This is a genomic window from Clostridia bacterium (assembly GCA_035628995.1).
Classification (GTDB): domain Bacteria; phylum Bacillota; class Clostridia; order Lutisporales; family Lutisporaceae; genus BRH-c25.
In genome coordinates this window covers 1-53,862 of sequence record DASPIR010000003.1, presented here as the reverse complement: position 1 = coordinate 53,862, position 53,862 = coordinate 1, and the positions used below count along the sequence as shown (strand labels likewise).

72 protein-coding genes and 1 pseudogene are annotated in these 53,862 nt (G+C 38.5%); 4 read left to right on the top strand and 69 right to left on the bottom strand.

Translation table 11 applies throughout. The features are described from left to right. Positions 1–624 precede the first annotated feature (624 nt). The 9 genes from VEB00_01025 to VEB00_00985 all read right to left on the bottom strand — a co-directional run bounded on the left by VEB00_01025 (position 625) and on the right by VEB00_00985 (position 10,133). On the bottom strand, positions 625–1,896 hold the full coding sequence (locus tag VEB00_01025) for an aspartate aminotransferase family protein (GenBank protein ID HYF81599.1): 1,272 nt from the start codon (positions 1,894–1,896) through the stop codon (positions 625–627). Between the two features lie 59 nt (positions 1,897–1,955). Beyond that, entirely contained in the window at positions 1,956–3,896 is a 1,941-nt protein-coding gene (locus VEB00_01020) for a U32 family peptidase (GenBank protein ID HYF81598.1), read from the bottom strand. 32 nt (positions 3,897–3,928) lie between these two features. Further along, positions 3,929–4,672 (bottom strand): ABC transporter permease, encoded by a 744-nt coding sequence (locus VEB00_01015; GenBank protein ID HYF81597.1) that lies wholly within the window; start codon positions 4,670–4,672, stop codon positions 3,929–3,931. Then, on the bottom strand, positions 4,669–5,424 hold the full coding sequence (locus tag VEB00_01010; protein ID HYF81596.1) for an ABC transporter ATP-binding protein: 756 nt from the start codon (positions 5,422–5,424) through the stop codon (positions 4,669–4,671). Before VEB00_01010 ends, VEB00_01015 begins: the two co-directional genes overlap by 4 nt. A 17-nt stretch (positions 5,425–5,441) precedes the next feature. Beyond that, positions 5,442–6,404, bottom strand: a complete 963-nt coding sequence (locus VEB00_01005) for a MetQ/NlpA family ABC transporter substrate-binding protein (GenBank protein HYF81595.1) — start codon at positions 6,402–6,404, stop codon at positions 5,442–5,444. 1 nt (position 6,405) lies between these two features. Continuing rightward, positions 6,406–6,981, bottom strand: a complete 576-nt coding sequence (locus VEB00_01000) for a flavin prenyltransferase UbiX (protein ID HYF81594.1) — start codon at positions 6,979–6,981, stop codon at positions 6,406–6,408. A 19-nt stretch (positions 6,982–7,000) separates the two neighbouring features. Further along, the gene (locus VEB00_00995; GenBank protein HYF81593.1) at positions 7,001–7,870 is read right to left on the bottom strand and encodes a 4-hydroxybenzoate octaprenyltransferase; all 870 of its coding nucleotides are present in this window, start codon (positions 7,868–7,870) and stop codon (positions 7,001–7,003) included. Continuing rightward, on the bottom strand, positions 7,857–9,305 hold the full coding sequence (locus tag VEB00_00990; GenBank protein HYF81592.1) for a menaquinone biosynthesis decarboxylase: 1,449 nt from the start codon (positions 9,303–9,305) through the stop codon (positions 7,857–7,859). Before VEB00_00990 ends, VEB00_00995 begins: the two co-directional genes overlap by 14 nt. 177 nt (positions 9,306–9,482) lie before the next feature. Beyond that, positions 9,483–10,133 carry a hemolysin III family protein gene (locus tag VEB00_00985; protein ID HYF81591.1) on the bottom strand — a complete coding sequence of 217 codons (651 nt, stop codon included), beginning with the start codon at positions 10,131–10,133 and terminating at the stop codon, positions 9,483–9,485. Positions 10,134–10,348: 215 nt separating this feature from the next. On the opposite strand from VEB00_00985, the gene VEB00_00980 reads away from it, so the two are divergent. Next, a complete protein-coding gene (locus VEB00_00980; protein HYF81590.1) occupies positions 10,349–10,942 on the top strand; it encodes a DUF1836 domain-containing protein in 594 nt (197 codons plus the stop codon). 6 nt (positions 10,943–10,948) lie between these two features. Here VEB00_00980 and VEB00_00975 read toward each other — a convergent pair whose 3' ends face one another. The 9 genes from VEB00_00975 to VEB00_00935 form a co-directional block, all read right to left on the bottom strand. After that, on the bottom strand, positions 10,949–12,310 hold the full coding sequence (locus tag VEB00_00975) for a HAMP domain-containing sensor histidine kinase (protein ID HYF81589.1): 1,362 nt from the start codon (positions 12,308–12,310) through the stop codon (positions 10,949–10,951). After that, complete coding sequence (locus tag VEB00_00970) at positions 12,303–12,980, bottom strand: response regulator transcription factor (protein HYF81588.1); 678 nt, start codon at positions 12,978–12,980, stop codon at positions 12,303–12,305. Before VEB00_00970 ends, VEB00_00975 begins: the two co-directional genes overlap by 8 nt. Further along, entirely contained in the window at positions 12,977–13,780 is an 804-nt protein-coding gene (locus VEB00_00965; GenBank protein HYF81587.1) for a rhomboid family intramembrane serine protease, read from the bottom strand. Before VEB00_00965 ends, VEB00_00970 begins: the two co-directional genes overlap by 4 nt. Positions 13,781–13,812: 32 nt before the next feature. Continuing rightward, positions 13,813–14,637 carry a GNAT family N-acetyltransferase gene (locus VEB00_00960; protein ID HYF81586.1) on the bottom strand — a complete coding sequence of 275 codons (825 nt, stop codon included), beginning with the start codon at positions 14,635–14,637 and terminating at the stop codon, positions 13,813–13,815. A 235-nt stretch (positions 14,638–14,872) separates the two neighbouring features. Further along, entirely contained in the window at positions 14,873–15,199 is a 327-nt protein-coding gene (locus VEB00_00955; protein HYF81585.1) for a cupin domain-containing protein, read from the bottom strand. A 27-nt stretch (positions 15,200–15,226) separates the two neighbouring features. After that, positions 15,227–15,787 (bottom strand): GNAT family protein, encoded by a 561-nt coding sequence (locus VEB00_00950; protein HYF81584.1) that lies wholly within the window; start codon positions 15,785–15,787, stop codon positions 15,227–15,229. 63 nt (positions 15,788–15,850) lie between these two features. Continuing rightward, positions 15,851–16,375: a GNAT family protein gene (locus VEB00_00945; protein ID HYF81583.1), complete on the bottom strand. Its 525-nt coding sequence runs from the start codon at positions 16,373–16,375 to the stop codon at positions 15,851–15,853. A 4-nt stretch (positions 16,376–16,379) separates the two neighbouring features. Continuing rightward, on the bottom strand, positions 16,380–16,796 hold the full coding sequence (locus VEB00_00940; GenBank protein HYF81582.1) for a hypothetical protein: 417 nt from the start codon (positions 16,794–16,796) through the stop codon (positions 16,380–16,382). A gap of 311 nt (positions 16,797–17,107) precedes the next feature. Next, on the bottom strand, positions 17,108–17,668 hold the full coding sequence (locus VEB00_00935) for a hypothetical protein (GenBank protein HYF81581.1): 561 nt from the start codon (positions 17,666–17,668) through the stop codon (positions 17,108–17,110). 101 nt (positions 17,669–17,769) lie between these two features. Here VEB00_00935 and VEB00_00930 point away from each other — a divergent pair, with 101 nt between their 5' ends. Beyond that, positions 17,770–18,060 carry a YmaF family protein gene (locus tag VEB00_00930; GenBank protein HYF81580.1) on the top strand — a complete coding sequence of 97 codons (291 nt, stop codon included), beginning with the start codon at positions 17,770–17,772 and terminating at the stop codon, positions 18,058–18,060. Between the two features lie 97 nt (positions 18,061–18,157). Here VEB00_00930 and murI read toward each other — a convergent pair whose 3' ends face one another. The 3 genes from murI to VEB00_00915 all read right to left on the bottom strand — a co-directional run bounded on the left by murI (position 18,158) and on the right by VEB00_00915 (position 19,921). Further along, entirely contained in the window at positions 18,158–18,913 is a 756-nt protein-coding gene (murI, locus tag VEB00_00925; protein ID HYF81579.1) for a glutamate racemase, read from the bottom strand. Positions 18,914–19,024: 111 nt separating this feature from the next. After that, positions 19,025–19,771 (bottom strand): sulfite exporter TauE/SafE family protein, encoded by a 747-nt coding sequence (locus VEB00_00920; GenBank protein HYF81578.1) that lies wholly within the window; start codon positions 19,769–19,771, stop codon positions 19,025–19,027. A 6-nt stretch (positions 19,772–19,777) separates the two neighbouring features. Beyond that, a complete protein-coding gene (locus tag VEB00_00915) occupies positions 19,778–19,921 on the bottom strand; it encodes a hypothetical protein (GenBank protein HYF81577.1) in 144 nt (47 codons plus the stop codon). 105 nt (positions 19,922–20,026) lie between these two features. On the opposite strand from VEB00_00915, the gene VEB00_00910 reads away from it, so the two are divergent. Together VEB00_00910 and VEB00_00905 are read left to right on the top strand one after the other, a co-directional pair. Then, positions 20,027–20,848, top strand: a complete 822-nt coding sequence (locus tag VEB00_00910; protein ID HYF81576.1) for a ZIP family metal transporter — start codon at positions 20,027–20,029, stop codon at positions 20,846–20,848. Between the two features lie 111 nt (positions 20,849–20,959). Further along, on the top strand, positions 20,960–21,493 hold the full coding sequence (locus tag VEB00_00905; GenBank protein ID HYF81575.1) for a hypothetical protein: 534 nt from the start codon (positions 20,960–20,962) through the stop codon (positions 21,491–21,493). Between the two features lie 67 nt (positions 21,494–21,560). Here the strand turns inward: VEB00_00905 and VEB00_00900 are convergent, their stop codons facing one another. From VEB00_00900 to VEB00_00665, 48 genes and pseudogenes are all read right to left on the bottom strand, one after another. Continuing rightward, positions 21,561–22,385: a VanW family protein gene (locus tag VEB00_00900; GenBank protein ID HYF81574.1), complete on the bottom strand. Its 825-nt coding sequence runs from the start codon at positions 22,383–22,385 to the stop codon at positions 21,561–21,563. Further along, complete coding sequence (locus VEB00_00895; protein ID HYF81573.1) at positions 22,378–23,421, bottom strand: S66 peptidase family protein; 1,044 nt, start codon at positions 23,419–23,421, stop codon at positions 22,378–22,380. Before VEB00_00895 ends, VEB00_00900 begins: the two co-directional genes overlap by 8 nt. A 43-nt stretch (positions 23,422–23,464) precedes the next feature. Next, complete coding sequence (locus tag VEB00_00890; GenBank protein HYF81572.1) at positions 23,465–23,980, bottom strand: GNAT family N-acetyltransferase; 516 nt, start codon at positions 23,978–23,980, stop codon at positions 23,465–23,467. Positions 23,981–24,009: 29 nt separating this feature from the next. Further along, positions 24,010–24,636, bottom strand: a complete 627-nt coding sequence (locus tag VEB00_00885) for an HAD family hydrolase (GenBank protein ID HYF81571.1) — start codon at positions 24,634–24,636, stop codon at positions 24,010–24,012. Positions 24,637–24,732: 96 nt separating this feature from the next. Continuing rightward, positions 24,733–25,416 (bottom strand): HD domain-containing protein, encoded by a 684-nt coding sequence (locus VEB00_00880; GenBank protein HYF81570.1) that lies wholly within the window; start codon positions 25,414–25,416, stop codon positions 24,733–24,735. Between the two features lie 3 nt (positions 25,417–25,419). Next, entirely contained in the window at positions 25,420–25,899 is a 480-nt protein-coding gene (locus VEB00_00875) for a GNAT family N-acetyltransferase (protein HYF81569.1), read from the bottom strand. After that, entirely contained in the window at positions 25,892–26,410 is a 519-nt protein-coding gene (locus VEB00_00870) for a DNA topology modulation protein (protein HYF81568.1), read from the bottom strand. Before VEB00_00870 ends, VEB00_00875 begins: the two co-directional genes overlap by 8 nt. 82 nt (positions 26,411–26,492) lie before the next feature. Continuing rightward, a complete protein-coding gene (locus VEB00_00865; protein HYF81567.1) occupies positions 26,493–27,173 on the bottom strand; it encodes an HAD family hydrolase in 681 nt (226 codons plus the stop codon). A 60-nt stretch (positions 27,174–27,233) separates the two neighbouring features. Beyond that, positions 27,234–27,890 carry a class I SAM-dependent methyltransferase gene (locus tag VEB00_00860; GenBank protein ID HYF81566.1) on the bottom strand — a complete coding sequence of 219 codons (657 nt, stop codon included), beginning with the start codon at positions 27,888–27,890 and terminating at the stop codon, positions 27,234–27,236. Positions 27,891–27,917: 27 nt separating this feature from the next. Continuing rightward, positions 27,918–28,742 (bottom strand): EFR1 family ferrodoxin, encoded by an 825-nt coding sequence (locus VEB00_00855; GenBank protein HYF81565.1) that lies wholly within the window; start codon positions 28,740–28,742, stop codon positions 27,918–27,920. A gap of 216 nt (positions 28,743–28,958) precedes the next feature. Next, the gene (locus VEB00_00850; protein HYF81564.1) at positions 28,959–29,576 is read right to left on the bottom strand and encodes a lactate utilization protein; all 618 of its coding nucleotides are present in this window, start codon (positions 29,574–29,576) and stop codon (positions 28,959–28,961) included. Positions 29,577–29,614: 38 nt separating this feature from the next. Next, entirely contained in the window at positions 29,615–30,442 is an 828-nt protein-coding gene (locus tag VEB00_00845; GenBank protein HYF81563.1) for a hypothetical protein, read from the bottom strand. 247 nt (positions 30,443–30,689) lie between these two features. Next, positions 30,690–30,893, bottom strand: coding sequence for a type II toxin-antitoxin system RelE/ParE family toxin (locus VEB00_00840; GenBank protein HYF81562.1), 204 nt, complete (start codon positions 30,891–30,893; stop codon positions 30,690–30,692). 2 nt (positions 30,894–30,895) lie between these two features. Further along, on the bottom strand, positions 30,896–31,108 hold the full coding sequence (locus VEB00_00835; GenBank protein ID HYF81561.1) for a DUF2281 domain-containing protein: 213 nt from the start codon (positions 31,106–31,108) through the stop codon (positions 30,896–30,898). Positions 31,109–31,253: 145 nt separating this feature from the next. After that, positions 31,254–31,934, bottom strand: coding sequence for an HAD family phosphatase (locus VEB00_00830; protein ID HYF81560.1), 681 nt, complete (start codon positions 31,932–31,934; stop codon positions 31,254–31,256). 217 nt (positions 31,935–32,151) lie between these two features. Then, on the bottom strand, positions 32,152–32,607 hold the full coding sequence (locus VEB00_00825; GenBank protein HYF81559.1) for a GNAT family N-acetyltransferase: 456 nt from the start codon (positions 32,605–32,607) through the stop codon (positions 32,152–32,154). 42 nt (positions 32,608–32,649) lie between these two features. Further along, complete coding sequence (gene bla, locus VEB00_00820) at positions 32,650–33,429, bottom strand: subclass B1 metallo-beta-lactamase (protein HYF81558.1); 780 nt, start codon at positions 33,427–33,429, stop codon at positions 32,650–32,652. A gap of 162 nt (positions 33,430–33,591) precedes the next feature. Next, on the bottom strand, positions 33,592–34,203 hold the full coding sequence (locus tag VEB00_00815; GenBank protein ID HYF81557.1) for a non-canonical purine NTP pyrophosphatase: 612 nt from the start codon (positions 34,201–34,203) through the stop codon (positions 33,592–33,594). Between the two features lie 55 nt (positions 34,204–34,258). Then, on the bottom strand, positions 34,259–34,609 hold the full coding sequence (locus VEB00_00810) for a GNAT family N-acetyltransferase (protein ID HYF81556.1): 351 nt from the start codon (positions 34,607–34,609) through the stop codon (positions 34,259–34,261). Then, positions 34,582–34,731 carry a hypothetical protein gene (locus VEB00_00805; GenBank protein ID HYF81555.1) on the bottom strand — a complete coding sequence of 50 codons (150 nt, stop codon included), beginning with the start codon at positions 34,729–34,731 and terminating at the stop codon, positions 34,582–34,584. The genes VEB00_00810 and VEB00_00805 overlap by 28 nt, the downstream gene beginning before the upstream one ends. Positions 34,732–34,805: 74 nt before the next feature. After that, positions 34,806–35,342, bottom strand: a complete 537-nt coding sequence (locus VEB00_00800) for a flavin reductase family protein (GenBank protein HYF81554.1) — start codon at positions 35,340–35,342, stop codon at positions 34,806–34,808. 39 nt (positions 35,343–35,381) lie between these two features. Continuing rightward, positions 35,382–35,963 carry a flavodoxin family protein gene (locus tag VEB00_00795; GenBank protein HYF81553.1) on the bottom strand — a complete coding sequence of 194 codons (582 nt, stop codon included), beginning with the start codon at positions 35,961–35,963 and terminating at the stop codon, positions 35,382–35,384. Between the two features lie 26 nt (positions 35,964–35,989). Next, on the bottom strand, positions 35,990–36,478 hold the full coding sequence (locus VEB00_00790; GenBank protein ID HYF81552.1) for a hypothetical protein: 489 nt from the start codon (positions 36,476–36,478) through the stop codon (positions 35,990–35,992). A 123-nt stretch (positions 36,479–36,601) separates the two neighbouring features. Further along, positions 36,602–37,060 carry a GNAT family N-acetyltransferase gene (locus VEB00_00785; GenBank protein HYF81551.1) on the bottom strand — a complete coding sequence of 153 codons (459 nt, stop codon included), beginning with the start codon at positions 37,058–37,060 and terminating at the stop codon, positions 36,602–36,604. A gap of 81 nt (positions 37,061–37,141) precedes the next feature. After that, positions 37,142–37,546, bottom strand: a complete 405-nt coding sequence (gene ndk, locus VEB00_00780; protein ID HYF81550.1) for a nucleoside-diphosphate kinase — start codon at positions 37,544–37,546, stop codon at positions 37,142–37,144. Positions 37,547–37,570: 24 nt separating this feature from the next. Next, positions 37,571–37,921 carry an MmcQ/YjbR family DNA-binding protein gene (locus tag VEB00_00775; protein HYF81549.1) on the bottom strand — a complete coding sequence of 117 codons (351 nt, stop codon included), beginning with the start codon at positions 37,919–37,921 and terminating at the stop codon, positions 37,571–37,573. Between the two features lie 45 nt (positions 37,922–37,966). Beyond that, a complete protein-coding gene (locus VEB00_00770; protein HYF81548.1) occupies positions 37,967–38,533 on the bottom strand; it encodes a DUF1697 domain-containing protein in 567 nt (188 codons plus the stop codon). A 34-nt stretch (positions 38,534–38,567) separates the two neighbouring features. After that, positions 38,568–39,032 (bottom strand): GNAT family N-acetyltransferase, encoded by a 465-nt coding sequence (locus VEB00_00765; GenBank protein HYF81547.1) that lies wholly within the window; start codon positions 39,030–39,032, stop codon positions 38,568–38,570. 72 nt (positions 39,033–39,104) lie between these two features. Then, positions 39,105–39,737 carry a hypothetical protein gene (locus VEB00_00760; protein HYF81546.1) on the bottom strand — a complete coding sequence of 211 codons (633 nt, stop codon included), beginning with the start codon at positions 39,735–39,737 and terminating at the stop codon, positions 39,105–39,107. Between the two features lie 27 nt (positions 39,738–39,764). After that, complete coding sequence (locus VEB00_00755; protein HYF81545.1) at positions 39,765–40,175, bottom strand: DUF3795 domain-containing protein; 411 nt, start codon at positions 40,173–40,175, stop codon at positions 39,765–39,767. Between the two features lie 31 nt (positions 40,176–40,206). After that, positions 40,207–40,869, bottom strand: a complete 663-nt coding sequence (locus VEB00_00750) for a hypothetical protein (GenBank protein ID HYF81544.1) — start codon at positions 40,867–40,869, stop codon at positions 40,207–40,209. Positions 40,870–40,906: 37 nt separating this feature from the next. Further along, positions 40,907–41,353, bottom strand: coding sequence for a PaaI family thioesterase (locus VEB00_00745; GenBank protein ID HYF81543.1), 447 nt, complete (start codon positions 41,351–41,353; stop codon positions 40,907–40,909). A gap of 185 nt (positions 41,354–41,538) precedes the next feature. Continuing rightward, entirely contained in the window at positions 41,539–41,919 is a 381-nt protein-coding gene (locus tag VEB00_00740) for a Rid family detoxifying hydrolase (protein HYF81542.1), read from the bottom strand. Between the two features lie 88 nt (positions 41,920–42,007). Further along, a pseudogene (locus tag VEB00_00735) lies at positions 42,008–42,259 on the bottom strand (sodium ion-translocating decarboxylase subunit beta). An 80-nt stretch (positions 42,260–42,339) separates the two neighbouring features. Beyond that, on the bottom strand, positions 42,340–42,540 hold the full coding sequence (locus tag VEB00_00730; protein ID HYF81541.1) for a hypothetical protein: 201 nt from the start codon (positions 42,538–42,540) through the stop codon (positions 42,340–42,342). A 51-nt stretch (positions 42,541–42,591) separates the two neighbouring features. After that, complete coding sequence (locus tag VEB00_00725) at positions 42,592–43,248, bottom strand: flavin reductase (GenBank protein HYF81540.1); 657 nt, start codon at positions 43,246–43,248, stop codon at positions 42,592–42,594. An 89-nt stretch (positions 43,249–43,337) separates the two neighbouring features. Continuing rightward, positions 43,338–43,718, bottom strand: a complete 381-nt coding sequence (locus tag VEB00_00720; protein ID HYF81539.1) for a DUF2809 domain-containing protein — start codon at positions 43,716–43,718, stop codon at positions 43,338–43,340. A 436-nt stretch (positions 43,719–44,154) separates the two neighbouring features. After that, complete coding sequence (locus VEB00_00715) at positions 44,155–44,553, bottom strand: pyridoxamine 5'-phosphate oxidase family protein (protein ID HYF81538.1); 399 nt, start codon at positions 44,551–44,553, stop codon at positions 44,155–44,157. Between the two features lie 37 nt (positions 44,554–44,590). After that, positions 44,591–45,046, bottom strand: coding sequence for an isoprenylcysteine carboxylmethyltransferase family protein (locus tag VEB00_00710; protein HYF81537.1), 456 nt, complete (start codon positions 45,044–45,046; stop codon positions 44,591–44,593). Between the two features lie 532 nt (positions 45,047–45,578). After that, positions 45,579–46,055 carry a GNAT family N-acetyltransferase gene (locus VEB00_00705; GenBank protein HYF81536.1) on the bottom strand — a complete coding sequence of 159 codons (477 nt, stop codon included), beginning with the start codon at positions 46,053–46,055 and terminating at the stop codon, positions 45,579–45,581. 180 nt (positions 46,056–46,235) lie between these two features. Further along, the gene (locus VEB00_00700; GenBank protein ID HYF81535.1) at positions 46,236–46,781 is read right to left on the bottom strand and encodes a DUF4829 domain-containing protein; all 546 of its coding nucleotides are present in this window, start codon (positions 46,779–46,781) and stop codon (positions 46,236–46,238) included. Between the two features lie 297 nt (positions 46,782–47,078). Continuing rightward, the gene (locus tag VEB00_00695; GenBank protein ID HYF81534.1) at positions 47,079–47,912 is read right to left on the bottom strand and encodes a PHP domain-containing protein; all 834 of its coding nucleotides are present in this window, start codon (positions 47,910–47,912) and stop codon (positions 47,079–47,081) included. Between the two features lie 361 nt (positions 47,913–48,273). Continuing rightward, a complete protein-coding gene (locus tag VEB00_00690) occupies positions 48,274–48,822 on the bottom strand; it encodes a hypothetical protein (protein ID HYF81533.1) in 549 nt (182 codons plus the stop codon). 361 nt (positions 48,823–49,183) lie between these two features. Continuing rightward, complete coding sequence (locus tag VEB00_00685) at positions 49,184–49,846, bottom strand: hypothetical protein (protein ID HYF81532.1); 663 nt, start codon at positions 49,844–49,846, stop codon at positions 49,184–49,186. Positions 49,847–50,172: 326 nt separating this feature from the next. After that, positions 50,173–50,730, bottom strand: coding sequence for a DUF3795 domain-containing protein (locus VEB00_00680; GenBank protein HYF81531.1), 558 nt, complete (start codon positions 50,728–50,730; stop codon positions 50,173–50,175). 359 nt (positions 50,731–51,089) lie between these two features. Continuing rightward, positions 51,090–51,614 (bottom strand): GNAT family N-acetyltransferase, encoded by a 525-nt coding sequence (locus VEB00_00675; GenBank protein HYF81530.1) that lies wholly within the window; start codon positions 51,612–51,614, stop codon positions 51,090–51,092. A gap of 282 nt (positions 51,615–51,896) precedes the next feature. After that, positions 51,897–52,610, bottom strand: coding sequence for a class I SAM-dependent methyltransferase (locus VEB00_00670; protein ID HYF81529.1), 714 nt, complete (start codon positions 52,608–52,610; stop codon positions 51,897–51,899). Between the two features lie 317 nt (positions 52,611–52,927). Then, positions 52,928–53,683: a hypothetical protein gene (locus tag VEB00_00665; GenBank protein HYF81528.1), complete on the bottom strand. Its 756-nt coding sequence runs from the start codon at positions 53,681–53,683 to the stop codon at positions 52,928–52,930. Positions 53,684–53,862 lie beyond the last annotated feature (179 nt).

Here is a 53,862-nt window from a genome sequence, read left to right as displayed (position 1 = left end):
ACTTGAAGTGTTCGTAACGTTACTAGGAATGGAGCACAATTCATTGTGCGGGTTCCGACGTAACGGGCCTGTAAGGCCATTTGTTCTATGAGGAAAATCTTGCGATTCTTCTCATTTTCTGCCGGCGTTTCTGCCGCCGACTTTTACTATGTTACCACACCAGCAACCTGTTGTCAACATTGTTTTTGCTGGTTTTTTGTAGTAATTTGTGTCTTTCTTTTCTGTCTGTTTTTCCGCTTCGTTACCGAGGCAGGAATTACATCTTATCATGTACAGCTTTCAGAGTCAACTGGAAGTTTATGATGTATTTTTGCTTGCCCTCGTTTTGTGAGAACATTAAAGAATATAACATATATACCTGTGTGAGTAAAGTGCACCTTTATGATTAATTTCATGATTAGAATATAAAAAACGCAAATAACTCACTCTTTCGCTTTTTATCTTTATATTATGTTATCTTAAAGGCTTTCAATTTAAATTATATGTACAAACATTGAAATTTATTCACTTTGCTGGACACGACACATTAGCAGAAGAAATTTGCACATAATATATATAGGTAAAAAAGAAACTCCTTTGGTTAAAAGGAGATTCTCTTTTATGTATATAATAAGGTAGTTTCTATTATTCTAGTTTGTCTAAAGTCTGTCGCAGGTTAAAAATCATAGCATCAATATCTTCTTTTGCAATGATCAGCGGAGGTTGGAAGGCTACTACATCTCTGTTTAAGCCATTCTTGCCCACCAGGAACCCTCTTTCCTTCATTTCCTCCAGGACCATATCGGTGATTTCTGCTGAGTTCTTACTCTGATCTTTGGCTTGAATTTGCATACCAAGCATTAATCCACAGCCTCTTATTTCCTTGATAAAGGGAGAGGATAACTGCTGAAGCTCCTGTTTCAGATAGCCTCCGAGTTCCTTTGCTCTGTTGACCAGGTCGTTTTTCTCAATATAGTTGAGTACGCTTAAGGCCGTTTGAGCCGCTACAGGGTTCCCTCCAAAGGTGGAAGCAGAAGGTCTGTTATAAGCCGCCGAAATTTCATCGGTAGTTGAGAAGGTGGAAATCGGGATTCCATTGCCCAATGCTTTTGCAGTTACAATTATATCCGGTACCACGTCATATTGCTCAATAGCAAACATTTTGCCCGTTCTTCCATAACCGGTCTGCACTTCATCTGCGATTAGCAGCACATTATATTTTTCGAGAAGAGCTTTTACTTTTTTGACGTAGTCATGAGGATACATTATTATCCCGCCATTACCCTGAATTGGCTCCATAAGCATTGCAGCAATATTCTGACCGTGATTTCGCAGTACTTCTTCCAGCTGCTGAAGCGAATTATTCATTGCTTCCTCATAGCTGCACACTGCCGAGTATGGTCTATCAATAAAAAATATGTTTTCTTTTATTAGGTTATCATCCAGACGCCACATAGGGATTCCTGTTACGCTGAGGGTCAAATGCGTCCTGCCGTGCAAGCCGCCCTGCAAGGCAATATAGCCGGGTTTGTTTGTATATAGTCTGGCCAAAGCCATAGCTCCTTCATTTGCCTCTGAGCCTGTCACGCAAAAGAAAGTTCTCCTGATATTGCCCGGAAGAATTCCAGCCAACTTCTCCGCAAGCTCAACCATAGGCTGGGTGAGATACAAGGTAGTTGTATGCTGCATTTTACTGAGCTGTTCGATTGTATCCTTTAGTATTTCGGGATTTGAGTGTCCACAGTTCAAAACGGATACTCCTGCAAAAAAATCCGTGTATTTCTTGTTGTTATGGTCAAAAAGATATTGCATGGAACCTCCTACTATTTGCGGTGGTTCCTTATAAAAGGACGAAGTAGCAGGGAAAAAGTATTGCTGCCTTTTCTTTAAAATGTCCTCAGGACCTATATAACTCATAGTAGCGCCTCTCATTCTACTGTTCTGATTTTTCATATTTCGTTTCATTATATATATAATTATTCTAACCCAAATTTATAAGATAGAGCACCTAATGTAAATCCCGCTCTGAAGGATTTCATTTTTTCATACAACGTCTCGCATTTTGATTTGTCATCAATGGCACTCTTATAGATCTCTATGATATACTTCAATTCCTCAAGACTATAAGTCTGACCTTCAATACGGAAGTCGACAGGATTGTCAAAGCTAAAGTGCGGCAATAGCGGTAGCATACATAGTTCCTTGGATGTAAATAAGTGATTCCTTCCGTTTTGGTCTATGTAGACGGGATTTTCACCTTTATCGCTCATCATAACCAGGACATTGTCATCAACATATTTATTGGCAGCAGCTTCAATAGGCTGCAAAACATTTACATTATCATAAAGATTATGCTCCAAATACATGACTCTTATGGGCCCATGTACTATTAGCTCCAGTTTTCCTTGTACCAAAGTACAGAATTCAGCCAGTTCATTGATTTTAGCTTCTATTGAGGTAGTGAACTCGCTAACTCCCAGCTCCTTATAGAAATCCAAGGCTTTGTGATTATATATATTAAGGTTATAATCGGTTACTAATTTATATTTGCCGCTGTATCTTCTTATAGCGCCTAAATTTGATACCAGAAGCCCGTCAAAAATATTTCCATATTTGCTCAAGTAGTGATCAATAATATCGAACTGCAGCTCATCCATCATTTGAGGAAAAGCAAGATAAATTTCAGTGCTTCCTTTTATACTCACCAATTGCCGCAGCTGTTCTATGGTCATAAACTCATCAGGCTGCAACACTTCGCAGGATATATAAATACGGTTTGCACCCGCTTCAATACAAAGCTTAGCTTGCTCATAGTTATTTACTTTGACGGATAATTTGTGCTTGCGGTGGTGTGAATCACTCTTAGCGCTGCTTAATTCAGTCTGCGCTGCGGTAAGGACAGCCGGTGTGATTTCAGGCTCTTCAGAGGGCACAGAGAAAACCTTTCCAGTGGAGTAAAACTTCCCTGTACCTTCGTAGCGAGTATTGATAAAATCCAAGCCAGGCTTTCCAAATGCATAAGCAGTGGTGAAATCTCTTTTGCGTTTTTCAAACATTTCCTTTGCTTGCTTTTTACGGTCGTAGCTTAAAGGGTCCTCTATATATCTATCTATGGCTTCACCATAGGTATTTACCAAGTCAACTATGAAATCAGTTTCTCTCATACGGCCTTCTATTTTAAACGATGTAACACAAGCCTCGATAAGCTCGGGTATGTGCTCGTACATGTACATATCCTTTGCTGCGAGAGGGTACTCAGTTGGATACAGATATCCGTTCTTTTTTATCTTATACGCCCATCTGCAGGGTTTGAAACAGCGTCCCCTATTGGAGCTGTTGCCCCAGAGCAAGCTGCTGTAGTAACAGTTGGCACCGTTGACGGCACAAATATCACCGTGCATGAAATACTCCGTTTCAATACCGGTCATATTCTGTAAATTCTTTGCGGTTTTCAAATCCATTTCCCGTGATATAACTACTCTTGATACTCCATACTCCTGAAGTGCTTTTACAAACTCAATATTATGCACGTTCATCATAACGGAAGTATGAATTTCAAGTTTCTTAAGCTTTTGTTCCTTGCATATCTGCACTATACCCAAGTCTTGAATTATTATCCCGTCTGTATTTATTCTTTCTAAAAAATGCAGATATTCAGCAGCTTCATCAATTTCAAATTCATTCAGCATGTTATTTACTGTAACGTAAATCTTTTTGTCAACATCATGAGCCATTTTAACCGCTTTAGCTATTTCTTCGTCTGTTAGGTTAAAACCCTTTCTGATCATCCTCATATTCAAGGATTTGCCCCCGAGATAGATAGCATCACAATTTGCCTTTACCACACTTCTAAAGGTTTCCATGGTTCCGGCCGGGGCTAACAATTCAACTTTTTTATTATTAAAAAACCTAGCCATATTTCCTCCTGATTTATTTCTCCTCTTCTATTTCATGCCTTCCATTTGCATACTGCCTCTTCCAGTATATCAGTTAAGACAAACAAAACAAAACCCAAAAGGCTTATTGCAACAATGCCTGCATACATTCCTATGTAATCTATTCTTGTCCATGCATCCAATATATAATAGCCTATGCCAAATTGTGTTCCATAGCCCTCAGCAAAGAACAATATGGAAAGAGCTGTTCCTATGGATAATCTTAAGTTTGTAAGCATTGCCGGCAGTATCGCAGGAATGGTTATGTATCTGAATATCTGAAGTCTGGATGCTCCCAGGCTTCTTATTGGATTGTAAGTCTCTGCAGAAATATTAAGTACCGCATCTCTTACTGCTATAATTACCTGAAATACCACTATAAGCACTATTAATATTATTTTTGAAGAATCTCCTAAGCCGAATAACAGCATGGCTACCGGCAGTAAGGCTGTTTTAGGGACGGGATATGTGAAGTAAACCAAAGGGTTCAGTACTTTATTCCAGGTCTTTGAATAAGCCATAAGCAGTCCGATAGAAACTCCCAAAAACAGTGATATTCCAACACCGCATATCACCCTGTACAAGCTTATCAAAATATGAATATGCAGTCTGCTGTCATACAGATTATTGAGATTGAGATATACTGTAACAGGAGTGGGAAGCACACGAGTACCAACTATCACGGCTAATAAGTACCATAATACATTAACCATTATAAAGCCTTGCAGAAACAGCCCTATTTTCTCTTTTGCCTTCATATTTTCCATCCCTTTTTGATGATAGTTCTGATATGTGATGACAATTTGAGATATTCCTCATTTTGCCTTAGATTCTCCGTGTTAAAAAGCGGGTTGTCTATTGTGTCTACTATGATTCCCGGGCAGTGGGACATTATAACGATTTTCTTTCCCATATAAATTGCTTCTTCTATACTGTGAGTTACAAATACTGTTGTAGGCTTGTATTGATTCCATACATCAATGAAAAGCTCCTGGGCTTCTTCTCTAGTCAATGCATCCAAAGCTGAAAATGGTTCATCCATAAGCAGCAGATCAGGGTTCATAATGAACGCACGGGCTATTGCTGCTCTTTGCTTCTGTCCCCCGCTAAGCTCCTTTGGATATCTGTCCTTCAGGTCATTGATATTCAGTTTATTCATTATATAATCAATTTTCTCTTTGAGTTCGCTGTTTATAACCTTCTGTTTTATCTTGAGTGAAAGAAGGCAGTTTTTCTCAACATTTCTCCAGGGGAGCAGTCCAAAGTTCTGTGGTATAAAGCCAATATCATGGACTTTTGGATTAAGCTTTGCACCGTTTAAGGTTGCTTGTCCGTCATATTCCTTGATTATTCCGCTTAATACATGCAGAAGAGTAGACTTGCCACAGCCGGAAGGCCCAATAATGGCTACGATATCTCCTGACTCAATCTCCATGCTTAAGGGGCCTAATGCATTTACAATATTCTTTTTGGATGTATAGCTTACAGAAAGATTATTTATCTCAAGCATGGAAATACCTCCGGAAGTTAATCAATTCCTATGTTGCTTGTCAGATCCTTTGGGCTAAGCTCTTTTTTCAGCAGGTTGTTCTTTGCAGCCCAATCTATAACAGATTTAATCTCAGTGTCTTTTGGCAAAAGGTTTTTCCTGAACTTCGGAAGCTCAATCTTGCCCCTCATGTCTTCCGGGTAACCAACAGTCTTTATTATAATATCTTCATATTCTGCAATAGGGGTGTTGTTTACGTAATCCACACCTTGATTGTATGCTTTGAAGAACGCCTTGATTTCAGCACTTTTGCTGCTAATAGCCTCTTGTGTAAAAGCGGTTACTGATGTATAAATTCCTGCGTCATTTGCGCTGCCAAGAAGTATCCCGCCGTCTTTAACCGCAAGAGTGGAAAAGGGTTCAGGCAGCAGTGCTGCATCTACCTTATTGGTACGCAGCATCTCAAGTCTTGTTGGTATTGCCGGAACCATGGACTTCTGTACATCCTCAGGCTTTAGGGAGTTTTTCTCCAGCAGCGTGTCCAGTGTGTATTCTATACAGGTATTCTCTGATATAGCAACACTCTTGCCTTTCATTTCATTAATTGACTTTATTCCAGAGTTAGGATTTGCAATAAGCATAAAGTTGCCATCAGTAAGTCCTGTTATCTTTACATCAAAATCAGCATTTTGGTAGAGGCAGATAGCCACTTCATCACAGATGATGCCATCCAGGTTTCCGCTCTGGAAGGCGGCATCCCTGTCTTTTGCACTTTTGAAGGACTGGAAATTGACATCTATTCCCTCCTTTTCGAAGTAACCCTTTTCATCCGCGATTATTATTGGTATAACTTCAACAGAGCCTATTGCCCCAAAGTTTAAGGTTTGTGCAGCCTTCTTAGTGTCGTCTGCTGTGCCTTGATTTGTAGAAGAGCAAGCCGTAAGTGACACAAGGAGCATTACTGATAAACATATAATCATTACCTTATTAAATTTCTTCATTCTAATTCCCCCACTTTTTAAATAATGTGTTTTCTATTGAAAGGCAATCCAATACCTTCCCTACTACAAAGTCAACCAAATCCTGCAGGGTCTGCGGCATATGATAGTACCCCGGCATGGCCGGAAGTATTGTGACATTAAGCCTTGCCAGCTTCAGCATGTTCTCAAGGTGTATGGCATTCAGCGGAGTTTCCCTGGGTACTATAATCAGCTTTCTGCTTTCCTTCAAAGCCACATCAGCCACACGGCAAAGAAGGTTTTTGGCAAAGCCATTGCTGATTTCTGCAAGAGTGCCCATAGAACAGGGAATTATAACCGCCGCATCAAACTTGTAAGAACCGCTGGCAACTCCGGCGAATAAATTGTTTATATCCTCCAATTGAACATGGCTGTATTGCCGCTTCAATTCCTGCACCCACTTCTCCAGCTCTATGGAGGTCTCATATTCCATCACTTTCCTGCCGTTGTCAGTACAAATTATGTGAGTATAAATACCCTTACTCAATAGTTCTTCTATAAGTCTTTTAGCATAAATGCTCCCACTTGCTCCGGTGATGCCCACCACTATTTTTTTCATCCTCAATCTCTCCATAAAATTATATTAGAGAATCTATTACTCCACATATTAGAAATACAATGCTAACCAGCTGATTGATGCTATAGGAGGCTACCTTAACATTGGCTAAATTATCCGGAGAAATCAGCCTATGCTCTATTACAAACAATATAGATATGATAGCCAATCCAATGAAATAAATAACTCCCAGCTGCTGGCTCAAAAGTCCTACAGTAATCAGGAGACCCATAGTGACTGCATGGAAAAACGCAGCGATTCGAAGTGCATTTTTTACTCCGAATCTGACAGCCATCGAATGTACCCCATTGGCAGTATCAAAAGCATAATCCTGAGAGCCATATATTATATCAAAGCCTGCTACCCACAGGGTGTTAGCTGCCCCCATAAAAAGCGGCAGCCAGGCAAGTTCGCCTGACACCGCAAGCCAAGCACCAACAGGCGCAGCAGCAGAGGTTATCCCCAATACCAAATGGCAAGCCCAAGTAAACCTCTTGGTATAAGAATATATTATCAGCAGAAACAATGCAATTGGAGAAAGTATAAGGCACAGCGGGTTAAGCATTGCTGCTGCAATTACCATAACTATGAAGCAGCACAATGAAAATACAACAACCTCTTTTTTCTTGATCAAACCCTGCGGCAGCTGCCTGGTCGAGGTACGCGGGTTCTTCGCATCTATCTCTGCATCAATAACTCTGTTTATTGCATTGGCACCAGTCCGAGCTCCCATAAATGCAACAAGAATCCAAAGTATAGTATAGGGAGAGGGCAGGCCATTGCTGACTAAAAGCATTGAAATAAGTGCAAAGGACAGTGAAAAAACAGTATGCGAAAACATCACAAGCGTACCATAATCATGAACTTTCTTTACTAGTTTATTCAATACCATACTCAGCCCATCTCCTGGATACAAGCTCTTTGATATCATCTGTCATCTCAATATCATCCGGCCACTCCCTTGTGTGTCCTTCGCTGGGCCACTTCTTTGTGGCATCTATTCCCATTCTGTAGCCGTAATGAGGCAGGTCTGATGCATGATCCAGTGCATCCAGCGGTCCTTCCGATATAACGACATCTCTTTTTGCATCTATATTGTTGAATACCTTCCATGAAACAGCAGATAAGTCCTGAGGACTTACATTCTCGTCAACTACTATTATCATTTTCGTATACATCATTTGACCCATGCCCCATAAGGAATTCATGATTTTTTTTGCATGTCCCGGGAAGCGTTTCTTTATAGAAACAATCACACAGTTATGGAAAACTCCCTCTAATGGAAAATTGAAATCCACTATCTCAGGGTGCTGCATTTTGAGTAGCGGCAGGAAAATTCTCTCTGTAGCCTTCCCCATGTAGCAGTCCTCCATAGGTGGCTTGCCTACTATAGTTGTAGGATATACAGGGTTTTTCTTATGTGTGATGCAGGTAACATGGAAAACAGGATAATAGTCTGTCAGAGAGTAATAGCCTGTATGGTCTCCGAAGGGGCCTTCCAATTTCAAGTCCTCATTGACATCTACATAGCCCTCTATGATAAACTCGGCATCTGCGGGTACATATAATTCGTTGGTAATTGATTTTGTCAGCATAATCGGAGCTTTTCTCAAATATCCTGCAAACATCATCTCATCAATCATTTTGGGAAGAGGTGCTGTTGCTGAATATGTGACAGCCGGATCACAGCCTAAAGCAACTGAAACAGGCATTTTGCCCCCAATTTTCTTATACTTGTCGTATATCTCTCTTCCGTCCTTATGCAGATGCCAATGCATGCCAGTTGTATTTTTGTCATATACCTGCAATCTATACATTCCCGTATTTTGAATATGTGTCTCCGGGTCCTTGGTTATTACCAAGGGCAGAGTTATGAACCTTCCTCCGTCACCAGGCCAGCACTTCAAAACCGGCAGAGTAGTCAAATCAGGATCTTTCTCTATTACCTCCTGGCAAGCACCTCTTGTAGGCAGCTTAATCGGGAATACTGCAGCCATCCTGGCAAGCTTCGGCAGAGATTGAACCTTTTTCATAAGTCCCAGGTAGTTGGACATATCAATAAATTCTTCGATGCCATTGCCGATATCATCCAGCTTTTCGACACCTAGCGCCATGCTCATTCTTTCATAAGTGCCCATAGCATTGATCAATACCGGATAAGGGGAGCCCTTCACTTTTTCAAACAAAAGAGCAGGACCATACTGTTTTGATATTCTATCAGCTATCTCAGTAATCTCCAGCTCTGAGTCAACCTCTGCATTTATTCTTTTAAGCAAGCCTTTTTCATCAAGGTGCTTGATAAAATCCTGTAAATCCTTAAAAGCCATATTAACCTCCTCTAAAGTAAAACGAATTATATAGTTAAATTACTATAAAAATTTTATCATAAATTGAGGTTTGTTGCAAAATAGCTTGTGCAATTAAAAAATTCCTTGGAGGGAATATGCTCTTCCAAGGAATTTAAAATTATTTCAAAAAAACAATTACTATATCTATACTATTCGTTATAAATAAAGAACATACCTGAACATCAGCCAAAAGTGGCAGAAGCTGCCGTAGAGTACGAAAATATGAAATACTTCGTGGAACCCGAAAACTTTTGACTTAAACCTCGGCCACTTGGTCCCATAAATAATGGCACCCACGGTATAGAGCAGGCCCCCTGCTACCAGCCACAGCATTGCACCGACCGGCATCGTCCTGACTAGCGGAGCAAATGCAATCACAATAAGCCAGCCCATTACTAGATAAAAAAGTGTATATAGCCATCTAGGCGCATTAAACCATAATATCTTTAATATTATGCCCACCATTGCAATTCCCCAGATGCTTATGAGAATGCTCCAACCCCAGCTTCCTCTCAGAGGAATAAGGCACATTGGCGTGTATGTTCCTGCTATAAGAACATATATCATCATGTGGTCTATCTTCCTTAGTATTACAGACCCTCTTTCAGATACTACAAGCAGGTGGTATAATGTACTTGCTGTATACAGCAAAATGAGACTTGTTCCGAATATTGAAAAGGAAACAATATGCCAGACTGTCCCGTTTGCTGCGGCATAGCGTACCAGATAATAAAGCCCTATAGCCGATAAAATCGCCCCTACAAGATGTGAAAAACCGCTGACCGGATCTTTTACCTTGATGTTCATTCCGCCATCTCCTATAATACTACTTCATGTAGTTTTCATTACTACGTGTTGATATATTTATATTATATACTATAGTTATTATGTATTCAATATATTTTTTTATTCTTTTTTCCCCAAAAAATCCGTGATTTTTCTATATGGCTTTTCTATTGCAATATGGCTATTATATGCGATGCAGGAGTATGGTATACTAGATTTGAAATGAGGTGTTTTTTATGGATTTTAATGAGAGCTCCTTTTTTAGTATAATGGAGGAAATCGCCCAAGGCGGCGATATAAGCATTTCAGACATACCTGATATAGAGCTTTATATGGATCAGGTAACTACTTTCATTGACAATAAGCTGGGATATCATAAAAGAACTTTAAAGGATAAAATTCTAACTAAGACAATGATCAATAATTACACAAAATCAAAGATTCTTCTCCCTTCAAAGAACAAGAGATACAACAGGCAGCATATGCTGCAGCTTATACTTATTTATTATTTGAAGCAAATACTATCAATTAATGATGTAAATATATTATTCGAACCTTTATTCAAAAATATGGCGACCTCCAAGGTCGGAATAGACTACCTCGGCAGCTTGTACAATGGATTCCTTCAAGTAAAAGATGACAGCACCGAAGATTTTAAAAAAATACTGTCCCAGAAGTTCAAACTAATCGAAGACAAAGCACAAGAGTTCCCTGACGAATCAAAGGAGACCTCAAAAATTCTGCTTACCGTTCTCATGCTGGTAGCAACAGCAAGCATCCAGAAAAGAATTGCAGAAAAGATAATAGACGATTATTTGCAAAAAAAATGAGACAATTTACTTTGTCTCATTTTTTTTGCTCTTAGGTAATACTATTTCAAATACCGCTCCGCCTGTGTCCCCGTTGTATGCTTTTATCCCGCCTCCATGGCCTTCTATAATAGCCTTTGTGATAGACAGTCCAAGACCTATATTTCCCTTGTTCCCTTTATAGAATCTGTCAAAAAGCTTACTTTCTTCGACCTTTTCGAAGCCTGCTCCATCATCACAAATTAGCAGCCTTATATGGTCTCCGCAATCGATAGCCTTTATTTCAATTATTCCTTTCGCATATCTTATACCGTTTCCGAGTATATTTATAAAAGCTCTGGTCAGCTTCTCCCCATCAAAGTATCCTGGATACTCTATCTGCGAATCATAAATCAGCCGGATGCCCTTTTCCTCGGCTAACGGCTTTACACTTCTTACTGCCGAATCAAATATATCCCAGATGCAGCATTCTTCATAGCTGAACTTTTCATCCTCACTCTCCAGCTTGGTTAGATATATAATATCCTCAACAGTCTTCTTAAGCCTCTGGCTTTGTTCAATTATGATATCCAGACTCTCCTCTGCTTCCTTGCCCTCAACTACTCCGTCTTTTATGGCCTCCGCATAGCCCTGTATTGACATAAGCGGAGTCTTCAGCTCGTGGGAGGTGTTCTGCAGAAACCTGATCTGCTTCTCGTCGAATTGCTTTATCCTTGCCGCCATTTCAACGAAACACCTGTCCAGCTCTTCAATTTCGTCCCCTGTTCGGATTACTTTGGAATCCAACGTCCTGTTAGCAGAAAACCTTTCAAGCTTAAGTGACAGCTGCTTTAATGGCCTTACTAGTTTTTCCGCAAATAGCAATCCAATAATCAGTGCAATAATGCTCGCTATTCCGAAGCTTATGAACTGGGTTCTCCTAAGCAGCACATTGAGAGCATATATGTTCTTTACCCTTGTGAATAACAGTATATTGCCTTTTAGTTCACTGTTCCTGCCTACAATCGGCACTATCCGACTAACATACCCATTCACTCTCGATGACGGTGAGTTGTAAATCAGCTCAATAAGGCTCTTGTCAGCATCCTCTACATCCTTATAAAGTATCCTGCCTTCCTTGTTGAATATCACAATCTCGGCATCAACGAAACGTCCTGCTATCTTAATAGTTTTTCTCACATTGCTTATTTTATCTCTTAGCTCAGCTTCCTTCAACGGAAGAGTCCCGAGCATAGACGCCACTCTTTGGCCCTCGCCTTGAAGCTGAGTGCTTGTCTCATTTACAAGATACCTTCTGGACAGAAAAATAAAGGTCACATCTGTTATCAAGAATACGCAGAGAAGTATGGCGAAGTAGGTTATAAGAATCTTTCTCCCAATTTTATTCATCTATCTTATACCCGTATCCCCATACTGTGGTTATCTCTGCTTGTGACCCTATCTCAGAAAGCTTCCTTCTTATCCTTTTAACCAAATCATCAATAATCCTCGAGTCCCCTATGTAATCATAGCCCCATATCCGCTCTACCAATTGTTCTCTGCCGAAGGGCATGTTCTTGTTCTTTACCAGGAATTCAAAAAGCTCATATTCCTTAGTCGTCAGCTTCAGCTCTTCTCCACCCTTGTCCACATATCTCCTATCGTAATACACACAGATATCTTTGATGCTTTCTTTGTCATCCTTTGCCGAAGCCGCCTTTTCCACTCTTTTTATTAAGTTTTTTACTCTCGCCACCAGCTCCCTCGGGCTGAAGGGTTTTGCCAGATAGTCGTCTCCCCCTATCTCTAATCCCAGAACCCGGTCGAATTCCTCGTCTCTGGCAGATACAAATATAATAGGCAGCTCACTGGTTTTCCTGATTTCCTTGCATAGCTCCAGTCCATCAACACCGGGCAACATTATATCCAGCACTATCAAATCAGGACTCAGCCTTCTGATTTCATTTGCCAGGTTTTTACCGTCCTCAAAAAGAGTGACCTTATAGTCTTCTTTTTCCATGTATTTTTTAATCAGGTCTCTGATTGTTCTCTCATCATCAACTACAAAAATGTGCTTCATTGCATTGGCCCCTTCACATGCTCATGATTCCTTACATGATCCATGCAATATTCATAATCACCCTCACATTCCGGACAATATCTAAAATCCATGTTCGGGTCATCCTTTTCGGTTTTGCCGCAGGTTGTACATCTATGTATTGTAAAGTTTCTCGGAAGCTCTGTTTGGAATCTTCTCCTATTGCTGTAAACCTGTCTTCTGTTCTTGTTTCCAGCAAGTATTTCCCTGCCAAAGAACAGAAAATAGTTTAGTATTGAAACTATAGCAATGATCCTGGTAGCCATGTCCCCAGCTAATATTGTAAAGGCTAAGAAAGCCCAATTCAGCATTGCCAGATATTTTACTTTTACCGGTATTACAAAAAACAATAGTATTTCATAATCCGGATATATTTTAGCAAAAGCCAGGAACAATGACAAATTGAGATACAGTGCTGTAGCCCCATACCCCGTAATAAATGCTGCAATAGTAGTGCCTATCATTCCAGTAAAGTAAAATATATTGAATTTGAAGCTTCCCCATTCATGCTCCAGTGCGTTTCCCACCATGTAGTAGAAGTATAATGTGAATAAAATCCACATTATGGATGTATTTGGGGGTATAAATATATAAGTTATAAGCCTCCATACCTCTCCCCTGAGTACCAGCTGAGGTATGAGCATCAATTTGCCTATAACAGCCCTGCCATTATCAAAGTAGGACAATGCGTATACAATGCCTGTAATACTTACGATATACGCCATAAGGTCTTTGATTGCGAACTTTCCTAGTCTTCTCTCAAGTTTATCGAGCCAGTTCAAAAGTATTCTCCTCCTGCTTTCGTATAATTAAATTAGCTGTTCAGCCTTATTATCAAATAATCGCCGCGCTGCGAAAATCCAAGAGTCTTATATGCATTTAAGGCCGGGGTATTATATTTGTTCACTATAAGTGTCGGCAGCTTTTCTTTGTGTATTATCCTGGCGCACAGCTCTGAAACCACTGCTTTGGCATAGCCTTTGCCTCTCTCTTCCTCAAGAGTGTACACAGCCCCTACCTGGCTTGTACTGTCCGTAAAGGTTTGTATGCAGGCTTGAGCAACCAGTTTATTATCTATGGATAGTATTATAAACTCTTCCTGCTCGCCTTTCTGTGACAGAAGAAGCTTGGTATCCTCTATTGTGCGCTCAGCTCCGAAGCCTTGCAGGTATGCCTTTCTCACAAAACTCAGAATATTTATATCACTATCTCCGGACACATCAATGAATTCTGCGCCTTCAAGCTTGAAGGGATTTAAATCACTATTAACATAGTAGCTGCATTCTTCATACTCTCTCAAAGACTTGTAACTCCTTACGGACTCAAAAAGCGGCCTGACAAGCCGATCCGCCCCCAATAGCATACCAAATCTTCTCATTATCATTAAATGAGAAAAGTAAGGGACAGCCCTTATGGACTCATAATGTGGAATACAGCTTCCCAAATTGTAGAATGCGATTATACCCTTTAAGGTATTTCCTTCAAAATATCCGAAATAATCGCCGCAGCGAAGGATATTACTCCGGTTCATTATGCCGAACTGCAGGGCATTTCCAATAATAAAGTCTGCCTCTTCCTCATTTCTATACAAATATTCAAAAATAGTATCCCTGTCCCATTCATTCAATTGCCTGAACAAAGCACACCACCCCTGTCTCGACCCTTAAGGCCAATAAAGTTTTCCTATGGAACTCCGGAATCTGCCTCTTGCTGCTATAATTATATTCCTCTTAGTCCCATTAGGTTACAAGCATGTGCCCTGTATTAGAATTCGTTGCTAGCAGCAGGACACAACATCAAGGAAGTGCGTTTTTAACATTTTTATTAGCTTGAAAGCTGGTATGTTAAAAAGCACTAGGTGATATGCTTTTCTACTATTTCTGAATGTAATCAGTTCTTATAGGATAGAATACGTCAATTATTCTGCATGAAGTCAAAGCCTTTCCTGAGTGCATTACATTGGATGGTATCACAACGACGGATCCTGGTTTAAGGATTAATACTTCTTCATCCACAGTGATCTCAAAGCTTCCTTCAAGAAGATTAACCACTTGCTCATGAGGATGGGCATGTTTTGGCAATGCATTTCCTTCCTCTATACTCCAATAAGCCAAGGTCACATTCTCTGAGTGCACAAACTTCGCATGATAGCCGGGTACCATTTCCTTTTCAGCCATTTCATATAGTTTAATTAGATTCATAAGAACACCCCCTGATAATATTATAGACTACTTTTGAATCAGATTGTAATCACTGCGCAGCATGGACATTATTATTTCATTATGAAACCTGCCCTTGAAATATTCTCTTTCTCTTACCATGCCCTCATAAGAAAAACCCAATTTTCTAAATAATCGCACTGATGCACTATTTCCAGAAATTATATATGCCTCAATCCTATTTAAACCAAGCACATCAAAGCCATAATCAATGAGTGGTTCCAGTGCTTCTGCCATAAACCCTTTTTTCCATTCTCTACTCACTAGTCCACAGCCTATTTCACACCGCCTTGATGTATGATCGAAATTCATGAATTCACATGTCCCGATCATACTGTTATCTGCCTTCCTGACAATACCCCAGCGTATCTGCTTCTTCTCCTTGAAGTCCCTCCTGTAATTGTGTATTATATTCCTGGCTTCACCTATTGTTCTTACAGGTGCAAAAGAATCATATTCCGCAACTTTAGGATCGCTGTATATTTCATAGATGGCATTGGTATCGCCTAATGCTATTTCTCTCAGTACAAGCCTATTGGTATTTAATATGGGAAAATCATTCCAATCCATACGAGGCAGCCTTTCTATCAGTTTTGGAATGTATCATTTCCTACATTCCTACAAATATGCATTTTAATATTCTTCCTTCAGAAGTCCCATTATTATTTCATCGTAATAGCGGCCATCCCTGAATATCTCCTGCCGCAATACTCCCTCAACCTTGAAACCGCATTTTTCATAGCTTTTTATTGCTCTCTCATTATAAGAGAATACATTTAACTTTACTTTATGAATATTCATCTGCTCAAATATGAATTTCAAAAGAACTTCCATGGCATCGGTTCCATAACCCTTGCCCCAATAGTTCTTATCCCCTATAAATATTCCCACTACCGCCACACTGTTTTTCCAATCTATGCTGTTTAGCCCACAGCCTCCTATGTATTTCCCGTCTTCAAGAGTCTCTATGGCAAAGCTGTAGTTATCTGCCTTGGCAGATAAGCCTTCAACCCACTTTCTCTCATCCTCTAGGGTATTAAGATATGGAATTCCGGGGGTCAAAAGCCTTTTGATCTCTGGATCGTTTATATAGTGAAGTGCTCTTTCTGTATCCTCTTTTCTGTATTCTCTCAGCCTTACCTTTTGTCCCGTATACATTGTGCTACCTCCTTATCTTGCTCCAATCCCAGTTCGCTTTAGATCTATTCAAGTTCCTTAATAATTCCTGTTTGATATTTTTATACATGAAGTAGGATGCAATAAACATTATATACCCAGAAATTATGCATATTATTGACTCTCTCCTGTAACCTGCTATGTTTCTTTCCATCAGCTGCCTGATCTCAACATCAATATTCATGTTGTATTTAAGCTCCTCCATAAGTCCTTCTATGTTAAAAGCATCCCCAGCAGCAGCCATGGCACTCATAACAGCGAATAGCATCAACAGTATGGTTGCAACATTTTTAAATCCATTATCACTTGCCTTATAATTAACTAGAAAGTTCTTGATTATGAATATCCCACCATATGCAATGAGTGCTATACTCATAAAATAGATAACGGTAGTGTTATACATAGCCATCTCTCCTTTATATTTTATCATAGAAACGCATTATTTTCTTTCATCACTTCATATTCAGACTTCAGTATCCCCATATAAATTGTATCGGTGTATGTGCTATTGATATCACCCCCTCCTTTTAGAATAGAAAAAGCCCCACGAAGTCCTTGAAAGTGACTCCGTAGGGTAATCTACGTGTAGGATATAGTCCCTGTGCCGCTAATACTTGTTTAGGCACACTCACCATTAGAGAAATTTTACCATCATAAGAATATTTTGTCAATATGTTTCTTGTTCTAATTATCATGAATTAATAAAAATCATTCTTACAGTAACGCCTCTTTGACTGCTGCCCAGAGAGCGTCACACAACTCTTCGCCGTTTTGATCTGGTCCAAAGTCTATATATTGTTCGATGTCCCTGCCAACTCCCCATCCATTCGTGTCCTTCTGGCAATTGACATAGAAGTTACCTTTGCCATATCCGCATTTATCAAGGATTTCAAGCATCTGGCCTACGCTGAGAAGCGGCATGCAATCCCCTTTGCTATATACGTCAGGACGCTCATACTCAAATATAAAGTCCTCTTCATTGTACTCTTCTACGTCGGCTGCTTCTTCCTCTTCCTCTTCTTCCTTACCCTCTTGATTCCCCCAGTCTCTGAGAGCTTCAAGGTTCATCAGAGTCATATAATAACCAGACCTTGTTTCTCCTATATTCACATGACCAATGACAAATTCAAATATGTCATATTCATTGTCTTCTGCATCTTTGCAGAGAATCCCCGCTGCGAGGTCATATTTTCGCGGAGTCCAGAGGTCATTAAGCCTGTCCTTCTGATATTCAGTAAGCTCCATAAGATTTTCGATTGTAATATTCTGTTTCATAATCCTACCCCCTGTATATTAATTTCTTCCGTCTGATTTATAATCCCTTATGTAACAAGCTATATGGCCTTTACATATTTATAATTATGGGAGGTGATAAAATGTACAACGGACTCCATACTCACGAGTACAGTGGTGAAACCACTTTCAACTTCGGACATGACCATGGATATTCAGGCATTACAACGTACAATCCCGACATCCCCGGGCACATACATCAAGCATATGGCATAACCACATATGACCACGGTCACATTCATAACTACAACTTTGTAACTGGTCCTGAAATAGAGGTTAATGGCGGTCATATTCACTACTACCAAGGCATTGCCTTAATAAACAATCAGCACATCCATTACCTTTATGGATATACCTCACTTGAAAGTCAATGATTGTATTTATAAGAACAAGTCTGTCGACTGCTTGAGAGACTGGTGCTGTGTTTAATGAGTTATTCACAGTGCCAGCCTAGAAGCCAGCCTTATTGCATTAATATATAAGCTCCAAATATCTCCTATACTTGCTGTCATCAGTTTCTTTTTCACCAGAGCAATAGAATTCTATTTCCCCCTTGCCTTCAAAGCTCAATCCTCTGTTTTCCAACAAATTCTTAAGCCGGTTCACTGTTCCCATATTGCCATCTATTATGTCAACGCCTTCAGGCAATATCATTTCAAAGTGCTTCCTGAAAAATACAAAATGCGTGCAGCCTAAAACAACTGCTCCATATTCTCTGAGATCATACCTGGAAAACTCGTCTAATAAATATGGAATTACAGTCTCTTCATCGAAAACAAATTTCTCTGCAAACTCTACCAAACCCGGAAGCGCATGCAAATCGACAATATCCTCTGAATCCAGTCTTTCAACCAAATCGTGCAGCTTCTTCTCTCTAACTGTGATAGGGGTCGCAAGCACGAGTACCCTTCTATCATCAACCTTCTCAACTGCGGGCTTTACTGCTGGTTCCATACCAATAATGGGAAAGCTGTATCTTTTCCTCAAGTCATTTATAGCAATGCTCGTAGCCGTATTACAGGCAACTACCAGAGCTTCAACCCCCTTGCCCGCGAAAAAATCCACAGCATCAAATATATAGCCCCTTACCTCTTCCTTTGGCTTTGTGCCATAAGGAACATTCTTAGTATCGGCATAGTACAAATAGTTCTCATGGGGCAGCATCTTTATCGCTTCTTTCAGTACCGTCAGTCCCCCTATACCGGAATCAAAAACACCAATACTCATATTAATCTCCTTAAATTCTATGAAAATTAAGCTATAGTAATATTATATTACCATAAGATCAAAATTTCCTTATAATTGCATAATTTTATTAATACTATTTTCTAGTTTATTCTAAATAATATACAAGCTCCAAGCACTTCTTGCAAGTAGAATTGCTCCGCTCACTATAAGCAGGTATATGGTAGCCTTCCTCACCGTTTCCTCTTTAAGTCCTGTATCCACTTTTGTACCTATGTACATTCCCAATGCTACTGCAGGTGCCAAGAAAAGAGTGAACTTCATAATCTCTAGTGTCATTATCCCCGACGCAGAATACCAAAACAGCCTGAAAATGTTGTCCACCAGGAACAAACTGCATAGGTTCGCACGGAACTGGCCTCTGTCTGCACTTGTCCTGCTTATGTAAGCCACCAGAAAAGCACTGATTCCATACATGCCCGCCAATACTCCTGATACCAATCCCACTATGACAAGGAACATTTTGTTAACTTTTACCGAGTCCTGCTGCTTGGGCTTACGGTACAGCATCTCAAGCCCAAGTGCAATAATAACAGCTCCCAGAATGGATTTTAGCAGCAGATCGTTTCCTGTTTTTAGCAGCATTATGCCAGGTACCACTCCTGCAAGCAGCGTGAGAGACAGTGGTGCCACCGTCCTGAAGTTGATGCTCTTCCTATTCCTCCATACAAGGTAAACATTGGTAGGTATACTGATAAGCAAATCAACAGGTGTTGTAAACCTATTGGATACAACAAAAGAAAATAGCGGTGCCATGACTAAGGTATTCCCAAAGCCAGTGATTCCTTTTACAAATAACGCCACAAAAACTACTGCGAATAGATATAAATTCTCGATCAATTAGTATTACCTGCACTTTCCAATATAGTCTGTCTTCTTTCTTCCATGAGGACATGCATATAGGCACATTCCACAGACATCAAGCTTTCCGGCTGATGTCAAAGAGTCAAAGTACTCTTTTCCGCCCCCTAATTTATACTCATGTTTCAATTATATATAACTGCACATAGGAATATCAAGCATATATAATTTGTTGTAACCATATCCGAGCTAAATCATAATATGAAATTAGCGGGTATTGAAGGGGGTCCATGTATGATAGAGTATCTCTCACAGTTCAATATGATATGGCTTGGAATTATGGCGAGTCTTGGTGCCGGTCTGGCCACCGGAATAGGCTCACTGCCTATATTTTTTACAAAGAAAATATCTAAGAAGCTGCTTGACCTGCTGCTGGGTGCAGCTGCCGGAGTTATGCTTGCAGCTACTTCCTTCAGTCTGATTGTGCCGGCAATCGAAAAAGGCGGTGGTGGGATAAGGGGCGCAACCATTACCTTGGTAGGCATATTATGTGGGGGCATTTTCCTAGATTTCATTGATAAGTTTTTCCCTGATACCAACCTGCTTTCAAATGCAGTAAACGGAAATACAAATGGTGGAAATTTAGCTGTGTATGAAAATAATAATTCCAACCTCAGAAAGGTATGGTTGTTTGTATTTGCAATAACTGTCCATAACTTTCCTGAAGGTCTCGCTGTAGGTGTTGGTTTCGGCGATGGTGATATAGTTAATGGTCTGAGTATTGCAATCGGAATTGGACTGCAGAACTTGCCCGAGGGTCTGGCTGTTGCGCTTCCGCTTTTAAGAGAACACTATACAAAAAAGAAAGCGTTCCTGATAGCTCTGTGCACAGGTTTGGTAGAGCCTATTGGAGGACTTTTGGGTGTTGCACTTGTCCAAGTATCCAAACCGATACTGCCTTTTGCTTTAGCCTTTGCCGCCGGGGCGATGCTCTTTGTCATTAGCCATGAGATAATACCGGAAACACAGCATCAGCAGAGTCATTCCAAGCTTGCCACCCATGCCTTGCTTGTTGGGTTTGTCGTTATGATGTTCCTGGATAATACATTGGGATAAATCGTTTAAAAATTAACTTTCCTATACGATGAAAAGTACTGGTTAAAAACTATTATTATTGAGACAATACATGCTATAATTACAATAAAAAACATTGAGAGGAGCAGCAGTATGATAAATAGGGTTAAGGTAAATCTAGAGGCAGTCGAGGCTATGCTTTATTTCTGGCAGGCAGTGAATGACCGTGAGAACCTTTCAGAGATGTTTATCTATGATATTGCAGCTATGCCAGGTTTGGCACTTGCATACGAGATTGGATTCAACCAAGAGTCTGTCCGCAGTGCCCTTAGTGCTATTAAGAACAGAGAGATATACTCCAGAAACAACAAAAAAGAAGGTCGGTTCTACAGCAACAACCTATGGATGATGGAGGATCTGAGTTATACCAATTCAATGGTAGCCCCATTGAAAAAGCTTAACCTGGAATTTTTGACCAGTGATTTAAATTCTAAATACCCGAACGCTAAATATAACGAACTTGAAGTCTTATTCTCTCCTCTTCATATAAAGGACTATATTATCAAAGACAACAAACTGATAATCAACTTTTTCAAGGTAAAACCAGGTGACGATGAAGCTTTCATAGAAGATATGAAGCTGAAGGAATATATAAAGGAAAAGCTGGAAGAGTTGCTTTCAAAATAATGTATAAAAGCCTGTACCCCTTGCTTAAAAGCTAGGAGTATAGGCTTTTTTTATAGCAAGCATTAAATCATAGGCTGGTTGAGCTGCTTTCACTTAGAAATGGCTGATACATCATGACTGCATGATTTTCAGTCAGAAACTCATCCATTAATAATACCCCTTCCAAGTCATATTCTTTTCTATTAATGGTATTATGTCTTACATAACCACCCCAGAATTCATGTGATATGTGGTGATCCCCTTCATAGACCTCATATCGGCTTTTAGCTTCCTTTGTACTTCTCCATTCACCATGAAGATTCTCGCTATCCATATAAAGCTTTAATTGATATGTATCATTTGTATTGTTATAAAGCTGAAGATCCCTATGATTATAAGCACATGTAGCCCCGCTTCCGAAAGGCTGGGTTCGGTTCGAGTCAGGAAACACATCGAAGCTGTGGCGGTATCTCTCAGTGACAATCAAGGGTGTGTGCAAAGCCATCCAGTATATTAGATTGGATAACTGACACAAACCACCTCCTACGCCAGCACGGAACCCTCTATTAAAAAGCACCATTCCATCCATGTAGCCTTTCCTTTTTGTGGGTTTCCCAACAAGCTTCCAATATGAAAAAGTCTCCCCCGGCTTAATTAATGCTCCATCAAGCCGTTTCACAGCAATTTTCAGGTTGGCAACTTTATTGTACTGCATCCACATGTCAACATTTCGAAGCTCCCTTAATAGTGGGGTTTTATGACTAAATACAGCATATGAAAGTGCTTCATCACTCAACACCTTGGAATACTTCTTCCCACTGAAGTACCATTCAAGATATCGCTTGCACCTATAATAAAGCATGCCGGCAATTATTCGCAGTCTGCTTCTCTTCTTTGGCTTCAAGCTATTCATAAACTACCCCCGATTCTAATATAGAAAAGGCCGCTTTTTCGCTGTCTATTTCCGCCATTGCACCATATGGCAATATCATCATTGGAGCAGTATGCCCGAAGTTCATATTGCAAAGTATCGGCAGATCCGCTAGCTTCATCTCGTCTCTTACTACTTTTACAATAGCCTTTTTATACTCCTCATAATACTGGTTGTCGTAGGGTTTTCCAAAAATAATTCCATTGGTTCTGTTCAATATGCCTTGTGAGCCATAGTTCCTAAGCCAATACTCAAAATATGTGGGGTCCGGCTTATCCTCTGAGGTCTCAAAAAACAGAATCGTATCATTCCACGCATCGATGCCAGGCCATAGCTCCGTACCCTTCAGCATCTCAAGAACCTCAATGCACCCGCCTATCAAACGGCCTCTCACAATGCTGCTCCCTTGAAGCAGCTCATAGCCCGTGTTGGGCTGCAAGCTCCTCTTAATTGACCAGTTCTTTTCTACCCAAGGCAGATGCTCGCTTGTCCAGCCAGGAGAAGGCTCTACCGTACCAATTGCCGAGCTGCTGAACAAAACCCTTTCAATCCAATGCTTTGTGTAGTCATGCATCTCCATATTCTCTGCAAGCTCAGCAAGTATTGACGGACCGTAAAAACTCGATAGCCCTGCCTTATAGCACATCATGTGAGCAACAGTAGTATCTGAATAACCAATGAGTATTTTAGGATTATTTCTTATAACATCAAAATCTATATATGGCAGCATCCTAACGCTCTCATCTCCGCCAATGCAGGAGAATATAGCCTTTATTGACTTATCCTCAAAGGCTGTCATCAAATCCTCTGCTCTTTTTTCCGGATGGTTGTATACATACTCTGTTCCCTTTAAAGTATTTGGCATCTCTACAACCTTCAAACCGAATTCATCCTCTAGTCTCTTTTTCCCCACATTGTATCTCCATACTATTTTACTGTCTCCGGCTCCACCCCATGACAAACTCACTGTTGCAACCTTGTCGCCTCGGTTAAGCCTTTGCGGTTTAATCAAATTCATGTAACTCACTGCCCTTCTTTTAAAATCCTCATCTACTATACAATTAGAGTTCATAAACCATTAATTCTTCATCTAAATATTTATTAGGCAGCTTGAGTGCATTTCTCTCTACCCCATATACTTCAAATTTACATCTTTTGTACAAGTTTTTGGCTTCGGTATTTGTCGCAATTACACCCAGATTCACCTGTTCTAGGCCTTTCATTTCCTTCGCTCTCCTTATGACTTCCATTACCAAAGCCTTCCCGGCACCTTTACAACGAGCCTCTGGTGCTACATACATCGCATTTATAGTAGCCTTATGCCTTAACTTCTCTCTCCGTTCGCGGAATAAGCCAACTATACCAATAAGTCTATCCTCATCATCGAAGCATCCCAAAATAAATTCCGAATCAGTTGCTTGAAAGGATTCCTTCAATCTCTGCGCAATTGAGCTTAAAGGTTTATCCTTCTCCTCTTCATAAGAGGCACCGAATGACTCAGGACATTCTTTTAGCGCTCTCAATCTCAATGCCCAATATTCGCTGGCATCTTCCTGCTTGAACTGTCGGATGTACATAGCCTCGCCCCTCTCTTTTCTTCTAATTCCTATTTGCTTTTTATGAATTCAAGTATGTCTATGGGACTGTGCAGTATATATGCTGAGTCAAAACCTTCAGAGCTCTTAGCGCCCCATAAAGCCAATCCGAATTTTACCCCTGCTCCCTCGGCACATTCCTTATCATATTTCGTATCTCCAATATAGACTAAATCCTTAGGATCGTCCCCGGACATTTCCATAAGCTTTAGAATTGGCTCCGGGTGAGGTTTATGTTTAGCAGTATCATCTGCACAAATCACATAGTCGAAATAATCCGCTAGCCCAAAAGGAATAAAATTACTATCAAACTCTTCTCTTGTCTTTGAAGTAACAATTCCGGTTTTTATATTCAACTCCTTAATCTTTCTAAGGCAATTATCTATCCCATCAAATATTTTCATGGAATCACTGAAATCGTTCAGATACTTAATCCATTTAGCTAAAGAGCTCTCTATATTATTGACTCCAAGCCGTTCTAATGTTACTGCTCCAGGTATCCCAAAAGCAAAGCTAAGCTCATCCTCTGAATATGCCTTTCCCAAATCCTCCTCCAACACTTTTTGCAATGAAGAAATAATTGCTTCACCAGTATCAATAAGAGTCCCATCCACATCAAAAACCACACATTTAATCATCTTAACTCCTCTTCAAAAATAACAATTATTTTCCAGTATTATACCACAAATGGTATTATTGTCTATACAATAATACCATAAATTTCCTTACGTTTATCATTTATCCTTTTCCAATTCATCATTTAACAAACACAAGCCTTTTTGATGAGTCAGGCACACTTCATTATAAATATTCTCATAGAATTCAATGCTTGCTTTTCTGCGCCCTTCAGCAATTATTGCTGCACGATCGGTATAGAATTTGTCATAGATATTTTTCAGCTTCCAATTATATTCCCGAAAAAAAGAAGGTATATTATCATTCCTGCCATCCAGCACTTTGCCGGATTCATCCACATAATACAGAGGCTGTGCGATAATTCCATTATATATCAATGTCCTGGCTATCCCCATGGTCCCTGTTGCGTCAAGCTTATCTGCATCATATAGAATCTTTGCTTCTATACTTTCCGGGGGGTTATTGTTCCGGTATCGATGTGTCGATATGCACACTTTCACATGAGAAGCTTCACTATCAGACCAACCTATACTCCTTAAAAAATCATATGCCATATCTGAGCCAATAATTGCATGGTCACATTCAGGATTGTTATTCTGTGCTTCACGTCCGATATCATGCAATAGTGAAGCTGCAATAAGTACGTCTTTATCCACATCAAACTCTTTTGCAATATCCAAAGCATAGTACAAGACACGGTAAATATGCTGACTGTCATGCGCACTGTCATTCATTAAAGACAGCATGTATTTCTCAATTTGCAGGTACATAGCTTTTCTCATAGGCTACTTGTCTCCTTGCTTGTATTCCATGTAATAAAATTCTGCTTCTCCAGTATCCATACTCCTAATATGTTTATATTTTATCTCAAATCCAATACTCTCATAGCATCTAATTGCCCTTCGATTAAAAATTCTTACTTCCAACGCGATCTTAGCATTAGGGTATCTTAACTGGCTTTCCTCTATTAAGACCTGCATTATATCTTTGCCATAGCCCTGTCCGCATAACGAAGGCCTCAGCCCCACTCCAAGAATGCAAATCCCGTCTTGGATATGTATCCTTCCATAAGCGATCAGCTCATTATCTTTACAAATCCCTATAAATTCTTTTTCTCTTTCCTCTTTGATTGAAAGGCTCCAACCACTCCTGACTACCTCCTCCCAATCAGAAAAATTGTATATGGAATAGACTCCTTCATACTTCCAAGTACATATTTCCTTAGCCATATCTTCGGATAACACACTGACTACATATTTATCCATTTTCCACCTCAATATTAACAATAAATTTACATACTGCTTTCCTACTCTTAAGAATGAAAACATCTTTCCCATGAGAATGCTTGTGAAGCTTTTCAATTATCCCCTTTCTTCTCTTGAAAGGAAAGGTAAGTACCCATAAGATAAACTCCAAATCCAGTTTTTCATCACAGCCTTCTGTCATACAAGGCCTTGTCCTTCCTGCATACATCAACCTTCTTTTGAATATACCCCAAAGGCATGTCCATAAAGGAAAGTCGAGAAAAATAATCGTGTCCGCAGCCTGAAACCTCAATTCCATAGTACCGCTATAATTGCCGTCTATAATCCACGAATCAGTACAGACAATCTTTTGAACGCTCACTGCCAATTCATCTTTTGATATCGGAATCCAGCCTGGTCTCCAAAACAATCTGTCTAAATGAAATACCTCAACACCGGTAATTTCTCCGAGTCTTCTTGCAAGTGTTGATTTTCCAGCTCCACCGGAACCAACAATAGCTATCTTACGCAAAAGCATGCCACCTCTTTTCAGCTATATATGGAGTGCCTCCTAAAATCTACAACAGCTTAAGTGTTTAATTAAACGAAGTTGATTAGCCGAGTAGTTCCATAACCTCAACAAGAGACCTAACGATATAATCAGGCTTTACTGGATATTTCCACTGTAACCCATTGCGATTAATCCAACAACTCTTAATCCCAGCCTTACTTGCACCAATTATATCAGATGCTGAATCCCCAATATGTAAGACTTTCTCAGGTTTTACCTGATAGTGTTTCAATACCATATTAAATATTCTGCTTTCGGGATCATTCTTATAGGAGCCAACATTTTCTGATATAAATACACTGTCAAAGTTAAGTTTAGGTATAAGTGGCTTAATCATCACATTGTCAGCATCGCTGACTAAACATATCGGGAGCCTTCCTCCAATTAGCTCAAAGAATTTCAATGCATCATCATAGAGCTTCGAATCTCCATGCTCTGATAAGAAAACATCTGCTGCAACTTGAAAATCAAATCCCAACTCTGTTTCTGCTGCAATCTCTTCAAAATATAGATTAAATATGGATTTGAGGTTCCTAAACTCTCCAGACTTATTAACTCTTTCATGAAACGCATTGGATAACTTTTGACTAATGAGTTTCGCGCAATTTGCAGCAGCTTCATCTGTATATTTATCCCTGAGAATTCTTTGCCAGATAAAAGGTATTCTATTGTCCACATCAACCAATGTCTGAAACATATCTATACATATTAGGTCAAACCTCATGAAAGCCACTCCCTCTGATTAGTAAACTTTGTTATTGTAACATCATCGTAGCATAAAGCTCTATTTCTTACCCAAAACAAAATAATGCCAGGAAACATAATCATGTCCTTCTAAAACAACATCCTGAATCTGCTTGACGGTTATAAGCCCGAAATTTGCCAATAATTCCTTCAATACCGAATCGTCTACATGATAATGAGGAACGCCATTTTCCGGGCCATCTTCAACCTTTATTACTGTATTATCATCAAGTCTTGGAAATCCAGCTTCCTTATAGCTCCAAGAATTTTTTGAGCAAAAGGTAATATAAAACTCTCCTCCAGTCTTTAATACCCGATTAATCTCAGAAATCGCCTTAATAATTCCCTTGCTATCCGTGTGAGAGATAACATGATATGCTAAAAGGCAATCAAAAGTCTCATTCTCAAAGGGTAGATCCATCATATCAACAATGGCTGCAGAAATATTCAAACCCTCTTTGCCTGCCCATTCTTGCAATCCACTTACAGCCACATCTGACAAATCAACCGAGCTTACATCAAAGCCGTTCTTAGCAAATTGTATTGAATGCCTGCCTCTACCGCACCCTAGGTCAAGAAACCTCTTGAAGTCTTTTTCTTTCCAACGGTTTATTAAGTAATATGACTCCTCACATGGAGTAAACCAAATTGCCTGCGAGTTCTTATTCCAATCCCATTCTTTGGTAACTTCTTTCATATTGTTTCTCCAATCTTCTGAAATGAATCATTTTTGTCCAGAAATATCATTTACTGTTGCCTCCGGATGATGATATCTTCCATTTTTTTCAGTATAAATTTTCATATATTTCTTGGACTTAATTTGAATTGATTGTACAGGGCAATAATTGATGCATGCATAGCATAAAAAGCATGGGGATTTCTTTTGCCATTCAGGTTTTTCATCAACCATTCTTATTTTCTGCGATAAACAGACCTTTTCACATACACCACAGCCTGAACACTTTGTATCAGCATAAAAATCTTCACCTGAATACCCTCTGGCATCAGCCATGCTAGATCCTAAATGTACCCATACAGGATTAACAGGAACGGTAATTCGAGTATCCTTTTCCTGGTATTTTTCTTTTTCTATTATTCTTTTTTGAAACGAGTCAAGCCTGGTCTGAACATCTGCTTCCAACTCTGCTAACTCAGCATCAGTGATTTGATGCCAATTGTCAAACTTGGAATCATTGTTAGCCATATTTAGAATCAAATATGAATCTAAGTTTTTGTCCTTCTTCTTTAATATTTTATCTATTTTGGTGAATGAAGTACTGCAAGGTGTACCAGCTCGTGTCGCTACTGCGAAAATATATTTAGTCGTGTTTAAATCGAGTTTTTTGATAATATCCTTTACAAGCATGGGAATTGTTGCAAAATGGATAGGGAACACAAAACCTACCGTTTCGGCATTAGTCTCCAATCCATCTTTATTTATAAGGCTTGCCATCGGTATAAGCTCTGTTTCTGGAAGCCGCTTTTGCAATTCTTTTGCAATATGTAACGAATTACCGGTTCCTGAAAAATAATAAATCTCAGTACTCATGGAAAAATCCACCTCTATTCAATTTATAGGATGTTTTCGATCATATGAATATATGAATTTGTAAATAGACAAAGTTTATCTACTTTCTATGATTATTCTCTTAATCTCTTCCTTATCCCAACTATTAATCTGATCAACTATACCGGGAACTAAATTGAAGTCACATATTTCTTCAAAGTCAACCCATGCATATTCTAAATGCTCAAAGCAATCTCTTTAGAAACCCAAATTCTCATTAACAATGAAAACTGTCATCCTGCCCTTAACTGCTTGTCCCTCAATAATAACAAAGTTATAGCATGCTCTTTCGGGTGATTGGCAATCCACACATTTCCTCAGTTCAACACAAGGAGGATTTAGGCCGGCCCGTTTTGCATTTGCAGGTGCCGAAATATTCCTAACACGTTTAACTGCCTCATCCAGTGTATTAACTATCTTGTTGGTTCCAATTACAACAATGACTTTCTCTGGTCCGTAAAGCATTGCTGCTACTCTATTACCGCTATGGTCTATATTTACCAGCTGTCCTTCTGCAGATATTGCATTAGTGCCTGTAATATACCAGTCAGAAAGCAATGCCTTCTTTTTCTGCTCTTTTATCTCTTCTTTAGTTGCAGCCATGGTCTTATCAAAAACAATATTACCTCTTTCTGATAATATCTTGGATATGTTCATGTTGATCAATGTTTGCGAGTTTCCAATACCTACAGTGCTGTCCAATGGAATCATCTCAACAACTTTATCTTTTGCTTGCTCAATATTTTCGAAATAATAAGCATCAATATTCCTCCGCCCGAGGTTGCTCATTAACCTTTGGATACTATTATCTAACATATCTTTAACCTCCTAGAATAAAGTGAACTAGCAGATTATTATATTCTGCCGAAGTTTCTTAATGTACAAAGAATCTCAATAGTTATGTAAGGCTGCCAATATTCCAATCCGTGCTCGTCATTCCAGCCACCATCTTCTCTTTGCGCTGCCTGTAGGTAATCTAAAAACTTATCTACATATGAGTTAGGAATTAACTTTGCGAGCTTGTCATCAGGAGATTTTATAAAATGAAACAATGTATGATATTGACTTTCTTTGGCGTTTTCTACACATTCGATAATATTCGTTGCCATAGCACTCTCTGCGCCAATTGTTTCTTCGCTTTCTCCAATGTTCGAATAATAGTCGAAAGCATGATACGCCATAAAAAGCCACTTATTTGAAAGTATCTTATTCGTATTTAAGTTCTTTGAAGCCCACTTTTTAGCACTCTCCTTCAGCAAAGGTGTTAAATATCCTAACCTGCTTAGATTACCAACTATTGAATCTGGAATTGTAGGATCAATATCTTTAGCCATCCACCAAGCATGAGGATAATCATAAAGGGATTTCGGAGCTTTAAACGAACCATTTTTATTTAAATTATTCTCAAGCCACTCAGTAGTGCCATCCAATAGATTCCCTAATGGCATACCGGTATCCCTGTTAATAGTTAAAAGAAATTCCAAAGATATCGGATTTGAATCAGGGCATTTCAAATCATGTTCAATCCCATTGCCCCATCCCCCGTCATCGTTTTTATAGCAAAGAAGTGACTGATGCAACTTTTCCAAGCTCCCATCACAAAATAAGAAGTCAAATAACCTTTTCTCCCATAGCAAGCCTTTGTCATAAACAAAGTACCTTGCTTTATCAATTGAAACCATCAGATCACCCCTTAAGCTTTAATACCAAACCCTATCCATCTACCATTAAATTCACTGGCTTGCATTGGTACGAGACCATTATTAGCTGCAACCCCGTCCAACACAATATTATGGTTAATTATACCATATTACCCTTTCTAATTGTATAGACGAATCCCCTTGGCTATTCCCAATAAAAAAGGTCGCCATTAATGGCGGCCTTTTTGATATCATTTATAAATATATCCCCTTGTATCAATCTTTGCTATTATAATATCCTCGTTTTCATATGATATATTATCCTGTATTTCCCCACCCTTAGCCTGAATAATGGCGGGTGCTTCTCTCCCTGTAGTTTTTTGACATCCCCTTGAGTTATTTTCTCAATTGCTTCAATTATTCTCTTTCTTGTATCTTTTTCATAATCAGCCAAAGACTTATATGCACTCTTCAAATAAACAATATTTCTCATTACTATTCACCCAGCAGTAGTTCTTTCACTTTATTTGAAGATATCCTTTCGTCGTCTTTGATCTTATTCCATATTTCTTCTTCCTCTTCACATTCTAAGTGCAGTTCTTGCTCTTTTTTACCTCTTAAATATAATAAAAAATCAATAACCTCTCCAGCTTTTGTCTCTGGTATCTCGTCAATTAATTTTTTGATAATCTCTTTGGCTGTATTCATAAAATTTCACCACCAATTGTTATTTATTTATATTTTACCATATTCCAAGGAAAAAATTTAGCTGCAACTATTAAATGAATCTCGCCACGGATGACGACCCCAAATTAGCTTGCGCTTACTGAAATCATAAGCTTCAATAATACGATCATGCTTCTTTTTGAGATTGTCTATATATGTCTTCTAAGATTGTCTTTACATCATGCAAGCTATCTAATTGTTTGTAAATCAGTTTTTTGATTTCCTCTTCTGGTTCCTTCATATCGGGTATCATTATAGGAATCATCCCTGCCCTATTTGCGGCTATTATCCCTACCTCAGAATCTTCCAATACAATACAATTTTCTGGCAAGCAGCATAATCTCTCGGATACTTTCAAAAATATTTCTGGATGTGGTTTAGAATGTTCGATTTCATCACCACATAAAACATAATCAAAATGCATATCAATTCCGACCATTTTCAATAGTGTCATTGCCCTCTGTCTGCTTGTCGAAGTTGCTACAGCTATTTTTATATCAGTTTCTTTTAGATAGTTCAGGAGTTCATATAAACCTTTTTTCACCGGAACTCCATTCAGATTTATAAGATTTTCTGCCACTTTAAACCGTTCATCTCTAATAGCATCAATAGGAAACCTTTCACCAAAGTGTGCCAAATATATTTCTATTGTACGATTAAGGTTTGCTCCAATTGTCTTCTTAAATATCTCTTCATCAATCTCATAGTCATATTTATGTGCAGCTTTCTTCCATGAGATAAAAGATATTTTCTCTGTATCAAACATAAGCCCATCCATATCAAAAATAATCAATTCTACTTTTTTCATTTCGTACCCCCTGTGCCCTAATCCACTACTATACCTCAAGCCACTGTCATGAATGACAACACTCAATCCGCAATTATCAGTATCTATCAAGAATCTGTTTTCTAATTTGAGGCCCGCAAAGCTGCTTAACAGAACTCTTAGTGTAATCTGTTTGTCCATGCCTCACTAAGTATATCTTCATCATTAACTCTCCCACTCTAGCTGAAACTCCTATATACTATGTTTCTATCTCATAGATCCTCGACTTTTCACCCCAAAGCATGTATCCATCTTCTATACGTTTCCAACCGTATTTCTCGTAATATCCATCATGATCCGTGCTTAAATAAACCTTAGGAAAGCCCAGCCTACCTGCTTCAGAAACCGCATGCGAAAGAAGTTTTGATCCCAACTCATTACCTCTCTCATTTTCAGTTACATATAATGCAGCAAGCCATGGCCACAAATCCATTCGACTGATAAAATCGTTCGTAATCAACGCACAGCATCCAACAATTTCTTCATCTTTCATCGCAAGAAACCATCTGGGTAATGGACTCTCTGTCGCAATGCTATGATTTATGCAATCAGAATAAAGCATGAAGTTATTTTCATTCCCGAAAGCGTTGTGAAAGTATTTCGTTCCTACCTCAAGTAAGTGTGGGTTTTCCCTAATTCCTAGTATTTTCAACAATTTGTAATACCCCCTCTTTGAAATAATATAATTACCTATCATCTACCTATTCAACAATTCTAAAGTATGTTTCAACAATTCAATACCACCCCATTTCCCATGTCCAGGTATAACAACATCAGCATCTGGGTACTTTTCTAATATTTTCTTTACTGAAATTGGCCATTGTTCTATATTTACATCTGTTGTGCTTCCTAAGCCTTTTGAATCCATAGCTTTTATTAAGCATCCACCAAAAATCACCTTGTATTGTGGAATCCAAACAACTATATTATCTGAAGAATGCCCTTCTCCAGGATAAAACACCTCAAAGCTAACATCTCCGACTTTGATACTTGGATCTGAATCAAGCAATGGCGCTGGCTTCTTGAAACCATTCTTTTCAGCTAGCTGTGCAGTCAAACTTGTACTTCTGACATCAATCCTATTTTCAAGCAGTGCACTGATCCCACCAATCCTGTCATCATGCGCATGAGTAATAAGTGCCAGAGAAATATCCTTATTAAACTTACTTTTCGTAAGCTTGATAAGCTCTTTTGTCTGCTCATTATTCCAAGGAGTATCGATTAAAACCAAACCTCCTGAAGTGTCTATGACTAGACCATTTGATGAAGTTCTATTCCCATTATAGTCAGCATAAGTGGTATGCACCCAAATGTTGTTTTTCACTTTAGTCAATTCGACATAGTTAGAATCCTCTGTACCACTTCTTAATAACTGCTCTTCAATGCTATCGCTTATTGATACATTCGCTTTACTTGAACATGAGACAAAAACTGAAGCGATGATAACCAACGCAACTATTAAATAAACTTTCTTCATATGCCCTCCAAAAAAATTAAACTTTATCGATTCACTCGTATCTTCCAGCTATCTCTATCAAGTTACCATCAGGATCTTCAATCATAAAAAAAGTATGGAGCAATAATATTCAAATACTCTAGGCCATATCATTCATGATTGGACTACTTTACATAAATAATCCTATTTTAAAATTGTTTTAATAAAAAAGTTTCTAAAGCCCATTGCCAATTTATCATTTTCAATATTACAGTAATCTTCAATATCCATATAATATTTTCTAGATTCATTATGTAATGAAAGAGAGTCTAATGGAAAACCCGCAATTCTCTTTACATGAGCCTTTGATGCTATGAGAAAACTTTCAGATGATATATCTTCTCCATCATACTCGTATACATTTTCTTCATTAAGCACCAAACAAATTGCATTTTTATATCTGGCTTTTAACTCGCCTCCTAGCTTTAGGGCAAGGCTAGAATAGTGTTCTATCATCTCTTCATCGTTTAATACTTTACCATTAACTCTTCTGACATGAACACCTGGTTGTTCTTCATCCCTCAATGCTTCAACAAAGAGCCCGGAGTCACAGGAAAATACCGGCATTTTTGCGGCTCTGTAGTATGCTAATGCTTTAACCCTTGCATTATCTAAGGGATTATTACCACTCTCGTCAATATAACCAATATGCAGATCAACATCATTTAACCCAACGATTTCAATACCTAATCCACCAAGCATTTCCCTCATATGTTGCAGTTTCCCCGGGTTGCTTGTCCCATACAACAATTCCATATTTCATCCTCCAAAGCAAGTTGTACCCAGCAATTGCTTATAAATAACTTCTACTTTATATAACCTTCCAGAAATCTGCCCTATATTTAGCAAATCCCATCTTTTCAAAAAAAGCATGTGCATCCTGATTGAACATCCATGAGTCCAACTCTATTCTATGCAACTTTAATTCCCTTGCATATTCTTCAATTCGCTTTATCAACATACGTCCTGCACCCAAACTCCTATGAGTCGGAGTTACAGCAATTTGATTTATATACATAACGCGCCTCTCAAATTTAAACGGATTCTCTGGTGCGCAATTAACTACGGCCCAAACATATCCAACCGCATCTTCTGACCCAGTTACTGCAAGTAGAAGAATATCATTTTCTCTATCTACAAGCTGAGAAAAGAAAAGTCCCATCTCATAGAATCCGTTGGATATTTAAAAATGTGTGGATGTGCCTCTGCATGAATCCTTTGAACAGTATCGTTAAGAGAAACAACCAAATGTATATCATCCTTAGTGACCTTTCGAACTTCCATTAAAACCGCCTCCAGATATAATTATTCCTTTTATACATTCTGCGTCCGGTTAAAGACCACAATAGCTTAAATAATTATTTCTTAAAAAGTTCCTTATTTCTGGCTCCCTCAATGAGCTGTCCTACAGTTCTAAACTGACCAAGCCAAAACATCAATGCATCATCCCTAGTATAATCCTCGTCTATATGTACTTCCCTAATCTCTCCAATGAACCAGCTGTGACTACCCTCATAACCAATCTGATGTACAACTTTACATTCAAGGCTCACAGGGCATTCCTCAATAATATAAGTATCAATCTTATTTCCTTTCCGAGGTGTCAAACCAGCTTTCAGATACTTATCCTCATCTCTACCGGAAACTGTACCACAGATATGTAGCTTGTCCAGCTGATCCTTAGTGGGGATATTTATCCCAAACTCTTTCTTTTTAGTTATCAATTCATAGGTGTACTTCTCAGGCTTAATCCCAACCATTACAGAAGGGGGTTTGAACGAATAGAAGTGAAATGCTCCTGCCACCATAATATTACTGTCCACGGTCACAAGAACAACAGGAAAAGAAGGAAGTGCAATTATTCCATCATGTAAATTTTCATGAATTTTCTTCATTGAAGTTTCCCCCCCTTGAATCTTCTATAAATTACCCTTTTACACAAGTGAATCATATACTTTTACTGCAAATTCCTTTGCAGCATTAACTGCTGATTCATTTTGGAAATATGATTTCCCATCAATATCTTGGACAGCTAATTTCCCTAAATATTGCAAATTAGAATGTTTTGAGTATCTCCTCATTCCTTCTTCAAATACCCCTGCACCATCCTCTATTTCGTAGCCACAAGTTGTAACTAATGCACACTTTTTCCCTTCCCATAGGCATGGACCTTCTGTGTCTCCATAATACTTGTTCATACCATAAACAAGCCTGTCCATAACAGCCTTCATCGGAGGCGTGCAGTACCATGAATATATAGGACTTGCAAATATAATACAATCAGATTTGAGGACTGCTTCATATAATATATTCATATCATCCTTCTTCGGGCAACCCGGTTCTTCGAAAATATTCTGACACGTCCAACAAGCAGTACATGGTTCTATGTGCTTATCCTTGAGTGAAATAAAGTCAATCTCTGCTCCCAGTCTTTTTAGCTCCTCTATAAATGGCTGTAATAGTAACCCCGTATTGCTGTTTTCTCTGAGACTACCAAATAAAATACATATCCGCATAAATACCCCTCACTTTTTATTAATTACTAATAAACACGTCCTTTTATAGTCCAATCCTCTATATCAGCTCTAACAGATTCCCAAAAAATATAAATCCTGGCACTGCCTCTTTTAAAGGCACTCTTATCTGATTGATCTTGAACAAAACCATATTTCTCTAAAATTGACTTTGCCTTGTCAAAGGGGTCTCCTGGCCGGACACCATAGATGCTGTATTTAGAATCTGATATTTGAATCCACCCTGCTTTTCTTTTGAGCAATCCATCCCATGGGTAAGCAATTGTAACAGCAGAATTGTCATATTCATAGAATTGTGCTCCAAATCCGCCGATAGGGCTGCCCTCACCCAAAATCTTCTCCACCTGGTCAGGTGTCATCAATAATTTAACACTGGATATGTCTAAATTCCGATTAATTCTGTATACCTCTATGTACGGTGAAAATACATACCCTAAGAGAATCAATGCAACTAAGCAGATTACGGCAATTACGAAGGTCTTTCTTCTAATCTTCATTTAGAATCATCACTCCATTTTCTATCACTCAAGCATCTCTATAACTTTATCTATATCAAGTTTTGTTATATCACCTCTAATGAGGCTAATTCTATTTCCCGCTGATTTTATATCCATTTATGATTACTCCTTGCTCTCGAGCTTCTGCTGCATATATAAGGTATTTGGATAAAATCCAAGCTTTTTATAGAACAATATAGTAGATTCATTCTCCTGGGATACTGTTACTCCAATCACATTACAATTCTTTTCATTCATCCATTCTAAATGTTCCATTACAAGCTTCTTCCCAATACCATTCCCTCTATTAGCTTCATCAACATGCAGTGATTCAAGCTCCCCCCTGCCATCGGTTATAGTCGATATGCAATACCCGATATACTCATCATTGCTTTTTGCAACAGATATTTTCATAGTATCGCATGTGAACAGGCTGAAAGCTCCAATTCTCTGTTCAAAACAAATCGAGCTATATGACTCCTTAAAATATTCTGAACTGTTCTCATGATATTGTCTGTTCTTTTCCCATAGGTTCTTGATTAAATCAATCTCATCAAATGAAATATCAAAGATCTCACTCACGTCTACCTACCCCCTCATATTATCTTCTGCTCCCAGACTTCATTAGTGGCGCCAACTCCAAACACTTTATAGGTTTCACAATTATAACTCAGGAAACCATATTTTTATCTCACGTTCAGCGCTTTCTACGCTGTCCGAAGAATGAACAGTATTCTCAGTCTTTGATATCGCAAATCGACCTCTTACCGTACCCATATCAGCTTCTAATGGGTCAGTTGCTCCGTTTATCTTTCTTACCATGGCTATAACATTATCTCCTTCAATAATTAGAACACATACCTCTCCCCTCGTAATGTAATTAATAAGCTCTTTAAAGAATGGTTTATCTTTATGCTCTATATAATGGTTTTTTGCAATTTCTATAGTTGGCTTTATAATTTTTGAAGACGATATGTGAAGTCCTTTCTTCTCATATATAGAAATAATCTCACCCATTAACTTTCTCTCTTTAGCATCTGGTTTTATGATTACTAACGTTCTTTCCATAATTTCACCCTTTCTGATATTGATTTATACTAGTGCTTCTCTTTCCTGCTTTTTTAAGCCCTTCCGAATCAGCTCATATGACATATCTATCATTTCAATTACTTTTTCCTCGGGAATATCCAAATTGACATCAATTGTATTCCAATGCTTCTTATTCAGATGGTATCCGGGCGTTACCCCTTCATACTGCTCTCGAAAAGCAGCTGCAAGCCATGGCTCACATTTTAAGCTTATTGCATTCTTATCTTTTTTGATATCAATAAATGCAAAAAACTTACTTACCAGCTTAAATGACATACAACTGTTATCAAAAGGAAATTCAACTGTCACACCTGTTTTGCTCTTGCAGTAGTCGATTAATTCGCTTCTAGTCATTTAAACCACCTCCAGAAAGTTTTGTTCATGGGGATGACTATTTATCTATTTCTCCCTCTCCATGGATTTTGCCATCACAACAAGCTTGTTTATTGTCTTCCAATTACGCACAGTTGCCGGTATCTCCAACTTCTGAAGATTATTAGCAAGCTTGGAGTTTCGTATGCTATGACGGAATAAAAGAAAGACCTCTCTGTCTATGATCCGATATTCATCGTTTTCACTTCTATATTTATTTAAATGTTCGCTCTTTTCTTGGGAGGGTGCATAGGCTAAAATAGAAACGTATAGACTCTCTCCCTCTGATGACGACTCCGCTTCCGATACTTCTCCCTTTGAGAATGGACAACTAGAGATAATTCGTTCTAACTCCTCTGAATCTCTCAAAATAACTGCTACAGAAAATCCAAAGACATCTTCAATTTCATACTCAATTTTCTTACGCAGTATTTCTTCCTCTTCATTGGATTTAAATAGAACATTACCGCTTTGAATATATGTTTGCACTTCACAAAGCCCCATAGTTTCAAATACCCGCTTCAAGTCGGCCATTTTAATAATATTCTTTCCACCTACATTGATACCTCGTAATAGCGCGATATAAATATTCAAACGTAACGCCTCCTAAAAAGATGTGTGGCATGTTCTATTTTGTCACTTGTTCCAATATAGTACTTCGCTCATAAAAGCCATATTTCTTATAAAAGTCAAATACTTGCTCATTACCTTCTGCAACACCAATAATTTTCATTTTTACATTTTTACTATCTAACCACTCTAAAGATCTACTCATCAGCTTATCTCCGATACCAAATTTCCGATACTCCGGTTCAATATATAACGAGTCAATCTCACCAACTGAATCTATGGTAATTGTGCTAATACAATACCCCACAAACGTTTGATTTTCTGATGCTTTTACTAAATCAATCCTTAATTCTATATTAGTATTATCTATAAATTTCTTCTTCCTCACATCAAATGTAAAATCCTTAAACTTATCTGCAAAATATCTGGAATTTACTTGATGGTGTTTATTCAACTTCTCCCATAACGGCTGTACAGAATCTAATAATTCAGTTCCCCCAGTAACAAAATCAATCATGTTCATTCAGTATCCCTCCCAATACGTACAATGCAGCCACTGATGGCTGATGCCCATTGCTAAAGTATGTTCCTCTTCCTAAGGCTGCTTTTCAGTGTCGTAAAACTTACATTTTAATAGATAAACAACATCGTATTCCGCTATTTCTTCCATATGTGCCTCTGGATTATCGAAAAACTCCCCGCTAAGTGGACGGAAAGCTGTTTCTTTTTCTCCTGATACTCTGTAGCAAACATTTGCTAATACAATTTCTTTGTCTCCAATGCTTATCTTTGAATTATTGACTGACATTGCAGAAGCAACAGATGAACCCTCTTTTGCCTGATACTCTTGATTTGTTTCCCCTTTGCTCAACGCTCCCCCTGCATTTATTGCCAATGTCCACTCGCTTGTCCCTTTTTCGTTTTCTTCTACTGCAGCTATAATCATATTTCCTTCACTTACCGACAAGCCTGTTGCCAACTTTCCAATGTTTGATACTTTCTTCCCATGCTCATATCTATCTGCCCATACCTCAACCCATTTATACTTATTATCAACATTAAAATCAAAGGCAAAGTATTTATTGCTTCCTACTGACAAAAGCATCTTCTCTTTATCGGTTAACTGAGCTTTAGTAATCACATTGGTATTTGTCTTACTAGTATCATCACATGCTGTAAAAGAGGGAACAACTAGCATCATAAATAAAATAAATACAAATTTCTTCATCCACTTACCCCCCCATATTTAAGTATATTAAAGTTGCAAACCCTTGCCGGTTCTAAGAAGCCTTAATACAGCCTCCTCACTGCCCAATCCGTCATAGTCTTTTTGATATCCATAAAATATACCCTCTTGTTGATTTGCAAGTATATATTCAATTAGTTTCTCTATACCTTCTTCTTTCGCACAGCTTATAAAAGCTCGCAGCCTTATATCATGACTTTCACTGAACATATCCTCATCACAAGGGAAATCATCGCATTCCCAGCACCCGTTTATACCCTTATTAATACAACAATTGTATTGATAGCAGCCACTATCAGATAAATGCCTTCCGCAACAATTATTTTCTGATTTACAACCACTACATTTATCTGCGACATGACATAATTTGCATACCAGCCCACAATAACCAATGCTTTCAGCTACTTCTTTAATTATCATCTTTACTTGCCCCCTCCAAATTTAAATATGATTACCACTTAAATAATAAGGGTAGGTCCGGCCTAAAATCCTTGGATTGATTTAATGTTCCATTATCAAACTCTAATTCAATAAGGTGCTCTTTATCTTGTTCAATTGATAGATTATGCAGCCGATTTAACATAAGGGCAGGCTCTGATAAATTATTTTTTTGATTTACATGGATTTTTACAGATGTTACTTCCTTCAAAACTACTTTATGCTCCATTGGTTCTCTCTTCGCAATATGAGCCTCATCCTGCCTTTTGGTGAAAGTCAGATAAAAATACATTGGTTCACTCAGTGGTGTATTATCAGCTACTTGAATTTTAAGAAAATCCGGCAAATAAATAGGGTGATAATCCCATGCCGGAAATGGTGCTGTTTCACTGATTTCCGTTGTAGGTCTGAATGCAACTCCAAATGGAGAAACATTACTTGTAGTTGGTAAACAACGTTCATATAATCTCATTGGCTTAGTTCGTTCACTCTGTACTTCTTCCAAATTTTCTATCCACAAAAGCTCCAGCATTAAGTTATGAAAATAAAATCTTCTACTTGCCGTCCCTTGCCCTGGGTGAGTATTTGAAGAACCTTCTACAAGCCCGAATTCTTTCAATAAATCTCCCACCGGTGCTTTAGTTTCCGTGCATATATAAATATGGTCAATTTCCATTTGATTGCCTCCTAGCTAAACGTGTAAATTAAGGTAATTATTTAGATTGGGGATAGTCATTCTCGCAAAAATCACCTGTAACAAAATATGAGGCTTGTGACCTAACAAGTAGTTGCTGTTGTTCATTGAATATTTCACCTGATGCTCGCATGATAGTATTACCATTGCTGATAACCTTGCCAACTGCGGTAAGAGTGCTTCCTACAGGTGCATTTTTTATATAACTAACGCTCATATCAATTGTCACTACACGTTTTCCCAGAGTTATACAAGAACCTCCCATTGCCACATCTGAAATTGAAGCCAAAGTGCCTCCATGTACAAAACCATACAGATTGCAATGTTTATCAATAATTTTTATACGATAGATGACTTTTCCTTCTTCGAGTTCAACAACTTGCAGTTCAAGAAAATTCTCAAGAATAGGAGATTGATAAGTTTCCTTTAAATAATTTCGAAGCCACGAAAGGTGCTCTTGTGACATAATAACGCCTCCAATATGTTTTAGAATATTATTATCGTAAATAACGTTTACTACTTCGAATTCTACAATGCTTTGCCCTAAAAATCGTATCATGCCTCAATTGAGCACATTATTACGTGGCATAACTCTCTATTTTCCATGTTCAAGCAGGTGTTGGTATTGCCAATTATATTCCTTGCGTCAGATTATTTTCTCCTGGCAATCATTTCGATTTCAACCTGAGCACCTAGAGGTAATGCTGCTACTCCTATAGTTGTACGAGCAGGATAAGGTGAAGAAAACTGTTTTGAGTATACTTCATTCATTGCTGTGAATTTGCTCATATCAGTTAAAAATACATTCACTTTTTCTACATCGTCAGGTGTCAGACCCGCTGCTTCCAATACGTTGAAAAGGTTCTTAAAGCATTGTTCAGTTTGGTCAGTAATATCACCTTCTACAAGTTTTCCTGTTTGAGAATCTATTGGGGTTTGTCCAGATAAAAATATCAAATCTTTTGATTCAACTGCATGTGAATATGGTCCAACTGCGACAGCTCCTGCTGCACTAAAAGCTTTTCTTGACATAATAAGTTCCCTCCCTTATTAATTATAACAAAATTACTTACATACGCCTTACCCTTCACATAGAAGAGTTCAATAATAAAACAGAATTCTAATTACTCATAAGCAACTTTTTTATTGGCTTGAAAAACAACATCATGATAGCAAATGCAATAATCCCCGGATATGCTGCTAAGAACAATATCTTGATTATCAAATAATTAACAGCAGTCAAATTTTTACTGCTAACAAATATACTTGTTGGTCCGTCAGCTGCACCAATTATACCTATTGACGCAGCCTCATGAACAGTTACGAAACCCCATAAATAGTTAACGACTACTGCTATTATCAGTGATGCAAAAGTATGTTTAAATATATTCCATTCTTTCATGTCATTTCCTTCCCTTCAAATCCATGTTCTTTTCTCATTGATATACGGCATTAATATGAACCTTGTTCTACATAAGCTTTACATGGAGGGTCGTAGTCTTTAACATATCTTTCATGTTCTGAACAGAAATTGCTTATACCATCCCGATATTCATTGAATTCACAATTTATGCAGCCTTCTGCACTATCTCTGGATAAATCTTTAATAATGGACTCTTGTTTTTCTTCAGCCAAAAGTTCTTTATCAGCCATATAGCACACTTCCTTTCTGCAAATACGAATTATTACTCTGCAAAAATAACTTTAAATATCTATAGAGGAAGCAATATCCAACGAAGCAAAGATCCCTTTATTATGATTCCCTGTCTTAGGATTCAATGCTTCTTGTATGTCATACACCCAGCCCCGCTTTTTATTTGCTTCTCTAATGTCATCAGATAGTGCATCTTCACTTATTGCAGCATGCACTATACTGCCTTGAACTAGAGTACTGAACTTTGTTTCACTTTCGACATCACGCATCCAATCTAATTTACATTCAAGATGCGCAAAGCATTCTTTTATACGGGGTGCCTTCACAATTTGTGAAGATTCTATTTGTAACCCAGAGGCAATTATCTCATCTGTATTATCATCATATCTATTGATTGATCTCATAAACTTATCTTTTAAGGTGATGATCGGATAGTTGATAACAAATTCTTTTGTGCTTTCAATTAACTTCCTTGTTTCAGTGTAATTATGTACTTGAAGAATAAACTTAGGCTCATTACCCGACCCAGCCATCATTCCCCAAGCACTTAGCTGCGCATTAGAAAGTCCATTTTCCTTTAATGTAGTGATTATAAAGACCGGAGCAGGTACATCAATTACAAAATGATACCAGGAAAATACTTCAAACTGTCCTTCCCAAGCTTCTTTTGTTCCTTCTGGTGGGATAACTGGCAATTCAATTTTCATTATATGACCTCCAAATCAAATTATTGTTTACATTACATTTTTCTATAGGACTCTACCCCATGGCGGTGCTTGTCACACTATTATTTAATCTACATTGTACTATATCTTACTAGTTTCGTATCAATAACATATATCAAAATACCCCCAATAGTATAAGCAATTAAATCACGCGGATCGAAAATTGATCCAAGTATTAGTTGGGCCATTGTATTGTGTTCAAGTCCAAATAAAGTTGTAACCTTTAAATATTGTAAAAATTCTATAGCAAAGGCAACCCCTAGAGTAAAAATGGTAAGCTTTAGTGCATGAAAATTCCAAAAGATCTTGATAAAAAAATACATCAGCAAAATAACAATTATATCGCCAATAAATCCTCTGATGAACTGATTACCATTGAAAAATTTCACAATTAAAACACAAGCTATAAAGCATATAATTGATAAACTAAAATAAACTAATCGTCTTTTCAAAATTATCCCTCGTTCTTCTTAATATATTGGGTTCTCCTCTCCCATTAGCAAGGACATGCGCCATAACCAGCATATGTCATACAAAGCACTACTCTAACATACTTAATTCACTCTTCTTTTCATAAAAAATGCGACTTCGCCATTGGTTACAACAATCATATTTTGATTGGATTATTACATCCTTTGTTAAAACATATGGACAATACCCAAATTCTTTTTTCGTAATACAATTGCTTGGTAATGTAAATCTGAATTTTCTTGTTTAACTACTTCAAAATCAACAATTTCAAAGTACTCTTCAAATATTCTCTTTATTGAGTCATCGTCGTAGAAAGAAAAGAACCTCTTTGGCATGTAAATATCCTCTTCCCATATACCCTCAGAGTTACGCCCTCCATATACTCCGACATACAATAGTCCATCAGACTGTAAAATATTATATAACAATTGCATCATTCAACGAGATTTTTAAAATACAAGTGTTTTCATCTTGCTCATCAACATGTTTATCATAAAATGCAACAAACACACTCTTTAATTCTTCTCTTAGCCCTCTGTTTGGCTCGTCAAGCGGATTACCAATGTTTTCACCGATACCATGTGCTACAAACAAATTGTGGTTCAAGGCAACATTTGGGTTTTTCAGAATTTCTTTCATTTTATTGCTTAATAAATATGTTGTAATATAAAATGCATTTTCCTTGTAGTAGGAGTCTACAACTCGTATGTTTGCTTTGTCACCAAAACAATTCCATAAACAACTATTGCTATAGTCACCCACATTGCTAGTGCAATTGGAGTTTCTTTGGCATATTCTAAAGCATTTGTTTTCCATGAACCCTTCTGCAATCTCACTAAATATTGATCCTTCTTTATAGCCACGGTATTTTTACCTTATTGCAGTATTCATCCCAGGTGACACCAAAAATCTTTGACAACATTTTTTCTTCTTCAGGCGAAAATATTCTAGATCCAATATATACGATAATTCCAATCAAAACTCCTAACCATGTATTAAATAGAAAACCAATCCATGGCAGCACAAGTAAAGCCACACCTGTATATAATGGGTGCTTAATTAAAGAGTAAGGTCCATTTGTTATCAGTTCTTTTCGAGGTATTTTTGTTAAGATCAAAACTACTGACCATATCCAAATTGTAACCCCAGGAATTAAAATAATAATAGAAACTACCTTTAGAACAATTGATGGACCACCAACACTGAATAAAGATGGAATCATAATATTCAGAACCAAACCAATTATCAAAAACGGCAATGTAAGCAGTCCAATTTTCTTTCCACTTCCTACAAGTGCTTTCAATTTCATATTCTTTCCTCCAATACTCTCAATATTTTAGACTCATGACAACTTGAGTGTGATGAACCGAGGTTAATGATAACTCTATCAAAGATGTACACCAATTATTTTAAAAAGGCAGTTCGTTTTTCGTCGGCGCGGTAAAAAATGTTTTATAAGTAGCCGCCATGGATGGCGGCGTCCCGTCGCCTGATGTCGACAAGAAGGTCGACCCCTTAAACAAGAACTTATCACATACTTCTTTTCAGAATTTCTAACACCTTTTCTCTGGAAACATTCCATTCACTCTCTAATTGCTGAATTAGCTCATCTGAAAAACATACACCACTATATTGATTGAATAACTTCATTTCCTCAATATAGCTTTCCAAAGCATCTTTTCTTGAAATGATGTCTTTGAATTTCACTTCCACTACATCAATATTTAAAAACTTTTTACAGAAGTCTATCGTACAGCGCTCTGCTTCTTCAATACCTATACCATCCCCAGGATACCAAGTCTCTATGGATCGAGGTTTAATATTATCTGCATTCCTTTAAATTAGATAATAAATAATGTCATTTCATATTTTCCGCCATGTGATCCATCCGAAAAAGTCAAACCATCTGTCTTTTGCGTAACTTTGAAACCGCACTTACTGTAGCATCGTATAGCTCTGTCATTGTAGTCCCGTACATTCAAATATATGCTTTTCAATCTCAGCTCATTCGAAGCAATTTCGATTAACCTCCTTACTATTTCCTTTCCGATACCTTTTCCCCTACTGCTAATATCAGCAATATAAATGCCAAGCTTTGCATCCTCAAGGGTTATGTCTTCTAACCATGCAGTTCCAATGAATATACTGTCAAGTTTAATCATATATAATAGGGTTTTTCTATCAGCAAAACCATCCTTTTCTCTTAAATACTTAGGCCTTGAATGAGATTGAAACTTGAAGATTTCTTTTTCTTCTTCCCAACCTTCAATTATTGGCAAATGATCAGACTCAATGAACTTCTCTAATAGCACTTCCATGAATAACCCACCTCACTTCCTAAAATCCTATTTCAATGCTCCTGAAGGATAGCAAGAATGTTACACCACATGGCGTATAACGGTCTCGCACTCACGATACCTCGGAGCAGTACCCGCAGAGCTCCACTCCTGACGGTGCTTGCCAGCCGCAGACAAGGATGTCTTAGTTCAGCCTTATTACTATGGACTTGTTGCTAATCCCCCGATCTTCCATATGTTATCTTCTTTTTCGACGTTCACAAATCGTTCATTTTTTCCATTCACCCAACTCGGATCTTCCTTTGTAAGCTTTAAGTCAAAATATGCTTCAAACCATACAGTTGGAACTCCCTCTGGGACTCTTGTTGTAACAAACTCTTTCGTTTTAAATGGTGGTATATATCCTTTAATTTCAATTAGTTTAATCGATTCTATAATGCTATTCTTAGAAGCACTATTATATCCTTCAAAATCCTTATATCCGCTTCGATACTTTGTTGACATCAATTCCCACGATTTCAAGTAATCTCTATGTTCAAGTGCATTGAAATAATCATTAATAAGTTCTTCTACTTCCTTTTGATCATCTATAGTAATATCCATGGGTAATATATGTATCTCTTCTTCCATTGTTTCTTTGTTTGAAGCTGCACCCTCTGCCTTAGATAAATTGGGGGAACCAGCTAATTCACCTTTGCAACCTATCAAAGTTAATATTATCAGAATAATTACTAATAATCTTTTCATCAAACTCGATCTCCTTCCTTCGTCCGCCACGAATTACGAATTCTAAGCATGATATTTTACCTAACGGTCCCACACTCACGATACCACTGAACCGGACTTTCAGAGCCTGTCCCCTTGATGGAGCTTCGCTCCCGGTGAAGGGGTCTAGTTGCTGACCTAACTCCAGAGAAATGGCTTCTGCAACCCAAAGCACGCAAGCTTCCTGCTCTTGCCCGACCTGCCGCAGCGTGAGGGCTTTGTTTAAGTGAAGTTGGTCGGCCCCTTAAGGAAATCTGCATGTAACTACAACCCAAAATCTTATATTAGTCCTTTTAAATTTAAATCATTTATATCAACCTTAACTGCACCTATTGCATAATGGATGCCATCAATAAATGATGCAAAATCACCATGAGAGTCACTACCGGCAGTAATTAATAGGTCATTTCCCCTACAAAAATTAACGCAAATATCTGTTATCTCTTTGTTATGTGAAGGATAATAACATTCAATTCCATCAATACCGAGATTATTTATCCCATATAAACTTTTCATAAAATTGCTAGTTGTTTTATCGAGTCGCTCACCAGGATGCGCTAAGACTGCCAGACCACCTGCATTATGGATTACACCACAAACAGTTTCCATGGTTTGAAAGCTACTTGAGCATTTCGCGCCATACTCTCGATAATACTTCATGCATTCAGGATAACTAACAGTAAACCCTTTACTCTTTAAATAGTCAATCCCTTTCCAACCACCATTTACTGGTGTACGATTAAAAACTTCATATTCTTTGAGTCCGATTTGTGGATAGTCCACCGACATCTTTTCAACTAAATCAACGCTCATTTGCTCCATTATGTCATTAGTCGTTTTTAGAAGATTTATAAAAGATGGATTATCAGCTCTACAATTGTATGCTAAAATATGAATGTTTAAACCACCAAACAAGCAATCTATTTCTGCACCACTGATACACGTAATATTCCTGCTATCGCAAGCTTTCTTCAACCGTGGAAAGCTTGCGATTGAGTTATGATCGCATACGGAAATTAGACCAATACCGTTTTGTTTGGCTTCCTCTACAACCTCTTCTGGGGATCGGGTTCCATCGGAAAAATAAGTATGAATATGTAAATCAGCAATCATTGAGTTCCTCCTCACTAGTATTATACTAATGCGTGTTCAACTGCAAAGTCATCATTCAGATTCCGCCGCAGGACGCGGCGACCTTACGGCCAATTTCACTTAACGGTTTCGCACTCACGACACCACTGAACCGGATCCGCAGAACCCATCCCCCCTGGCGGAGCTTCGCTCCTGGTGAAGGGGTGTAGTTGCCCTGCTCCCGCTCTAAAGCAAATGCGTACGGCAACCCAAGGCACGTCTGCTTCTTGTTCCTGCCCGACCTGCCGCAGCGTGAGGGCATTGTTCGTGTGGCGGGCTCCAGAGGCAGAGCCGCATGGACGCGCGCCTTTAACATAAAAATCACTTCTGTTAATAATACCTTTTACTCTTGTTGTGATCCTTCACCGATACCTACTGTTCGTAGCTTCTTAATCGTGTTAATAATACCTTCTGTACCAAGAACTAACCAGAATCCCAATATGCTCTGAATTCCTGCTCCAATAATCTTTGCCAAATAACTATTGTATATTCTGTTTTCACTGCTTATCTGTGAATTTGACATTACAATTATCTGGTATAGGCTAATGATTAAATCAGGCATTGCTTTTGCTATTACCAAAATACCAGCAATACAAAACGCAATGTTTTGAACTTTGTCATAATCAATATTCTGGGATATTCCCTCATATTGCACTTCTCCAATTAATCTTTCTGATATCTTGTCAGCAAATATCCAAAGCAATATACTGAGTACTACCATTATTATCATTGGAATAGTAACAGACAGCACTCCGATATCAGTTTGCTCATTTAAATGTCGTATAATTTCCAATAATGAAATAACTGAGCTTACAGTAAAAACCATGTATGTCATGAAGTAATACAGGGCAATTAATCTTATGCTCATTTTGGTTAATACCTTATAATTCATACTGTTCCTCCCCCCCAAAAAATCTTACAAATCCAACCCCGTTAATCTGATAACTCTGATATTTATATTATATGCAAGAGTAATCAATTAAAAAGCGAGGTCAGTGCGACCGAGCCTTCTATTCCGCCACATGTCACATAACGGTTTGGCACTCACGACACCACTGTACCGTACCCGCAGAGGCTTTCCTCTTGGCGGAGCTTCGCTCCCGGTGAAGTGTGTGTGGATGCCCTGCCCCCGCCCCAGAGTAAATGCGTCCGGCATCCCAAGGCACGTCTGCTTCTTGTTCCTGCCCGACCTGCCGCAGCGTGAGGGCATTGTTATACGAAGGACCGATTCTTAATGCAAAGAGCTAGAATGTCTACCACTTTATAAATAAAGGTAATTCAGGTCTGAAATCTCTTGATTGATTTAATGTTCCATTATCAAACTCTAGCTCTAAAAGGTGTTCCTTATCATTTTCAATCGATAAGTTCTGAACTTGATTTAGTACAAAAGCAGCGTTTGATAATGCATTGTCTTGGTTTACATGTATTTTTACAGATGTTACTTCCCTTAACGGCACTTTATGTTCCATTGGTTCTCTTCTTTCGATTGGGACTTTACCCTGCCTTTTTGCAAAAGACAGATAAAAATACATTGGTTCACTCAGTGGTGTATTTTTAGCCACTTGAATTTTGAGATGTTCTGGTAAATAAATCGGGTGATAGTCCCATGCCGAAAATGGTATTACTTCATCTTCTCCCTCTGTAGGTCTGAATGCAATCCCAAATGGAGAAATCGTATTTGTATTTAATAAACATCGTTCATATAATCTCATAGGTTTAGTGCGTTCACTCTTTACCTCTTCAATGTTCTCTACCCACAAAAGTTCCAACATGAAGTTATGAAAATAGAATCTTCTATTTGCTGTTCCTTGCCCTGGATGAGTATTTGAAGAGCCTTCTGTTAGTCCAAATTCTATCAGCAAATCTCCTACTGACGCTTTGGCTTCTGTGCATATATAGATATGATCAATTTCCATAAGTTTTCCTCCATATATAGTTAATCAATTCTTGTATAATACAAGTATCGTCGTAAAGTAGCTTTACTTGGTCTTTCGTATAACGGTTCCGCACTCACGACGTACCTGAACCGGACCCCGAAGCCCTACTCCTTGGCGGTGGTCACACCCGGTGAATGGATGTATATTCAAGTATTATTCGGAAGCCAATCTTTGACTTACCGCACACTATAGGCTTAACCCACGTAAGTGCCTTGTTATATGATGGATCGAGCCCCGCAGAGACAAGAGCGGCCCGGATGCTGTGACCTAAACATATCTCTCACTTGTGTTTTCTAAATATTCCATTATCCTTTTCGTAACCTTAGATTATATTTCTTCGTCTCCGCAATTTCATCTAGTATCTTATGGAGGACTTTCGCTTTACTCTTAATATCTAACCCATGCGAGTCTTTTTTTGCTCTTTCTACTGCATCTTCTAATTCTTCCACTTCTATAACCGTAGAAGCATTACAATAATAAATTTTCGAACGCCCCTCATTAAAACTATCCAACATCTCTTTGAGAATCTTTTCCTTCACATTTTGTAATTCAACAAATTGTTCAATCCCGTTGATTTGTACAAAACTAATATCATCCTCAAGCTTTTGATAGCTTTTAAATGAGTCACGTTCTTTACCTATCTCCCTATGCTTATTCCATTTTTCACAATTGGCACTTTCATTGCATTCCCAGCAAAATTCAATTCCTTTTTTCTTAATTGCGCAGGTAATAAAAGGGCAACCGACACTCATTCTTGCCTCACTTTTACATCCTTCACATTTGCTCTTGCTATCTGTCTGATACATTGGACATAATTTACACGAGAGACCGCATATCCCTACTTGAGGATGTTTGACTTCCATATTCTTCCCTCCTCCGACATCTTATACTACTCAATATAACCCAAGTATTTACTTGCAAAGCCTAACCCCAAATTATGCGACACAATGTCGCGTCCATCGCTCGGTCTGTCATATAACGGTTCCTCACTCACGACACCACTGAACCGGACCGGCAGAGACATCCCCCCTGGCGGTGCTCCGCTCCCGGTGAAGGGGTGTGGTTGCCCTGACCTTTCTCCAGAGAAAATGCACCTGGCAACCCAAGGCACGCTTGCTCCTTGCTCTTGCTTATCGTGCCACAGCGTGAGTGTTGTGTTAGGTGAAGGATGGTGCCCCGCAGAGCTTAGCTTGGCAATGATGTCGATCTCCATAGAAAAATACTAAAGTTCCAAATCTAAATGTATATCATATGGCTCTAGCTCAAATAGTTCTTTATTTATCTCGGCTGTAAGTTTACAACCCATTCGCATGTAAAAATCTACAGTATTCTTAAATGGAGTTGCTGATATGTAAAACTTAGAAGCTCCTAATTCCTTCGCTTTGACCTTACAAATCTCCATTAGCTTTCTCCCGATGCCTTTACCTCTATAGGGGCTACTTATATATAGCATGTCCAGCTTGAGTTGATCCTTGTTCCGTCCAAAGAGTTTGTTATCCAATGCTACCAATCCAGCAATGCTCTCTCCATCAAAAGCTCCAAAGATATACCCTTGTCTATCGTGTAGGTCATATAGTCTATTAATAAAGCTGCTTAATTCTTCCTTATCCCATGCCTTAATATCATATGATTCCTTTTCCAATTCTAATTTACCATTTTTGAAGTAATAGACATATTCCACTACCTCACTTCTGTCAATTTCACTTAATCTTAAAATTTCCTCTCTGTACATCTCTTTGTAGTTCATATATTAACCTCTTTATTAATTAATCTAAAATGCAGTCACGTACACCAGGTGTTGCACCATCTGTCGCCTAACGGTCTCGCACTCACGACACCACTGAACCGGACCATCAAAGCGCGTCCTCTTGGTGGAGCTTCGCTTCCAGTGAAGGGATGTAAATCGGAACTCTATTAGAAAATCCTCGTTTTACTTACCGTCCTCCTAAGGCTATGCCCACGTGAGTGCCGTGTTAGACGCTGTTCGACGTCCCTAGCTTCAGTGGTTGGCATGGACGCCAACCAGCTGTTACCTTTTCTTCATCAGCACTGCCCAACAAAATGCCTTACCGAACAAGCTGTTATCACTAATTTCCTTCATTTCTCTGAACTCAACTATCTCAAAGTGAGGACTTAGAATTGACTTTAATTTGAGTTCTGAAAAGCCAATTCCACCATGCATAGAAAAGTCCCTATAAACATCATAATCAGAAATATTTGCTCCACCCTTCAAGTTGAAAGCAGTAAGTCCAAAATAAGCTCCTGGCTTTAGAATATCTATAATCTTCTTAATGTATTGGTTTCTCCTGTGAGGCTTGATATGATGTAAACAGCCACTGTCATAGACAAAGTCATAACTGCTATGATGTACTTGGAAATCAAAGATGGACTTATTTATAAAGTTCACATCCACATGCTCCTCACTTGCATTTTGATTTGCCCACTCAATTGAAGTTGTTGAAAAATCAATACCATCAACTTCAAACCCTTGCTTTGCGAGAAATATTGAATTTCTTCCATTTCCGCATCCAATATCAAAAGCTCTTCCTCTTTTGAATAATCCTTTCTCCAAAAATGATACAAGATTTTCATCAGGCGCATTGATAAAGAAAGGAATTGGTTTACTCCTATCAGAATAAAATTTATCCCACCATTCTCCACCTCTCCTTTCAAGAAGAGTATCTAGCATAGTAAAAATATCTTCATTAGATTTAATGATTTCTTTGTCAATTTCGATTCCCATTGTATATGCCTCCAAACTTATTTTCAGTAGATATCAAAAGCCGGGTAAGGACGCCCGGTATAATCGTCGAATGGTGTCTAACGGGTTCGCACTCACGACACCCCTGCACCGGACCACAGAGCTCTTCCTCTTGGCGGAGCTTCGCTCCCGGTGAAGGGGTGTGGTTGCTGACATTTCTCCAGAGCAATGGCATCTGCAACTCAAGGCACGCTACTCCCTGCACCTCCCACCGTGCTACAACGTGAGCGCATTGTTATATGAAGTAGGCAGCCCCGCGAAGCCCGACTTCCATTGACAATAAACGTTAAAGTAATACTCTAGAACTGCCTTTCTCCATTTGTATCAAAGTCAATTAAATTTACAAGCTCTTTCTTTCCCCTATTTGACTTTACTTCTTTCTCAACTCCATTCTCATCAGTTTCTATTCTAATATAATCACCAGTTAGTAAATTGAAATCTTCATAAAGTCTACCTGCACTTGATACAGCATGAAACCAGTCCTTAGTCGCTCCAATTAAGTACCATCCATCATCTTGAAATCTAAATCTATAGGTATTGCTCCATCTCCAAGCACTTCCACCATAATGATTGATTAATAATGACCCCCTATCTATTTCTAGACCCATGAACGGATCACCCATCACGCCACCTTCATCAGCTCTTAAAATTGTCTTCTCTGCCTTAATTGATAAACTGTATGATTTATCTTCGTTGCCAAGCGCTATTATCAGCATACGTGGTGCAGCTTCTTCACTTGTACTTATTCCTTCAACCACAACTGCGACATCAGAGATTCCATCTTTGTTTAAATCACCTTCAACTTTTGATTCTCCATAACCATTTAAAATATGCCATCCCTCAGGTATGAATGAAGAAATATCACTATCTACTATTCCAGATTGTTCATTGCCTTTTGAGTTATTGTCTTCTACACTTGCCTCACTGTCTAACTCTATCGTTGTACTAGTACTGTTGGCAGGTTTTATAGATATATATGGTGCATTTTCATCACTGCAGGCCACTGCAACTATAAAGACTAATAAACCAAACAATAGTAGGATTATTCTTTTCATCATTGCTCTCCTTCAAAAGACAAAAGTTCAATTAGTCATTAACACAAAGCTGAGATCGAAATTAAAATATGCTGCCATATTTCACATAACGGGTTCGCACTCACGACACCACTGAACCGGACCCCATAGCCATTCCCCCTGGCGGAGCTTCGCTCCCGGTGAAGGGGTGTAGTTGCCCT

What these genes read in the sequence shown, in the direction of transcription:
- VEB00_00730 (HYF81541.1), bottom strand. Translation starts at nt 42,540, where the DNA reads ATGGCTGATAAAGAACTTTTGGCTGAAGAAAAACAAGAGTCCATTATT.
- VEB00_00710 (HYF81537.1), bottom strand. Translation starts at nt 45,046, where the DNA reads ATGAAATTGAAAGCACTTGTAGGAAGTGGAAAGAAAATTGGACTGCTT.
- VEB00_00900 (HYF81574.1), bottom strand. Translation starts at nt 22,385, where the DNA reads ATGAATAGCTTGAAGCCAAAGAAGAGAAGCAGACTGCGAATAATTGCC.
- VEB00_00810 (HYF81556.1), bottom strand. Translation starts at nt 34,609, where the DNA reads ATGGGACTTTTCTTTTCTCAGCTTGTAGATAGAGAAAATGATATTCTT.
- VEB00_00835 (HYF81561.1), bottom strand. Translation starts at nt 31,108, where the DNA reads ATGAATACAGCCAAAGAGATTATCAAAAAATTAATTGACGAGATACCA.
- VEB00_01005 (HYF81595.1), bottom strand. Translation starts at nt 6,404, where the DNA reads ATGAAGAAATTTAATAAGGTAATGATTATATGTTTATCAGTAATGCTC.
- VEB00_00975 (HYF81589.1), bottom strand. Translation starts at nt 12,310, where the DNA reads ATGAATAAAATTGGGAGAAAGATTCTTATAACCTACTTCGCCATACTT.
- VEB00_00995 (HYF81593.1), bottom strand. Translation starts at nt 7,870, where the DNA reads ATGGTATTGAATAAACTAGTAAAGAAAGTTCATGATTATGGTACGCTT.
- bla (HYF81558.1), bottom strand. Translation starts at nt 33,429, where the DNA reads ATGAAGAAAGTTTATTTAATAGTTGCGTTGGTTATCATCGCTTCAGTT.
- VEB00_00750 (HYF81544.1), bottom strand. Translation starts at nt 40,869, where the DNA reads ATGGAAATTGACCATATTTATATATGCACGGAAACTAAAGCACCGGTG.
- VEB00_01025 (HYF81599.1), bottom strand. Translation starts at nt 1,896, where the DNA reads ATGAGTTATATAGGTCCTGAGGACATTTTAAAGAAAAGGCAGCAATAC.
- VEB00_00760 (HYF81546.1), bottom strand. Translation starts at nt 39,737, where the DNA reads ATGAAGAAATTTGTATTTATTTTATTTATGATGCTAGTTGTTCCCTCT.
- VEB00_00840 (HYF81562.1), bottom strand. Translation starts at nt 30,893, where the DNA reads ATGAGAAATATTGTTTATTTGAAGAGTGCATATAAGTCTTTGGCTGAT.
- VEB00_01000 (HYF81594.1), bottom strand. Translation starts at nt 6,981, where the DNA reads ATGAAAAAAATAGTGGTGGGCATCACCGGAGCAAGTGGGAGCATTTAT.
- VEB00_00670 (HYF81529.1), bottom strand. Translation starts at nt 52,610, where the DNA reads ATGGGAATCGAAATTGACAAAGAAATCATTAAATCTAATGAAGATATT.
- VEB00_01020 (HYF81598.1), bottom strand. Translation starts at nt 3,896, where the DNA reads ATGGCTAGGTTTTTTAATAATAAAAAAGTTGAATTGTTAGCCCCGGCC.
- VEB00_00675 (HYF81530.1), bottom strand. Translation starts at nt 51,614, where the DNA reads ATGAACTACAAAGAGATGTACAGAGAGGAAATTTTAAGATTAAGTGAA.
- VEB00_00745 (HYF81543.1), bottom strand. Translation starts at nt 41,353, where the DNA reads ATGTCACAAGAGCACCTTTCGTGGCTTCGAAATTATTTAAAGGAAACT.
- VEB00_00930 (HYF81580.1), top strand. Translation starts at nt 17,770, where the DNA reads ATGTACAACGGACTCCATACTCACGAGTACAGTGGTGAAACCACTTTC.
- VEB00_00980 (HYF81590.1), top strand. Translation starts at nt 10,349, where the DNA reads ATGGATTTTAATGAGAGCTCCTTTTTTAGTATAATGGAGGAAATCGCC.
- VEB00_00700 (HYF81535.1), bottom strand. Translation starts at nt 46,781, where the DNA reads ATGAAAAGATTATTAGTAATTATTCTGATAATATTAACTTTGATAGGT.
- VEB00_00805 (HYF81555.1), bottom strand. Translation starts at nt 34,731, where the DNA reads ATGGAAGTTCGAAAGGTCACTAAGGATGATATACATTTGGTTGTTTCT.
- VEB00_00880 (HYF81570.1), bottom strand. Translation starts at nt 25,416, where the DNA reads ATGAGAAAAGCTATGTACCTGCAAATTGAGAAATACATGCTGTCTTTA.
- VEB00_00755 (HYF81545.1), bottom strand. Translation starts at nt 40,175, where the DNA reads ATGATAATTAAAGAAGTAGCTGAAAGCATTGGTTATTGTGGGCTGGTA.
- VEB00_00815 (HYF81557.1), bottom strand. Translation starts at nt 34,203, where the DNA reads ATGGAATTGTTGTATGGGACAAGCAACCCGGGGAAACTGCAACATATG.
- VEB00_00855 (HYF81565.1), bottom strand. Translation starts at nt 28,742, where the DNA reads ATGAGTACTGAGATTTATTATTTTTCAGGAACCGGTAATTCGTTACAT.
- VEB00_00845 (HYF81563.1), bottom strand. Translation starts at nt 30,442, where the DNA reads ATGGTTTCAATTGATAAAGCAAGGTACTTTGTTTATGACAAAGGCTTG.
- VEB00_01010 (HYF81596.1), bottom strand. Translation starts at nt 5,424, where the DNA reads ATGCTTGAGATAAATAATCTTTCTGTAAGCTATACATCCAAAAAGAAT.
- VEB00_00775 (HYF81549.1), bottom strand. Translation starts at nt 37,921, where the DNA reads ATGACTAGAAGCGAATTAATCGACTACTGCAAGAGCAAAACAGGTGTG.
- VEB00_00955 (HYF81585.1), bottom strand. Translation starts at nt 15,199, where the DNA reads ATGAATCTAATTAAACTATATGAAATGGCTGAAAAGGAAATGGTACCC.
- VEB00_00985 (HYF81591.1), bottom strand. Translation starts at nt 10,133, where the DNA reads ATGAACATCAAGGTAAAAGATCCGGTCAGCGGTTTTTCACATCTTGTA.
- VEB00_00680 (HYF81531.1), bottom strand. Translation starts at nt 50,730, where the DNA reads ATGGAAGTCAAACATCCTCAAGTAGGGATATGCGGTCTCTCGTGTAAA.
- VEB00_00945 (HYF81583.1), bottom strand. Translation starts at nt 16,375, where the DNA reads ATGTATACGGGACAAAAGGTAAGGCTGAGAGAATACAGAAAAGAGGAT.
- VEB00_00950 (HYF81584.1), bottom strand. Translation starts at nt 15,787, where the DNA reads ATGGATTGGAATGATTTTCCCATATTAAATACCAATAGGCTTGTACTG.
- VEB00_00790 (HYF81552.1), bottom strand. Translation starts at nt 36,478, where the DNA reads ATGAAGATTAGAAGAAAGACCTTCGTAATTGCCGTAATCTGCTTAGTT.
- VEB00_00665 (HYF81528.1), bottom strand. Translation starts at nt 53,683, where the DNA reads ATGAAAAGAATAATCCTACTATTGTTTGGTTTATTAGTCTTTATAGTT.
- VEB00_00725 (HYF81540.1), bottom strand. Translation starts at nt 43,248, where the DNA reads ATGAAAATTGAATTGCCAGTTATCCCACCAGAAGGAACAAAAGAAGCT.
- VEB00_00690 (HYF81533.1), bottom strand. Translation starts at nt 48,822, where the DNA reads ATGAATTATAAGGTATTAACCAAAATGAGCATAAGATTAATTGCCCTG.
- VEB00_00705 (HYF81536.1), bottom strand. Translation starts at nt 46,055, where the DNA reads ATGGAAGTGCTATTAGAGAAGTTCATTGAGTCTGATCATTTGCCAATA.
- VEB00_00875 (HYF81569.1), bottom strand. Translation starts at nt 25,899, where the DNA reads ATGGATAAATATGTAGTCAGTGTGTTATCCGAAGATATGGCTAAGGAA.
- VEB00_00795 (HYF81553.1), bottom strand. Translation starts at nt 35,963, where the DNA reads ATGCGGATATGTATTTTATTTGGTAGTCTCAGAGAAAACAGCAATACG.
- VEB00_00800 (HYF81554.1), bottom strand. Translation starts at nt 35,342, where the DNA reads ATGAAGAAAATTCATGAAAATTTACATGATGGAATAATTGCACTTCCT.
- VEB00_00865 (HYF81567.1), bottom strand. Translation starts at nt 27,173, where the DNA reads ATGAGGTTTGACCTAATATGTATAGATATGTTTCAGACATTGGTTGAT.
- VEB00_00685 (HYF81532.1), bottom strand. Translation starts at nt 49,846, where the DNA reads ATGGAAATTGATCATATCTATATATGCACAGAAGCCAAAGCGTCAGTA.
- VEB00_00765 (HYF81547.1), bottom strand. Translation starts at nt 39,032, where the DNA reads ATGAACATGATTGATTTTGTTACTGGGGGAACTGAATTATTAGATTCT.
- ndk (HYF81550.1), bottom strand. Translation starts at nt 37,546, where the DNA reads ATGGAAAGAACGTTAGTAATCATAAAACCAGATGCTAAAGAGAGAAAG.
- VEB00_00910 (HYF81576.1), top strand. Translation starts at nt 20,027, where the DNA reads ATGATAGAGTATCTCTCACAGTTCAATATGATATGGCTTGGAATTATG.
- VEB00_00940 (HYF81582.1), bottom strand. Translation starts at nt 16,796, where the DNA reads ATGTATAACACTACCGTTATCTATTTTATGAGTATAGCACTCATTGCA.
- VEB00_00740 (HYF81542.1), bottom strand. Translation starts at nt 41,919, where the DNA reads ATGTCAAGAAAAGCTTTTAGTGCAGCAGGAGCTGTCGCAGTTGGACCA.
- VEB00_00715 (HYF81538.1), bottom strand. Translation starts at nt 44,553, where the DNA reads ATGGAAAACAAATGCTTTAGAATATGCCAAAGAAACTCCAATTGCACT.
- VEB00_00885 (HYF81571.1), bottom strand. Translation starts at nt 24,636, where the DNA reads ATGATTAAATGTGTGGTTTTTGATGTGGATGGGACTCTTATTGATACT.
- VEB00_00860 (HYF81566.1), bottom strand. Translation starts at nt 27,890, where the DNA reads ATGAAAGAAGTTACCAAAGAATGGGATTGGAATAAGAACTCGCAGGCA.
- VEB00_00905 (HYF81575.1), top strand. Translation starts at nt 20,960, where the DNA reads ATGATAAATAGGGTTAAGGTAAATCTAGAGGCAGTCGAGGCTATGCTT.
- VEB00_00850 (HYF81564.1), bottom strand. Translation starts at nt 29,576, where the DNA reads ATGTTAGATAATAGTATCCAAAGGTTAATGAGCAACCTCGGGCGGAGG.
- murI (HYF81579.1), bottom strand. Translation starts at nt 18,913, where the DNA reads ATGAGTATTGGTGTTTTTGATTCCGGTATAGGGGGACTGACGGTACTG.
- VEB00_01015 (HYF81597.1), bottom strand. Translation starts at nt 4,672, where the DNA reads ATGAAGGCAAAAGAGAAAATAGGGCTGTTTCTGCAAGGCTTTATAATG.
- VEB00_00890 (HYF81572.1), bottom strand. Translation starts at nt 23,980, where the DNA reads ATGTACATCCGACAGTTCAAGCAGGAAGATGCCAGCGAATATTGGGCA.
- VEB00_00695 (HYF81534.1), bottom strand. Translation starts at nt 47,912, where the DNA reads ATGATTGCTGATTTACATATTCATACTTATTTTTCCGATGGAACCCGA.
- VEB00_00830 (HYF81560.1), bottom strand. Translation starts at nt 31,934, where the DNA reads ATGAAAAAAGTAGAATTGATTATTTTTGATATGGATGGGCTTATGTTT.
- VEB00_00970 (HYF81588.1), bottom strand. Translation starts at nt 12,980, where the DNA reads ATGAAGCACATTTTTGTAGTTGATGATGAGAGAACAATCAGAGACCTG.
- VEB00_00935 (HYF81581.1), bottom strand. Translation starts at nt 17,668, where the DNA reads ATGAAACAGAATATTACAATCGAAAATCTTATGGAGCTTACTGAATAT.
- VEB00_00895 (HYF81573.1), bottom strand. Translation starts at nt 23,421, where the DNA reads ATGAATTTGATTAAACCGCAAAGGCTTAACCGAGGCGACAAGGTTGCA.
- VEB00_00990 (HYF81592.1), bottom strand. Translation starts at nt 9,305, where the DNA reads ATGGCTTTTAAGGATTTACAGGATTTTATCAAGCACCTTGATGAAAAA.